This is a genomic window from Paractinoplanes rishiriensis, from assembly GCF_016862375.1.
GTDB lineage: Bacteria > Actinomycetota > Actinomycetes > Mycobacteriales > Micromonosporaceae > Actinoplanes > Actinoplanes rishiriensis.
Genome location: NZ_BOMV01000112.1, coordinates 1 through 49,150 on the forward strand (window position 1 = coordinate 1; position 49,150 = coordinate 49,150).

At 66.5% G+C, this 49,150-nt stretch carries 43 protein-coding genes, 2 tRNA genes, 1 other RNA gene and 2 pseudogenes; 19 read left to right on the plus strand and 29 right to left on the minus strand.

Annotated features, from left to right (window positions below; translation table 11 throughout):
* Window positions 1-193: 193 nt before the first annotated feature.
* A pseudogene (locus Ari01nite_RS51770) lies at window positions 194-682 on the plus strand (LacI family transcriptional regulator); the annotation flags it as partial.
* A 349-nt stretch (window positions 683-1,031) separates the two neighbouring features.
* Here Ari01nite_RS51770 and Ari01nite_RS50620 read toward each other — a convergent pair.
* The 5 genes from Ari01nite_RS50620 to Ari01nite_RS46100 form a co-directional block, all read right to left on the minus strand.
* Window positions 1,032-1,193: a hypothetical protein gene (locus tag Ari01nite_RS50620; protein WP_239163602.1), complete on the minus strand. Its 162-nt coding sequence runs from the start codon at window positions 1,191-1,193 to the stop codon at window positions 1,032-1,034.
* Between the two features lie 11 nt (window positions 1,194-1,204).
* Window positions 1,205-1,441 (minus strand): NUDIX hydrolase, encoded by a 237-nt coding sequence (locus tag Ari01nite_RS51340; RefSeq protein WP_307837830.1) that lies wholly within the window; start codon window positions 1,439-1,441, stop codon window positions 1,205-1,207.
* A 240-nt stretch (window positions 1,442-1,681) separates the two neighbouring features.
* Complete coding sequence (locus Ari01nite_RS46090) at window positions 1,682-3,562, minus strand: UvrD-helicase domain-containing protein (RefSeq protein WP_239163609.1); 1,881 nt, start codon at window positions 3,560-3,562, stop codon at window positions 1,682-1,684.
* 2 nt (window positions 3,563-3,564) lie between these two features.
* Window positions 3,565-5,544 (minus strand): ATP-dependent nuclease, encoded by a 1,980-nt coding sequence (locus Ari01nite_RS46095; protein WP_203790677.1) that lies wholly within the window; start codon window positions 5,542-5,544, stop codon window positions 3,565-3,567.
* An 833-nt stretch (window positions 5,545-6,377) separates the two neighbouring features.
* On the minus strand, window positions 6,378-7,067 hold the full coding sequence (locus Ari01nite_RS46100; protein WP_203790679.1) for an XRE family transcriptional regulator: 690 nt from the start codon (window positions 7,065-7,067) through the stop codon (window positions 6,378-6,380).
* 175 nt (window positions 7,068-7,242) lie between these two features.
* Here Ari01nite_RS46100 and Ari01nite_RS46105 point away from each other — a divergent pair, with 175 nt between their 5' ends.
* Together Ari01nite_RS46105 and Ari01nite_RS46110 are read left to right on the plus strand one after the other, a co-directional pair.
* Entirely contained in the window at window positions 7,243-7,491 is a 249-nt protein-coding gene (locus Ari01nite_RS46105) for a hypothetical protein (RefSeq protein WP_203790681.1), read from the plus strand.
* A 41-nt stretch (window positions 7,492-7,532) separates the two neighbouring features.
* Entirely contained in the window at window positions 7,533-8,081 is a 549-nt protein-coding gene (locus Ari01nite_RS46110) for an HD domain-containing protein (RefSeq protein WP_203790683.1), read from the plus strand.
* Between the two features lie 3 nt (window positions 8,082-8,084).
* Here the strand turns inward: Ari01nite_RS46110 and Ari01nite_RS46115 are convergent, their stop codons facing one another.
* From Ari01nite_RS46115 to Ari01nite_RS46125, 3 genes are read right to left on the minus strand one after another with little or no spacing between them, the layout of a single operon-like run.
* Window positions 8,085-8,537, minus strand: coding sequence for a hypothetical protein (locus Ari01nite_RS46115; RefSeq protein ID WP_203790685.1), 453 nt, complete (start codon window positions 8,535-8,537; stop codon window positions 8,085-8,087).
* On the minus strand, window positions 8,530-9,006 hold the full coding sequence (locus tag Ari01nite_RS46120) for an NUDIX hydrolase (RefSeq protein ID WP_203790687.1): 477 nt from the start codon (window positions 9,004-9,006) through the stop codon (window positions 8,530-8,532). Before Ari01nite_RS46120 ends, Ari01nite_RS46115 begins: the two co-directional genes overlap by 8 nt.
* A gap of 7 nt (window positions 9,007-9,013) precedes the next feature.
* The gene (locus Ari01nite_RS46125; RefSeq protein WP_203790689.1) at window positions 9,014-9,745 is read right to left on the minus strand and encodes a helix-turn-helix domain-containing protein; all 732 of its coding nucleotides are present in this window, start codon (window positions 9,743-9,745) and stop codon (window positions 9,014-9,016) included.
* Window positions 9,746-10,104: 359 nt separating this feature from the next.
* Between Ari01nite_RS46125 and Ari01nite_RS46130 the strand changes: the two genes are divergently transcribed.
* The 6 genes from Ari01nite_RS46130 to Ari01nite_RS46155 all read left to right on the plus strand — a co-directional run bounded on the left by Ari01nite_RS46130 (window position 10,105) and on the right by Ari01nite_RS46155 (window position 14,811).
* The gene (locus tag Ari01nite_RS46130; RefSeq protein WP_203790691.1) at window positions 10,105-10,299 is read left to right on the plus strand and encodes a hypothetical protein; all 195 of its coding nucleotides are present in this window, start codon (window positions 10,105-10,107) and stop codon (window positions 10,297-10,299) included.
* Between the two features lie 46 nt (window positions 10,300-10,345).
* Window positions 10,346-10,954, plus strand: coding sequence for a DUF2637 domain-containing protein (locus tag Ari01nite_RS46135; protein ID WP_203790693.1), 609 nt, complete (start codon window positions 10,346-10,348; stop codon window positions 10,952-10,954).
* On the plus strand, window positions 10,951-11,271 hold the full coding sequence (locus Ari01nite_RS46140; protein WP_203790695.1) for a hypothetical protein: 321 nt from the start codon (window positions 10,951-10,953) through the stop codon (window positions 11,269-11,271). Before Ari01nite_RS46135 ends, Ari01nite_RS46140 begins: the two co-directional genes overlap by 4 nt.
* Window positions 11,272-11,480: 209 nt before the next feature.
* The gene (locus Ari01nite_RS46145) at window positions 11,481-13,010 is read left to right on the plus strand and encodes an FtsK/SpoIIIE domain-containing protein (protein ID WP_239163603.1); all 1,530 of its coding nucleotides are present in this window, start codon (window positions 11,481-11,483) and stop codon (window positions 13,008-13,010) included.
* Between the two features lie 388 nt (window positions 13,011-13,398).
* Window positions 13,399-13,605: a helix-turn-helix transcriptional regulator gene (locus tag Ari01nite_RS46150; RefSeq protein WP_203790748.1), complete on the plus strand. Its 207-nt coding sequence runs from the start codon at window positions 13,399-13,401 to the stop codon at window positions 13,603-13,605.
* Window positions 13,606-13,608: 3 nt separating this feature from the next.
* On the plus strand, window positions 13,609-14,811 hold the full coding sequence (locus tag Ari01nite_RS46155) for a tyrosine-type recombinase/integrase (RefSeq protein WP_203790699.1): 1,203 nt from the start codon (window positions 13,609-13,611) through the stop codon (window positions 14,809-14,811).
* 140 nt (window positions 14,812-14,951) lie between these two features.
* Here the strand turns inward: Ari01nite_RS46155 and Ari01nite_RS46160 are convergent, their stop codons facing one another.
* The 3 genes from Ari01nite_RS46160 to Ari01nite_RS46170 all read right to left on the minus strand — a co-directional run bounded on the left by Ari01nite_RS46160 (window position 14,952) and on the right by Ari01nite_RS46170 (window position 18,757).
* The gene (locus Ari01nite_RS46160; protein WP_203790701.1) at window positions 14,952-17,237 is read right to left on the minus strand and encodes an NACHT domain-containing protein; all 2,286 of its coding nucleotides are present in this window, start codon (window positions 17,235-17,237) and stop codon (window positions 14,952-14,954) included.
* A 476-nt stretch (window positions 17,238-17,713) separates the two neighbouring features.
* A tRNA-Pro gene (locus Ari01nite_RS46165) sits at window positions 17,714-17,790 on the minus strand.
* Window positions 17,791-17,863: 73 nt separating this feature from the next.
* The gene (locus tag Ari01nite_RS46170) at window positions 17,864-18,757 is read right to left on the minus strand and encodes a metallophosphoesterase (RefSeq protein ID WP_203790703.1); all 894 of its coding nucleotides are present in this window, start codon (window positions 18,755-18,757) and stop codon (window positions 17,864-17,866) included.
* Window positions 18,758-18,782: 25 nt separating this feature from the next.
* On the opposite strand from Ari01nite_RS46170, the gene Ari01nite_RS46175 reads away from it, so the two are divergent.
* Both Ari01nite_RS46175 and Ari01nite_RS46180 read left to right on the plus strand, forming a co-directional pair.
* Window positions 18,783-19,238, plus strand: coding sequence for a GatB/YqeY domain-containing protein (locus Ari01nite_RS46175; protein ID WP_203790705.1), 456 nt, complete (start codon window positions 18,783-18,785; stop codon window positions 19,236-19,238).
* A 78-nt stretch (window positions 19,239-19,316) separates the two neighbouring features.
* Entirely contained in the window at window positions 19,317-19,739 is a 423-nt protein-coding gene (locus tag Ari01nite_RS46180; RefSeq protein WP_203790707.1) for a hypothetical protein, read from the plus strand.
* A gap of 47 nt (window positions 19,740-19,786) precedes the next feature.
* Here Ari01nite_RS46180 and Ari01nite_RS46185 read toward each other — a convergent pair whose 3' ends face one another.
* The 3 genes from Ari01nite_RS46185 to Ari01nite_RS46195 form a co-directional block, all read right to left on the minus strand.
* Entirely contained in the window at window positions 19,787-20,083 is a 297-nt protein-coding gene (locus tag Ari01nite_RS46185) for a hypothetical protein (RefSeq protein WP_203790709.1), read from the minus strand.
* Between the two features lie 111 nt (window positions 20,084-20,194).
* Window positions 20,195-22,369 (minus strand): putative bifunctional diguanylate cyclase/phosphodiesterase, encoded by a 2,175-nt coding sequence (locus tag Ari01nite_RS46190; RefSeq protein ID WP_203790711.1) that lies wholly within the window; start codon window positions 22,367-22,369, stop codon window positions 20,195-20,197.
* 4 nt (window positions 22,370-22,373) lie between these two features.
* Entirely contained in the window at window positions 22,374-23,534 is a 1,161-nt protein-coding gene (locus Ari01nite_RS46195) for an FIST signal transduction protein (RefSeq protein WP_203790712.1), read from the minus strand.
* Between the two features lie 92 nt (window positions 23,535-23,626).
* On the opposite strand from Ari01nite_RS46195, the gene pyrE reads away from it, so the two are divergent.
* Window positions 23,627-24,151 carry an orotate phosphoribosyltransferase gene (gene pyrE, locus Ari01nite_RS46200; protein ID WP_203790714.1) on the plus strand — a complete coding sequence of 175 codons (525 nt, stop codon included), beginning with the start codon at window positions 23,627-23,629 and terminating at the stop codon, window positions 24,149-24,151.
* Window positions 24,152-24,230: 79 nt separating this feature from the next.
* Here pyrE and Ari01nite_RS46205 read toward each other — a convergent pair whose 3' ends face one another.
* Together Ari01nite_RS46205 and Ari01nite_RS46210 are read right to left on the minus strand one after the other, a co-directional pair.
* Window positions 24,231-25,277 (minus strand): aspartate-semialdehyde dehydrogenase, encoded by a 1,047-nt coding sequence (locus Ari01nite_RS46205; RefSeq protein ID WP_203790718.1) that lies wholly within the window; start codon window positions 25,275-25,277, stop codon window positions 24,231-24,233.
* 8 nt (window positions 25,278-25,285) lie between these two features.
* Complete coding sequence (locus Ari01nite_RS46210; protein WP_203790719.1) at window positions 25,286-26,551, minus strand: aspartate kinase; 1,266 nt, start codon at window positions 26,549-26,551, stop codon at window positions 25,286-25,288.
* 145 nt (window positions 26,552-26,696) lie between these two features.
* Here Ari01nite_RS46210 and Ari01nite_RS46215 point away from each other — a divergent pair, with 145 nt between their 5' ends.
* The 4 genes and pseudogenes from Ari01nite_RS46215 to Ari01nite_RS46230 all read left to right on the plus strand — a co-directional run.
* Window positions 26,697-27,479 carry a hypothetical protein gene (locus tag Ari01nite_RS46215; protein WP_203790720.1) on the plus strand — a complete coding sequence of 261 codons (783 nt, stop codon included), beginning with the start codon at window positions 26,697-26,699 and terminating at the stop codon, window positions 27,477-27,479.
* 183 nt (window positions 27,480-27,662) lie between these two features.
* A complete protein-coding gene (gene leuA / locus Ari01nite_RS46220) occupies window positions 27,663-29,396 on the plus strand; it encodes a 2-isopropylmalate synthase (RefSeq protein ID WP_203790721.1) in 1,734 nt (577 codons plus the stop codon).
* 72 nt (window positions 29,397-29,468) lie between these two features.
* Window positions 29,469-30,098, plus strand: a complete 630-nt coding sequence (locus Ari01nite_RS46225; RefSeq protein WP_438872303.1) for an HNH endonuclease family protein — start codon at window positions 29,469-29,471, stop codon at window positions 30,096-30,098.
* Between the two features lie 20 nt (window positions 30,099-30,118).
* Window positions 30,119-30,349 (plus strand): annotated as a pseudogene (locus Ari01nite_RS46230) (hypothetical protein); the annotation flags it as partial.
* Here Ari01nite_RS46230 and Ari01nite_RS46235 read toward each other — a convergent pair.
* The 9 genes from Ari01nite_RS46235 to ffs form a co-directional block, all read right to left on the minus strand.
* Window positions 30,330-31,391 carry an ABC transporter ATP-binding protein gene (locus tag Ari01nite_RS46235; protein ID WP_203790723.1) on the minus strand — a complete coding sequence of 354 codons (1,062 nt, stop codon included), beginning with the start codon at window positions 31,389-31,391 and terminating at the stop codon, window positions 30,330-30,332. The pseudogene Ari01nite_RS46230 and the gene Ari01nite_RS46235 sit on opposite strands and share 20 nt — an antisense overlap.
* On the minus strand, window positions 31,388-32,422 hold the full coding sequence (locus Ari01nite_RS46240; protein WP_203790724.1) for an ABC transporter ATP-binding protein: 1,035 nt from the start codon (window positions 32,420-32,422) through the stop codon (window positions 31,388-31,390). The genes Ari01nite_RS46235 and Ari01nite_RS46240 overlap by 4 nt, the downstream gene beginning before the upstream one ends.
* On the minus strand, window positions 32,422-33,435 hold the full coding sequence (locus tag Ari01nite_RS46245) for an ABC transporter permease (RefSeq protein ID WP_203790726.1): 1,014 nt from the start codon (window positions 33,433-33,435) through the stop codon (window positions 32,422-32,424). The genes Ari01nite_RS46240 and Ari01nite_RS46245 overlap by 1 nt, the downstream gene beginning before the upstream one ends.
* A gap of 99 nt (window positions 33,436-33,534) precedes the next feature.
* Complete coding sequence (locus tag Ari01nite_RS46250) at window positions 33,535-35,295, minus strand: ABC transporter substrate-binding protein (protein WP_203790728.1); 1,761 nt, start codon at window positions 35,293-35,295, stop codon at window positions 33,535-33,537.
* Between the two features lie 44 nt (window positions 35,296-35,339).
* Entirely contained in the window at window positions 35,340-36,347 is a 1,008-nt protein-coding gene (locus tag Ari01nite_RS46255; protein WP_203790730.1) for an ABC transporter permease, read from the minus strand.
* Window positions 36,348-36,663: 316 nt separating this feature from the next.
* Window positions 36,664-37,257, minus strand: a complete 594-nt coding sequence (gene recR, locus Ari01nite_RS46260; RefSeq protein ID WP_203790732.1) for a recombination mediator RecR — start codon at window positions 37,255-37,257, stop codon at window positions 36,664-36,666.
* A gap of 4 nt (window positions 37,258-37,261) precedes the next feature.
* Window positions 37,262-37,561 (minus strand): YbaB/EbfC family nucleoid-associated protein, encoded by a 300-nt coding sequence (locus tag Ari01nite_RS46265; RefSeq protein ID WP_239163613.1) that lies wholly within the window; start codon window positions 37,559-37,561, stop codon window positions 37,262-37,264.
* Between the two features lie 162 nt (window positions 37,562-37,723).
* Window positions 37,724-41,086 carry a DNA polymerase III subunit gamma and tau gene (locus Ari01nite_RS46270; RefSeq protein WP_203790736.1) on the minus strand — a complete coding sequence of 1,121 codons (3,363 nt, stop codon included), beginning with the start codon at window positions 41,084-41,086 and terminating at the stop codon, window positions 37,724-37,726.
* 91 nt (window positions 41,087-41,177) lie between these two features.
* An RNA gene (gene ffs / locus Ari01nite_RS46275) (signal recognition particle sRNA small type) lies at window positions 41,178-41,274 on the minus strand.
* A gap of 81 nt (window positions 41,275-41,355) precedes the next feature.
* Between ffs and Ari01nite_RS46280 the strand changes: the two genes are divergently transcribed.
* Window positions 41,356-41,443, plus strand: a tRNA-Ser gene (locus Ari01nite_RS46280).
* 37 nt (window positions 41,444-41,480) lie between these two features.
* Here the strand turns inward: Ari01nite_RS46280 and Ari01nite_RS46285 are convergent.
* The 3 genes from Ari01nite_RS46285 to Ari01nite_RS46295 form a co-directional block, all read right to left on the minus strand.
* The gene (locus tag Ari01nite_RS46285; RefSeq protein ID WP_203790738.1) at window positions 41,481-42,392 is read right to left on the minus strand and encodes a DUF4231 domain-containing protein; all 912 of its coding nucleotides are present in this window, start codon (window positions 42,390-42,392) and stop codon (window positions 41,481-41,483) included.
* Between the two features lie 43 nt (window positions 42,393-42,435).
* Complete coding sequence (locus Ari01nite_RS46290; protein ID WP_203790740.1) at window positions 42,436-42,777, minus strand: STAS domain-containing protein; 342 nt, start codon at window positions 42,775-42,777, stop codon at window positions 42,436-42,438.
* A gap of 971 nt (window positions 42,778-43,748) precedes the next feature.
* Window positions 43,749-45,437, minus strand: coding sequence for a S8 family serine peptidase (locus tag Ari01nite_RS46295; protein ID WP_203790742.1), 1,689 nt, complete (start codon window positions 45,435-45,437; stop codon window positions 43,749-43,751).
* Window positions 45,438-45,653: 216 nt separating this feature from the next.
* On the opposite strand from Ari01nite_RS46295, the gene Ari01nite_RS46300 reads away from it, so the two are divergent.
* Window positions 45,654-47,051: a GAF domain-containing protein gene (locus Ari01nite_RS46300; protein WP_239163606.1), complete on the plus strand. Its 1,398-nt coding sequence runs from the start codon at window positions 45,654-45,656 to the stop codon at window positions 47,049-47,051.
* Window positions 47,052-47,147: 96 nt separating this feature from the next.
* The gene (locus Ari01nite_RS46305; RefSeq protein ID WP_203790744.1) at window positions 47,148-47,471 is read left to right on the plus strand and encodes an STAS domain-containing protein; all 324 of its coding nucleotides are present in this window, start codon (window positions 47,148-47,150) and stop codon (window positions 47,469-47,471) included.
* Window positions 47,472-47,500: 29 nt separating this feature from the next.
* On the opposite strand, the gene Ari01nite_RS46310 is transcribed toward Ari01nite_RS46305, so the two are convergent.
* The gene (locus Ari01nite_RS46310; protein ID WP_203790746.1) at window positions 47,501-49,072 is read right to left on the minus strand and encodes a methyl-accepting chemotaxis protein; all 1,572 of its coding nucleotides are present in this window, start codon (window positions 49,070-49,072) and stop codon (window positions 47,501-47,503) included.
* Window positions 49,073-49,150: the final 78 nt, after the last annotated feature.

The following is a 49,150-nucleotide window of genomic DNA, read 5'->3' on the forward strand; positions in this document are numbered from 1 at the left end:
GCTATATGGAGGTGGTTCGTTCAGCCACTGAGAGTTAGGATGACCTGACGCACGGCGATTAACCGCGCCAGGCGGCACCGCCCTCGTCGAAAGCCATTGATCAGCTTGGAACCTCTTACGCGGCGATCTCGCTACCGGCCGCCGCCGGCCGACGCTTGCGAAAGTACAACGATTCCGCTGCGACTGCCCCAACTTGGCCGCGACGCAACTCGGCTACGTGCGGGGCGGGCTGAAGCCTGGAGCGCTCGCCCCGCACTGGCGACGTTCCGGCTTCGCGACGTGGCTGTTCCATCCGGCAACGAGCGGTTGGTATCCCCGGGCCGCTCCCCAACCGGCACGGCCCGTTCCGATTCTGGGAGACGTGTTCCCCGGCGTCCCGGCCCGGGGCAGAGGGGCAGTGAGCCGCGCCAACGCCTGTTGGATACCGATTGCCGGCGGGCTGACACCGCACGGCCTGCGGCACTCACACAAGACGATGATGGAGGAGATCGGCGTACCCAAGAAGCTGCAAGACGACCGGATGGGCCACGCGGACGGTTCCGTTCAGGCTCGCTACTCGCACATCACCGCGGCCATGCGGCAACGGCTGATGGACGACCTGACCGCTCAGTGGGAGACGGCTCTCCGGGCACGGAAGGCCATGTCGGCGGGTTCTCCGGTCTGGGCGCTCGACCGGCTGTTGGCAACCGTCAAAGCAGCCCTCCGGCAAGATCTTCTCCCAAATTTTCTCCCAAACGGCCGGGAGAAGCAGTCAGGGCCGGTCTCCCTCGGCGGAAGACCGGCCCTGAACAGCCGTTTCTCTGGTCGGGGTGGCCGGATTTGAACCGACGGCCTCTTCTGGTCGCTCAGCGCTCCTCCTGGTTTGTCATTGATCGTCAGGAGTGCCCGTTACCTGCTCGAATGGGAACGGAGCTCGCTCGTTGTTCGTCACCGTTGGTGAGCCGTTGGCAGGGGTTTTCGAGGGGTAAACGAGGGGCCTGGACGATCGGGTCGCTCGCAAGCCCGGCGCCTCATGCGCGACGCATGCCTGGTTAACGAAGCTTGTCATCGAGGTAGTCCTGCACGGGCCGGTGTAGCGGATACGGCACGTAGGCGGCGAGTGTCGTGCGGTCGCACCACGCCACCTCCGATATCTCGTCGATCGCGGCTACGGAAGCCACGCCGTCGACCACCTCGCAGGCGACGTAGAGCATCGCTCGGGCGGTTACAGGATGCAGCCGTTCACCAAGCCGGTAGACCGCTCGTACGACAACGCCCGTTTCTTCAAAGGTTCTCGGACCGCGGCAGCATCAGGGGACTCGCCCGGTTCCACCTTCCCGGCAGGAAACTGCCACGAGAGCCGGCCCTCGTACACCCGTCGACGGACTAGCAAAACCCGACCGTCATCAACAATCACCGCTGCCGCAATGGGCAAGTGCTCGTCGTCCACAGACTTGTTCACCCGGCATCCTCCAGCTCTGACCCAACGCAGCGCAACTTGCAGTCAGCCGCTTCTCTCTGGCCGTCTTACATCCCCGGCCGGCTGTCGTTGAATAAGGGCAAGGACGCCATGCGGCAGCCGATCAGCCGCCTGCCCGCTCCGCCTGGCGGCGGAGTTGAGGTGCGGTCCACCTAATTGAAACAGGCAGCAGCTAGAACACGATTCGACTGATGTTCGTCGAATGCGGGCAATTGCTGGGGCTCACCGACGATCGCGCCACGGCACACCGGCAGATTCCAGCAATTCATACAGCTCCGCCACTTTGGAACGTTTTCCACGTTCCCTGCAATACAGGAAAACTACTCTCTGCTTAGCTCTTGAGACAGCAACAAAGAACGTAGACAATTCCTCCACGTTTCCTCTCGAGTATTGCCACCACCCTTGGTCGTCCAGCCCGATAAGCACAATGGTATCGAACTCCAGGCCCTTACTCTTATGTATTGTCATTAGTGGAACGCTTCCCGCGCCCAGGAAGTTTTCGATAACGGCGTCCCAGCTAGTGGCTCCCTCCGCAGAATCGGCCAGATGGAAGAGAAGCGCATCTTTAACAAGAACCAAGAACTCTGAATCCCGATAGTCAGGGAAAGCCAAGGCGGTCTGTTCGAGGTCAAAGAATTCGATGATCTTTTCAGCTAGTAGCCTGGCGTTTTCCCTGCCAACGCTGAGCCGGCAAGCATCCCGCCTAAGCCCTGAAATGAAGACATTCAGTTCTCGCAACGCTCTCTGAAGCGTCGGGTCATCCTCGTAGTCACTTCCCCGCAGATCTTGAACGATTTTGCATGCCGAGATCCACGATTCAGGATCTCGTTCCCGCGCCGCCAGCTTGAGGAATGGAACAACAGCCCTCGTGAGGGATTGCGCCATGAGGTCTTGGAGCGCAATCCCGCCAACATCGCGAGACTCATTTCGAACGGTCAGTCCTTCATGTGCCATCGCCGCCTCAACCTGCCGTTCGTACGAGTCGGGCCTATTCCTTGTAAGGATCGCATAGTCACGAGGAACCAAACGCCGAAGGTTCATGTCCTTAGCGATTGCTGACGACAGCGCACGAAGTTCGCTCTCGGCACTCACTGAATACCACATCTGCGCAGCACTGGACGGCAACAGCCCATCGGTACGAGACTCGACCTCCGGTACATCTTCGTCGATTTGGCGAGCTAGTACGTGCTGCAACTTTACGAGTGAGGGCGACGACCGATAGTTGCACCTCAGGACAAAACGTCGGGCGCCGAAATCTGCCTGGAATACCGCAAAGAAGTCTGGACGAGCTCCCCCGAACGACATAATTCTTTGTTTGTCATCACCGACGCTAGTGACTATAGTTCCAGAATTATTGAAGAGCGACTCAAGAAAATCATATTGAGCGAACGTTGTATCTTGACATTCATCCACGAAGACGTACTTGTACGTTGCCGCCAGAGCGCGTGCTACTTGCGGGTTAACACGCTGAATAAGCTCGGCAAGACGGTTTAGAAGTATGAAATTTGGTGTCGAGATCGGGTCCGCCGCTAGAAGCGAAAGCCACCACCTCGCCAAAGCAAAGTGCGTACCGGAGTTGACTTGATCGGACTCAGGCGGCAATCTCCATGATCCGCCCTCGTAAATCTCGAACGTCTTATAAAGGATTCCACCTACCTCCGCCTTCCAGTCGCCTGGGGCATCAAGGCGAGAATTCCGCAATGATTCGCGGATCGTTCCCTGATCCGGGAATACGACTCGGAAATTAGGTGTAAGTTGCCAAGCCGCCGGAAGAGCCTTTCGAAATCGCCTGGCTAGACCAACGGTGAATGCATCAAAAGTCACGGAGGCAAAGCGCCGGCTCTGCTCCGGAGAACACGTCCTGACAATGCGATCCTGCAGATTCTGGGCTGCTTCCCGCTTGTAGGAAATGGCTAGAATTCTATATGGAGGCGGGCAGATATGCGTCTGCAGCAGATAAGCTGCGCGTTGCGCTAGAAACTCGCTCTTCCCTGATCCCGGGCCCGCGACAACGCATGAGTTTCCATCATACTTCAGCGCTTCCCAGGCAGCTGGCTCCAGATCCTCTAGTCCGACTGGTCGCCATTCTGCCGGCGAAACCATCTTCACTTCGCAACGCCAGACGTATTGACGGTCAGAATAGATTTCTGAACCGACCCGATGAGAGACCTTAGAACCTCTGGCGCTTGCTTGGACAGGTCTTCGTTGTCGATACCTGACAAAACTCTCACGTGGGTGGTCGGCTTACCTCTTCCCAGAAAGAGGTAGCGATACCACAAGAAGCGGTCAAGCCAGCTTTCTCCATAGAACGAGGCATCACCCCGCTGTCCCAAGACTGCCTTTGAGGCACTGTCACCGTCCGTGTCGCTTGGGCCAGTTCTTCCCGGCTCTAGAACTTTGTATGCCTCGCTGAACGACTCGAACATCGTCATGTCGAGGTCTAGCGGCTCACAGAAATACACATCAAAAACGCGAAGCCTAGAAAGCCAGCGGTTGAGATCTTCCTCTCGAGCTTCTCTTTGGCATTCTTGAATTGAGTCGATCAAAGATTCCGGACTTACTTCGTACCCGGCGATTTCCGATGCGCTGATGTTGCTGGCGATCAATTGTTCGCAGGTGGTCTTCACCCGCCCCCATCCACCCCCATCTCTTCCTCGATCCAAGTCGAGCAGTGTGGCGTGGGGAATTTGCAAGTCGCTCAGAAGTCGCCAGAGATGATTAACGTGTCGGCCGCCCAAGGGAACAACGGCCACGAAGGAGCGGTCAATAGGAACCTGCATAGCCTCGGCGATACGTGGAATAACAACCTCCTCGGAGCTGCCTTCGCCAAGCACGACATAGCTTGCGAAGTAAAGCTCAGGGAAGGTTCGTACTGCCTCACGTACATACTTTGCTGCCGCCTCGGACTCCGCTGGCAACGTTATTTCACGCACCTGCGTAGCTCGGCTTGCCGTTTCCAAGCGAAAGTGCCTCACTTGCTCCGGCTGGACTCTGGCCAATATGCTCGCCGAATGGCTGGAGAGGACGGCTTGCGCCTTGCCCTCAGCGGTCAGACCTTCTATCTGCCTAACTATCCGAGAGAGATAGAACGGAGATAGGTTGTTTTCAGGTTCCTCGACAGCGATGAGCGTGAGTGCGGGCAAGGCCATCTTGTCAGCATCAAAGACGAGTTGTTCGGATCCTCTAAGTGATGACTCGACATCGAGCGTCGCCGCCGTCATCGATAAGTGAAACAGGGACCGTTGCCCATCGCTCAGTTGTGCTAGATCCTGCGCCCTCCCTGATTCATCTGGCGAGAATTCCACGCCAACGTTCCGAACAAACTCGTCGAATCGAGTGTCAATTGGCGCGATGGTCGGCGTTGAGAAGGTTCCACCGCTGTAGAGGTCGCGCCATCGGCGCGCTGCCGCCTTAGCGACTCGCTCAACACCAGGCTCCGCCAAAAAGGCAGTTCGCAGGTCCGATCCTGCCTTTTGCAATGCCTCTCTGGCTTTGTCTGACCAGTTCATTGCCCGCCAGAGGCGGCCCCGGAGGAATGCGGTCATCTGGGTACTGCCGTCACGAACTGCGGGCACATAGACCATCTGAATGCGTTTCCGGTCGATCTGCCTGATTATATGCTGGTCCTCTGCATTGAAATCCTCATCCAGCGAGGTGACAGCCATAAAAAGGTCGTCTATAACACCGTCAACTGAGCCATCGTCGGTCCAAGTCGCCTCAAGGCGAAGTCGGCATACCATAGCTCCCTGGTCGGTTGCGGACATATGCTGGAAGAACTCAGCAACTGACGATCCAGATTCGGCGTCCTCCTTCAACTCGGGAAATGAAAGATAGGTTTCAATGTAAAGTTGACGCTCTCGCGGCGGTTCCGCCGGATTCTCGCTCGGGGGGACATGAAAGTCCTTAAGCAAGATCTTTTGCCGCTCGGGAATGATACTAAACATCCTCTGGAGTGCCATCATTACCGCCGTCTTGCCAGCTCCGTTATCGCCGACGAAGGCCGTCAGTGCTGGATCGAACCGGATCTCGCAAGGCCCCGGACCGAAGCAGCGGAAGTTGCTCAGCCGTATACGCTCGATGATCATGATTCCTCGCACCGACTTCCGGGAGGCATCGTATGTGGGCATCAGAGGTGCGCTGCATGGTGTCGCTGACGAAATCGCGTCAATGTCAAGAGTGACAGATTCATACGATGAACTACAAGCTACCGGCCTTCCAATTGAGGCGTTCCGCGCCAGCCAGCAGCGATCCCGCAACAAGAATGTCGAACATTAGTTCGATTGGGTTTGATCAATTTACACCAACTCGCCGGTAAGTCTCGGCGAGTTGTCTGCCTAGTCGTTGCGGCACGTGGGCGTCTCCTTGTAAGGGAAAGCGCAATGACGAAGATTAGACGGTCCTGGCCGGGCCGAACGGACATCTCCGGGACGCGGAGACGTGACGAGACGTCTCCGCAGATGCGGTCCTGTCTTCGATCTCACGCGGACACCCTTTGGAAAGCCGGTATCTAGGTCGCGGAAGCACTGGGACACCGGCTGTACGAGGCCCCGGCCGTGTGCTTCCCCAGTTCAGCGCGCGGTCGGGCTGCCATTGCGCGGACACCATCGGAGGTGCTCGGCTTAGTGAGCGTCACGGCTGTCCAGGGTCCTGTCTGGACCTCGCTTCCACGGCTTCCAGGTGCTAGAGCAGCTCGGAGGCAAGCAACGGGTCGTGGCGTCTGACGGTGTGTGATAGTGCGGCTTGGCGTGGGTCGGCAACGCACCAGCTCACGTAGCGCCATGATTGGTCTGATTCTTCGCCTAGGCTTGGATCGATGCGCGCTGGCGCGAGTCCGCCATCCCGGCTCTCGCCGCAGGAAGCCTGACGCCTGAGTCTTTCGGGACCACGTATAAGGCCCTAGCTGGCCAGCAGGGTTGGTCTACGCGACGTAGCCGCTGCTCCTCGCCCAGATGTTCTCGAAGGATTGGAGGTAGGTGCGAGCTATGCCCTCGCTGCCACGTCGTCGCAAGTGAATGACCGGCGCGTGCGAGGCGGGATGCCCGTAGACGTGGGCGTTGACCAGCAGCTCGTCGTCGGCACGGTAGATCGAGTTGTACAGCGCCGTGTCATGGAGCCGGAGTTCTGCTCCTGCCTCCGCCACGGGGCTGAACTGGATCAGTGCTGCTCGGATACGAGCGCTATGCGCGTCGCCTATTCGCTCCTCGGCGCCTCGACTAACGATGTGGGCGCCGTCCGGATCTCCGAGCACAATGCGGACCCGCACGCCGGCCCTCGCCTTGTCGCACATGACGGTCGTGCTGACGATGTCTTCGGCCAGGAAGAGCGCGCTGTGAGCAAGGACGTCGATCTCGCGCTCAGCGCGGGCAAAGAAGCGTGGCCACGTGTCGGCCGGGACCGCTGAGCGGTGTGGGTAGACGATCCGGACCTCGTCCGCCCGCGTGATCGGCTCGACGGCGCGAGGCAACTCAGGCCACAGGGAGCGCTGCGGCCAGCCGGTCAGCTCCACCAGGGCGTTGCGATGCCGCGGGTACGGCTGGCGACCGGCAAGCCACCGGTCGACGGTCTTCGGGTCGACGCCGAGTCTCGCCGCAACGTCGATTGCGTTCATTCCGACGCCTCGAAGGGCTCTGGCAAGTGGGTGGTTCACGCGACGACTCCGATCGTGGCGAGAGCCCATCCTATCCAAGAAGTCCCTAGACGTCCCACGCCGTGGTTCAACGTCCGTTACTGAGCGCGAAGACTCGGGTGACGAGTCACGACGAGATCGAGCGGACGGGAATCCCATGGTTAAGAGCGAGCACGCTGGGGAAACGTCGGCGCGCGAGGCAACGGACCGCCTAGCGCTCGCGCTCGAAGATGCCGGCTTCGACGTGGGGCTGGACTTTCCGGCGCTGAACGACGCGATTGATCGCGACGGCTCGCCGGTCGTGCGCATCGGAGTTGTCCGGCCGGCTATCGCAGACCGGCTCGCCGCACTCGTCCGTGGCGCGGCCACGACCGTCAGCCAGACCGAGGAGGACAACGACAGGTAGCGCGCTTGATCGTGCCTGAGGGACGTTCGTAGTCTGCCTTTGTGGATCAGACTGAACGGGCCCAGGACCTCGCGCGCCTTCTGCTGTCCGAGTCGATTCCACGCCGGTGGGCCCACAGTCAGGGTGTCGGCCGCAAGGCGGAGGCGGTCGCGCACCTAGTGGGTGATGACAGGCTGACGCTTATCTCCGCGGCTTGGCTACATGACGTCGGCTACGCGCCGGACCTCGTCGTGACCGGCATGCACCAGCTCGACGGCGCGCGCTACCTGCGCGATGTCGCGCGGGCGGACGACCTCGTGTGCCGGCTCGTCGCGCACCACTCCTGCGCGTTCATCGAGGCACGGAACCGTGGGCTGGCCGACCAACTCGCCGATGAGTTCGAGCCCGTTGAAGGACTCCTGTCGGACGCGATCACTTATGCGGACATGACGACCACGCCAGTCGGTGAGCCGGTCGACGTCGAGTTGCGCCTCGCCGAGATCCTGTCCCGATACGGCGACGGGGACCTGGTCGCCGAGTCCATCCGCGAGGCAAGTCCCCTGATCATCGGCTCGGTGCGAGCCGTAGAGGCAGCGCTCGCCGGAGCCTGAGGTTCAGTCTGCGCGGGACAATGTCCCCTGCTCATCGCGGCTCCAACGACGGCCGGCGCTGTCGAGAAACTCGATCTGAATCGGTTCCGGCTCGACGTACGACCGCAGCCATGCAACCGGGGCCGGCCGCCGGATCGTCTGGCCCGGTGGCACGAGGCCGACGAACTCCGTCGCGTGTTCCTCGTCACCGCGGGCAGGCAAAGGCAGCTCCACCTCGTAGATCGGCATGCCGCTGGCGTTGTGGATGTGAAACGCCAGCTCGCGACCGCCCTCAGGCTTGAGGGTGAGTTCGATCCAGGCGCTGATTCGCGCAGCTTGCGCGCGGCGTTCGTCCTCGGCGCGGTCGGCTTCACGGCGGTGCTCGCGGCGCAGGAGCAGGAATCCGACGAGGAAGGCGCCGACGGTGCCGACCGCGGAGAAGACATCCGCGAAGGCGCCGAGCCAGTCACTATCCAAGGTGAAGGGCCTCGGGTGCGTTGAGGTACTGCTCAACCCTCATGCGCATCGACCGGTCCATCGGGAGCGAGCCGATCTCGGCCGGAGGCACCCAGCGGACCTCGGTCGATTCCTCGCTCGGCGTCGGCGCTCCGCCGATCGGGCGCGCGGTGAAGACGACCGAGAACTCCTGCCGGACCTCGTTGTTGCTCGTGTAGAGGATGACGTGGCGTGGGTCGGTATAGATGCCGACCAACCCGGTGATCTCGACGTCGATCCCGGTCTCCTCCGCGGTCTCCCGTACGCCCGTGGCGGGCAGCGACTCGCCGAGGTCCATGCCACCACCGGGCAGTGCCCAGTTGTCGTTGTCCGACCGGCGGATCAGCAGGATGGCGCCGTCGTCGTTGACCACCACGACGTTCGCCGACGGAACGACGCTGTTTGCTTTCGGCGCCGCGGGATCGTTGTAGAAGTCAATGCGTCGTCCCACATCTGCCTCATTCCAGTGGTCGGGCTTCGTCCCACACGCGCTCGAAGCTGTCCACGTAGGTCGACACCATGCCGCCGCCGGCCACACGGCGTAGATGGAACACCGGCGCCTGGGACGCGGGGGTGCCGTAGATGTGCGTGTTGACGAGCAACTGATCGTCGGCGCGATAGATCGAGTTGTAGAGCACCGTACGGTGCAGCCTGAACTCGATGCCATCGAGGCCGAACAACGGCCGGTACATGACAAGCGCGTTCTTGATCTTCGAGGCGAGACTTTCGATGCCCTCGTCGGCGTTGCGTTGCTCGACCACGTCGGCGGTGGGGTCGCCGAGCAGGATGCGGACCCGGGCTCCCGCGTCCGCCTTCTCGCGGAAGATCCGATGTACGCCGGCATCCTCCGATAGGAAGAGTCCGCTGTACACCAGGATGCCGATCTCGTGTTCAGCGTTGTCGAAGAAGTTGCGCCACAGTTCGGACGGCACTGCCCAGCGGTGCGGGTAGATGTTGATGATCTCGCTCTCGCTTGCACTGGCGACCTGATCGGCACCCAGTGCATCGGGCCAGAGATACACCTCGTCGACCTGGAGCTGAGCGGCCACTGCATATCGGTGGCGCCGGTACGGCGTGCGGCCACTGATCCAGCGCTCGACGCTCTTCGCGTCCACCTTGATCGCTTCTGCCAAGGCGGCTGGGGTTATGCCGCGCTCCAACATCGCGGTGCGTAGTCGCTCGTTCGGCATCGTCTTCCCGTCAAGGACGTCCCGGCAGCCCGATCACCCTATTGGAGACGTCTCGAACACGTCCAGCCATGACCTGATCACGTCCCGTCCTCAGATCGCACTCTCAGTGGCGTCGATGCGACATCCGCATCGCCGACCGAGAGGAGATCAGCAATGGACACTCAGCACTTCACGAACGAGGTTCCGATCTGCCCGTGCGGCGCGCAGCTCGGGACAGGCCACCCGACCCTGTGCCGCAAGTGCGTGGCCCGGGTGCGGTGGAACCGTCGGCACCAGGCACGTGGTGGTCACGGCGGCGCGGACCGCGCGGTCCGTACACGTAGCACGCGGCGCAACGGCCGCAGGGACGGTGGCTGCGCATGACGATCGCGGTCTCTGCCGTCATCCTGCTCGGCGTCTTCGTCTTCCTCTTGTGGCGGTACGCCCGGTTGCCGCTCTGGCAGGCCGCCATCTGCACCGCGTTCGGCTACTTCCTGGCCTCGTCGTCCGTCGGCCCGAATATCGGAGACGGCCTACGCGCCTTGGCCAGGTTCATCGCCGGACTGGAACTCTGACGTGGTCCGCGAACCCGGAAGCCGTGACTGGTGGGTCATGGCCGGCATGACCACGGCGGCAATCTCCGCCGCATTGGCCAGCTTCGCCGGCCTCCGCGGCCTGGCTGTAGTTGCCGGCTGGCCGGATCGGCTCGCCTGGCTGCTGCCCATCACCATTGACGCGTACGCGATGACGTCGGCTCGGGTCTGGCTCGCCGGAACCGTCGGCGGGATCAGAGCGCGGAATTTCGCCCGTGCCAACGCGATCGGCGCCATCGCCACGAGCATCGTCGGCAACGCCGGCTTCCACCTGATCGCCGCCGGCCTGATCACCATCTCCTGGCCGGCGGTCGTCCTCGTCGGCGCCGTCCCGGCCGCTGTCCTCGGTCTGACCGCACACCTGCACGCACTCCAGACGATCACGGCCGCGGAGGACCGTTCTGCAACCCGGACCCCAGTCCGGACCCGTCCTCTGAAGCGCCGTCGCTCCGACGACGCGCTGTTGACGGCCGCTCGCGAAGCCGATGCACGACACCGCGCTGCAAACAACGGCCGTCCGATCAGCCGTGACGGGCTGCGTTCAGCGCTGCGCATCGCCGGCCCCAAAGCGACCGAACTCCGGCGACGTCTCGCCGCCGAGCCCACCGACCGAAAGGAGGCATCGAACCACTCATGACCAACCAACCGCGCATCCCGCGCCTAACCATCGACACGGAGGCCGTTCTCATCCACCTGCATGCCGCCCGGCAACGACCCACGCCGACTGCCGTCTGGACTGCCCTCGCCGACATCCTCGTCCTACTCGCCGAAATCGACCGCCTCGCCCGGCTGCTGAGCCGCACGCGATGGGACTTCGCCGACCTACTCGCCGCTGCCCGCGCCACCCTCGCAGCCGACCACGACGGCGAGTCGGACCCGTTGACATACCTCCGTGACGCAGTGGCCGAGTACCGCGACTGGATACCGCCCACAGATGGCGAACTCCCCGAATGAGGGCCTACGGACGCCGGCATCGCCGGTGGAGCCGCCGCAACCCGCAACCGCTCCTGCTCGTACCGGATGAACCGCTTCTCATCGTCGGCCTTGCCGCAATCGGACGTGCGCTCTTCCGGTACCGGTCGGGACTCGCCCCGTTCAGTTCCGGACTGGCACTCGCCGTCACGGGACGCCTGCTCCACCACACTCACACCGACGCCTGGCCGGTGGTCGCGGTCGTCACGGCGCTCGCGGCATTGGCGGCCGGACTGCGCGGGATGCCTTGGGGACTCGCCCGCGCCGAAGAGCGCGTGTACGCCGCGACAGCGTCCGCCGTCGCCGGTGGCTGGCTCGCCGCCGCAACAGCGCTCGGACCCGGACGGCCGCCTTTGCCTACGGTCCTGCTCGTGTCCGTGGTCGCGCTGGGCATCCCTTGGTGGACGCACCGGCGCCGCCGAGCCCGCGTCCGAGTCGACCGCGTGATCCACGCGTGGCCCAACATCGCGGACACCATCGGCCTCGACGGGGCACGAGTCATGTCGGCCGTCGTGGACACCTGGGGCTGGCGCGCCCGCATGAAGCTGCGCCCAGGGCAGAGCGTCGAGGACGTCGTCTCACGGGTGCCCGCCATCGAATCGGCCCTCGGCACACGACCCGGCGCCGTCCGCGTCGAGCAAGATCCGTCGCACGCCGGCCGCTGCACCATGCGGGTTCTCGCCGTCGACCCCCACGCCGGCGCAATCCCTTGGCCCGGACCGACGGCCCGATCGCTGGCCGACCCCATCGAACTCGGCGTCTTCGAGGACGCGACGCCCGTCCGGGTGCCGCTCCTGCGAAGACATGCCTTGATCGGTGGCACGACCGACTCAGGCAAGAGCGGCGTTCTGAACGTCGTCCTCGGCAACCTCGCCGCCTGCTCCGGCGTCGTCCTGTGGGGCATCGACCTCAAGGGCGGCATGGAACTCCGCCCTTGGGCACCATGCCTCGCTCGGCTCGCAACCACGCCGGACGAAGCAACCCGATTGCTCGCCGATGCCGTCGCCGTGCTCGACGCACGCGCGCACGCCGCCGGCCACGAGAACACCCGCGTCTGGGAACCCACGCCCGCCGCACCGGCTCTGGTCATCGTGATCGACGAGTACGCCGAACTCGCGGACACCGCACCGGCCGCCGTCCCGTACGCCGAATCGGTCGCCCGCCGCGGGCGGGCGCTCGCCGTCGACCTGCTCGTCGCAACGCAGCGACCGACGCAGAAGGCGATGGGCGGTGGGGCGCTGCGGTCGCAAATGAGCGTCCGGGTCTGCCTGCGCGTCCGGGAACGCCGAGACGTCGACCTTGTCCTGGACAAGGGCATGCTCGCCGCCGGCTGGCACGCTCACACCCTCGATGCGCCTGGCAAGTTCTACGTCCTCGCCGATGGGCACAGCCAACCGCGCCGAGCCCGCGCCTTTCTCGTCACCGACGATCTGGTGCGAGCGACGGCCGCCCGCTACGCCGACCAACGGCCCGACCTGGACCCGCTGTCCCAGGCCGCAATCGAGAACGAACCGCGCGCCATCGACCCACCGCCGAAGACAGCCGACGATCCCGAGCAGGTCCTCTTGACCTTGCTGGCCGAAGCGCCGAACGACGGTCTCACCATCCCGGAACTCATCGACGCGACCGGCATGCGACGCACCTGGATCTACGACCGCCTTCAGGCACTCGCCGCCGCCGGTAGCGCCCGGCAGGTCACCCGCGGACGCTGGCGCGCCTGACTCGATCGTCCGCGCGGACGTCCGTCCGCTCGCGCGCGTCTGCGCATATCAGTGCGCGGACGGACGACGGACGGACGACCGCTCGGACAACACCCACCAAGCAGAAGGGAGGTCCGACGATCACCATGCTTGACCCGACCACAGAGGGGAGAAATCGCAGCATACGCACGTCCTGGACGTTGGATTTGGGAGAACGGCCTGCTCAAGTCGTCCCTAGACGTCCCGCGGCTAACCGCGGCCATCATGCGGCTCTGGCCAATCATCAACCGCGCTCAGAAGAATCGTTGGCATGCACGCCACACCGACGTCCCGAACCGGGTTCGGCACGGTCAGCCAATCGAGATGCGCTGTGTCTGCGGCCCGCATCGTCCGGCACGGCAGGCCGACGATGAGCGCCTCGTCGACCGCTTGGCGGCCCGACCCGCTCCTAACTGTCGATGACGTCGCTGCCTGGCTGGGCAAGCCGAAGAACACCCTCTATGCCTGGCACAGCCGAGGTAAGGGACCTCGCGCCATTCGGGTCGGCAACACTCTTCGCTACCGCCGCAGCGAAGTCGAACGCTGGCTCGACTCCCAAACCGACCCGGAGCGCTGAGTCATGGCGCGACCTTCGCTACCGATCGGGACCTACGGCAACATCCGCACCGAGACGCTCGGCGCCAACCGCTTCTGTGCCCGAGCCCGATTCCGCGACTACGACGGCAGAGTTCGCGATGTGGAGGCCACCGACGTCACCGGCCCGGCCGCTATCCGGGCGTTGAAGGCCAAGATGCGCGACCGAGCCACCCCGAACGATGACGAGATCACCCGCGAGACCTTCGTCAGCAAGCTGGCCGAGTTGTGGGTCGAGGAGATCCTCGCCGAAGAACGCGTCACGCCGCAGACCGTCGACAGGTACAGGACGAGCCTGCGAACCGCGATCCTGCCGGCCGTCGGAAACCTCCGCCTCCGAGAGGCCACCGTCGGCCGGCTCGACAAGTTCCTGCGCGAGGTCGCCAAGGACCGTCCGTCGGCAGCCAAGGGCGCAAAGGTTGTCCTCAGCCAAATGTTCGGCTTAGCGGCACGCCGAGGCGCGCTCACGACTAATCCCGTCCGCGACACTGGGCGCCTTCGCAAACCACGCCGCACGGTGGCCGCCCTCGACACCGACCAACTCGAAGGAGTCCGCACCGCCATCCGGAAGTGGCAGGAGCCGATCCCCGGCAAACCAGGCCCTCGGCACACCGGCGACCTGGCCGATATCGTCGACCTCTTGCTCGCCACCGGCGCCCGCATAGGCGAGATCCTCGCCCTGCGCTGGCAAGACGTCGACCTCGCCGCCACACAACCGACCGCGACCATCTGCGGAACCATCGTCTACGTCAAGGGCAAGGGCTTCTTCCGCCAGGACTGGACCAAGACCGACGCCGGCTATCGGACCATCATCCTGCCCCGCTTCGCGGTCGGGATGCTCATGGCCCGGCAGCTCACCGCCGTCGACAGCCCTGACAACGCGATCTTCGCTTCACGGCGGGGAACCTGGCTGTCGCCGCAAAACGTGCGGCGTCAGTGGCGCCAAGCCCGCGCCGATACTGGCCTCGAATGGGTGACCCCGCACAGCTTTCGCAAGACCGTCGCCAGCCTCATCGACAGAGAGGCCAGCGCGAAGCACGCCGCCGCCCAGCTCGGCCACGAGAGCGAAGAGATCACCAAGAAGCACTACATCGTCAAGCCGGCCGTTGCCCCGGACAGCTCACACATCCTCGAAAAGCTCAGCCCCGATCAGCCAGCAAGCGGCAAGAACGCCAGCAGCCAAGGATAGAACCGGGCGCATGCAAGATCTTTTTCGGCGCATGGGCTCCAGTGCAGAACCAGGCGCGCCGAGATTTGTGCCCACCTCAACAACCTTGGGCGACTAGCACGGAACAATGTAACCGCGGATCTAACAATACAACCGCGGATCTATTGCAGTGCCGCCGCCTCGCCGTAGAGCGAGTCGTCTGAACCGCGTGGGGCCGTCACAAATCCATGAACGCGTTTTTGGCTCGCCCGATCCGGTAGCCACACCGGACGGGAATTGATCTTTACCTGCGTTGCCAACTTCTCTTTTTGTAGAATGGCGAGTGCGGCGGGAACTAGCCCTCGCTCACTCTGAGGCATACCGCGAAGAAGGGCGCTTTCCGCCCGGCCCCGACCCCGCTGCATGTAAAGCTTGCGGAGCAAGACAATGACAACCTTAACTCCGATTGGGAGGTCGCTGGCAACCACGGAGGCGTTTCGTTCCAGGGAATCTGGAAAATCGCCGAAGGTGCAGTTGGCCGCGAATCGCTGAGCTGGCAAATCAGATGCCCCTGCACGGCCGAATAGGACATCTATATAGCAGCCGTCAAAAGAAGGCAGCAGGCGAGGGTCCACTTCTCCTGAGATTTCAAGAGATTCGAAAATGCAGTTACTGAAAGAAATCGACGACAGGTCCGGCTGGCCCTCAAACAGTTCAAGCGAAGGCACGTGTACGCCATCAATATTGACCGTCGAATTATCGAGCCCGCATCCAAGGGCGAGACTGGCGCGCACAATATCTGCAGCGAGGACGTCGAGGTCAGCTCTCACGGCAGTTATCGCTGCGGCCCCAACCAGCTTTTCTGTAATATTATCCTTGCATTGGATTGCCACGACGTCGACGCCCAATTGCGTAAGAGAAACATTCCATCTTGAAGCCACCGAGTCGCCCGTGAGTACGGGGGTCAGGATAAACTCGCTGACGTCCCGCGCTTGCGCTGCGGCCGCCAGGTCAGCGTCGATGAAGTATCGCGTGCCTTGTTGAGCATCTGCATCAACGGCTAGCCCTGGCAAACGATGAAGAATGGTTCGCTGGTCGTCACTAGGCTCCTGGCCTCGAATGAGCGCGAACCCTTCGGTAATCTCGGAGTACGTTAACGGACCAAGGCCACTCGGCTTACATCTCGCCACTGAGGCGAGGCGCTCCAATGTCGCTCGGACACTGCCGACATCGATTCCCGCCTCAATATCGGACTCGCGACTAGAGATAATGTCGAGTAACGCATTCCAACCGGCGGCAGGCGCGAGATCCAGTGTTGAATCGCTGATCTCCTCAAGTTTGCGTTGCGCTGCCAGGTGACCAATCAATAGCGGTCGCGCAGGGAGCCATGCCGGAAGAGTGAACCAGTTCTTCCGACCGAGGTACTCACGTATCTGTGCCTCATTGAACTCTGCAACTTCGAAAATGAGGCGTGATCTATCGTCGAAGAGAGCATCGCGCAACTCTGCTTCATTGTCAAAAAAGTGGCGTCTTCCGGCGACAGCGACTGCGGCCTTTCGTGGCGTTTCCTTGAAGAATCTCCTAACGAGCTCCATCGCCCTCATACGCGTTTCCCGCAGCAACCGCACATCACTGCTCCAACCGGGAGCTGCGATTTCGTCGAAGCCATCCAGGAGTACGTGGATATAGCCTGATCGCCATGCCGCCACAAGAGACTCTGGCCGATCAAAACCGATTTCCTCTGCATGATGCGTGAGCGCCACGCGTGGGGTCTTCTGGCCCCAATGGTCACGGAGGTTGAGGTGGACCGGATAACGGAGTGTGCGATTTTGCTTGTGCGCGTCCGCCAATTGGAAAAACAGCTGCCTGAAGGTCATGCTCTTGCCTGCGCCGTAGTCCCCGACTAAGGCATAGCGTTGTCCAGAGAGCAAGCGTTCCGCTAGGTCGTCGACATGCAATACTTCCAAATCTCCACTAGACGAGGCGCTGCTGGGAAGGATATCTACAGGGACGTACCGTTCAAGCGGCCCGTGGGGATCTTCCGGATTCCGCGCACTTCCGAACGGCGCCTCACGGCGGCGTTGCAGATATGCGAGAGAGTCAAAGAGACGGGACTTAAATTGAGCGAAAGACAACGCTTTTATTCGGGGGTCGATGCCTCGTAACTCTTTAGTTTGCTCCGGCGTTGGAGCGTGGAGCGTTACGAACCAACCCTTTGCAAGGCGGCCATCGGTTCCTGTCCACCGCTTGATCGCCTTATGCAGCTTTTCGCCGTCGTGCTTCGCTTTGTCGAGTCGGCGGGATACCGTTGCCTCCACGCAGTGAACAATGTCATGGTCGAAAAAGATCCCGTCGTGCTCGACCGCTTCGATGTTCAGCATGCCGTCGGTTCTCGCGTGGGGCCAAAGTGCTCTTGCAACTGTTCGGACTTCTTCTTCAAATTCGTCTTGATCGACATCAGCAGTCACGGCGATAGCTCCTCACGAGGCTCCGGATATCGTACTGCCTGCGACTCGGCGTGGCATCGTCCTCCCGAATAATCAGTCCGCCTTCGATAGCCTCTTGGTCGGACGCGGCACGAGGTCGCCTCAGTAAGTCCGGATTGACTGATGTGCGAAGCCTAATTCTGGCGCTGCCGGTTCATGTCGGAAAGTGTGAAGCTTCCTGCTGTTTGCATGATTTGAATATCAGCTCGACGGCGATAGCGTGCCGGAACTTGAAGGTCGCCCGTCGGGCCACTCCGCCGACTGTTTCGGTTGCCGGACATCACCCGAACTCTCGCCGTCACGTCGCGTACCCGCAATGCACGGCTGAGGTCGCACCTGGGTGACCGCAAGAACCTGGTCGCGTCCACGGGTTTGTGGGGAGTTTTCGAGGGACGGTTCAAAACTCCACGGACAAAGGGTATGCCCTGACCAGCATTCGGCTGGTCAGGGCATACCAATGGTCGGGGTGGCCGGATTTGAACCGACGGCCTCTTCGTCCCGAACGAAGCGCGCTACCAAGCTGCGCCACACCCCGAGCTGCGTTGGAAATACTATCCGACGCCCCGCCGGACGCGAAATCGGTATACCCCTGGGTGTGTTGTCGCAGGTCAGCGCGGTATCAGGGTCAACACCGAGGCCTCCGGACGGCAGGCGAACCTTATCGGCGCCGTTGGGTGAGTGCCCAGGCCGGCCGACACGTGCAGCCACGCGTCCGAGCCTGGCCAGCGGTGCACGCCCTTGGCCATGGACTGCGGCAGGTCGCAGTTGGTGGTCAGCGCCCCATATCCGGGCACGCACACCTGGCCGCCGTGGGTGTGGCCGGCCAGCAGCAGCGTGAAGCCGTCGGAAGCCATCGCGTTGAGGACCCGAGACGCCGGCGTGTGGGTGACCCCGATGTGCAGGTCGGCCCCAGACGAAATCGGCCCCGCCACCGACGGGTAGTCGTCGCGTTCCACGTGCGGGTCGTCCACCCCCACCAGTTCCAGCGACCGACCCCCGGCCTTCAGGATCGTGCGGGCGTTGTTCAGGTCAGCCCATCCCGCATCCACCAGCGCGGCCCGCAAATCTTCCGTAGGCAGGTCAACGCCCTGGACGTACTCGCGCGAGGGCAGCAGATACCGCAGCGGATTGCCCCACACCGGGCCCCTGTAGTCGTTGGAGCCGAACACGAAGGCCCCGGGCAGCGACAGGAAGGGGTCCAACGCTCGGAGCACACCCGGAACCGACGAAGGGTCGGACATGTTGTCGCCCGTGACGACCACGAAGTCGGGGTCGGTGCCGGCCAGCGCCGCCACCCAGGACTGCTTGCGCCGCTGGTCGGGCATCATGTGCAGGTCCGAGATGTGCAGGATGCGCAAGGGCTCGGCGTCCGGTTCCAGGACGGGTACGTCGAAGCGGCGCAGCGTGAACATGTTGCGTTCGACCAGTGAGGCGTAGGCGAACGTGGCTCCGCCGGCGGCTACTACGCCGGCGGCCAGGGCGATAAGGGGGCGCTTCCGCATGACGGCAAGAGTAGTTTCTCCGGGCATGGGAACGCTGAAGGACCGCCTGAACGATGACCTGCACACCGCGATGAAGGCCCGGGACGAGCTGACCACGGCGACGCTGCGGATGGCGCTGGCCGCCGTGCGTACGGCCGAGGTGGCCGGCAGCGCGGCGCGGGACCTCAGCGACGACGAGGTTTCGGCCGTGCTCACCAAGGAGTCCAAGAAGCGGCGTGAGGCGGCTACCGCCTTTGCCGACGCGGGGCGGGCCGAGCAGGCGGCCAAGGAGCGGTCCGAGGGCGAGATCTTGGAGCGTTACCTGCCGCAGCAGCTCAGCGACGACGAGATCGCCGACGTGGTTCGGCAGGCGCTGGCCGCCGGCGGGTTCAGCGGGCGTGGGCAGATGGGTCCGGCCATGAAAGCGGCGCAGGCGGCGGTGGCGGGCCGGGCGGAGGGTGGCCGAGTGGCCGCCGAGGTTCGCCGCCAGCTGGGGGTTTAAAAGGGGAGTTGAAAGCACTCAGGTCGGCGGGTCGGCAACCGATGTGCTCCGGGACTACTCCTCCCCCCTGGAGAGCCTATGAACGAGCCAGCACCCGCCGACCTCGACATGACGGTCAAGCTCACCCTGCCCACCATCGAGCCGTACCAGCAGGCCGCCGACGCCACGACCCAGTTCGCGGCGATCACGGCCGGCGCGCCGTCCCCCAGCGTCTACTCGTCCTCGCGACAGCCGGTGCCGGCGGCCGTCGGGGCACCGCCGGCGATGTCGGTGCCGGGCTATGGGATGCCGGTTTCGCCGGCGGTGGGTTACGGACCGCCCATGTACGCCTACCACCCCGCCTACGGTCCGCCAGGGCCGGAGGCCGTCCCGGCGTACCACTACCCACCGCCACCGGCGCATCCGGTGCAGAAGAACGTCCCGTTGTCGTTTCTGCTGGCGTTCACCGGCACCCTGGCCGCCTGCATGCTCACGGTCACTCTGGTGCTACTTCTTAAATAAACCAAGGGGGTACGGCGTCAGCGCCGTACCCCCTTGTCATTTGCACTTCAGAGCGCGAGTTGGGGACGGACCGGAACCGCCGCGACCGCCGGTCCGACACTGCGGGCCGGCAGCTGCTGCGGCACCGAATAGGGGCCCAGCATGGATTCGACCGCGGGTGCGATGGATTGGCGGTCGTTGAGCTGGATCAGCCGGGCCGCGCGGGCCAGAGAACCGGTCTCGCCGTCGCGGAAGCCCTCGCGGTAGCCCTTCTCGTAGCGTTCGCCGCGGCCGAGTGCCCGGCCGAGGGCGAAGCAGGTGGAGCCGGCGAGAGCGAGGAGGAAGAACAATGCGAAGGGTGTCACGGAATGTTCCTTCCGAGTAACTAGCACCAATTAGGCGAAAAGTACCCCAAAAGGATCTCCGATATTGTAGCACCGAGATCAAGTACGCGGATGGGTGAAACCGGGCCGGTCTCAGTGGACTAAGGCCCTGCCCAGGCGGGTCGGGACGTCCTCGGGGTCGGCCGGGCGGCAGAGATGATAGCCCTGGCCGTAACCGCAGCCCAGCCTGCGCAACGCGTCCAGCTGGGCGGCGTTTTCGATCCCCTCGGCCACCACTCTCAAGCCGAGGATCTGGGCCAGCTCGACGATGGTGCGTACCAGTGCGAGATCCTCGCCGGTCAGCTCGGCCCGGGCGATGAACGCGCGGTCGATCTTGAGCTCGTCGACCGGGAGCTCGCGCAGGTAGGCGAGCGACGAATACCCCGTACCGAAATCATCGATGGACAGCTGGACGCCGAGACCGCGCAACGCATGCAGTGCCGCCTTGCCCAGGTCGGGCTCGCTCATCAGCACCGACTCGGTGAGCTCCAGGGTGACCGCGCTGGACGGCAGGCCCGCGATGGCCAGCGCCCGCATCACGTTGTCGGCAAAGCGGGGATGCACCAGCTGGTGGCCGGACACGTTGACGTTGAGGCCCAACTCCGGGAAGTCGCGCCGCCACCGGGCCACCTGCACGGCACTCGACTCCAGCGCCCACTGGCCGATGTCGACGATCATGCCGAACTCCTCGGCCACCGGGATGAAGTCGACCGGCGAGACGAAGCCGCGCGCCGGGCTGTGCCAGCGGATCAGCGCCTCCACCCCGGCCGCCACGCCGTCCGCCAGGCGCACCAGCGGCTGGTACTGGAGGCGGAACTCGCCCTCGCGCAACGCCCGCTGGAGATCGCCGCGCAGGCTCAGCCGGTCGAGCGCCTCGGCGTGCATGTACGGCTCGTAGACCAGCACCCGGCCGGGCCCGTCCTTCTTGGCCCGGTACATCGCCACGTCCGCGTTGTGCAGCAGCGCCTCCGGCCGCTCGACCACGTCGCGCGAGGTGGCGACGCCGACGCTGGCGCCGATGAACACCTCGCGGCCGGCCACCCGGAACGGCTCCCGGAGCGCGGCGACGATCCGCTCGCCGACCAGCGTGGCGGCCTCGATCGGCGAGTCGTGCAGCAGCGCCGCGAACTCGTCGCCGCCGAGCCGGGCAGTGGTGTCGCTGGCCCGTACGCATCCCCGCAGCCGGCGGGCCACCAGGGCGAGCAGCTGATCGCCGGCGTCGTGCCCGAGGCTGTCGTTGACCGCCTTGAACCGGTCCAGGTCGACGAAGAGCACGCTGGTCGGATCGCTCGTGGTGGCCCGGGACGCCAGCACCCGGTTGAAGATCTTGAGGAACAGCGCCCGGTTCGGCAGGCCGGTGACCGGGTCGTGGTGCGCCTCGCGGACCGCCTCGACAGTCCGCGCGTCGGTCAGCGCGAGGCTCACCTGCTGGGCGAACGCGGCCAGTTGATCGCGTTCCTCGGTGTGCTCCTCCATGGCGCCGGCCAGGTGCGCCACCAGGCTGCCGGCCATCTCGCCGGTGACCCGGACCGGGGCGGCGATCACCGTGCCGGTCGAGTCCGGCCGGATCACCACCGCGCCGCCGGCCATCGCGGCCCGGGCCGCCGCCTCCTGCAACATCTCGTGGTCGGCGCCGCCCGCGGTGGAGGTGACGCTCAGCCGCCGGTCCGGGCCGCCCTCGGCGAGCATCAACGCGACCGCGGCGCCGTTCAGCAGTTCGGCCGCGCCGCTGGTCACCGCGTCCAGGATCTCCGGCAGGGGCCGCCGGCCGGAGATCGCCCGCTGGATGGTGAGCAGCGACTCGACCAGCCGTTGCCGGGTCTGCGCGGTGCTCGCCTGGCGTTCCTTCTCGGCCCGCAGATGGCGCTCGGCGGCCAGCACCCGGATGCTGCGCAGGGCGAGACCCAGCACCTGGGCCATGCCCGCCAGCATCTGCCGTTCCTCCGGACCGAACGGCTCGAGGCGGCCCACCACCATGGCGTCGGCGTTCTCGCCGCCGAGCGGGCTGGGCGCCACGTTCAGTTCGCCGATGCCGCGCAACTCCACCAGGGTCTGCCCGGCGGCCGCGGCGAGCAGGGCCATCTCCGGGACGGTGGCGCCAAAGCCGTACGGGCCCAGCACCTTGCCGTCCCGGACCACCGCGCCCACCTCTGCATCGACCATCTCGCAGGCCCGCACGACCGCGGCGTCGATCGCGGTGATCTCGTTCTCGGCCGCGTTGACCGCGGTGAAGAACTCGGTGAGCAGGTGCGTCGACCAGGTCAGCATCGGGTCAGGCCAGCGCGAGGGTGACCAGGGTGAGGTGGTGCATGCCGCTCGCGCCACGGGTCCGGGCGATCTCGCCGACGGTGTAGAAGCCGGCAAACGGCGCCCCGCCCAGCGCCGTCCGCATGGCCTCGATCTCCTCCTCGAGGCCGCCCTCGACCAGCCCGGCCCGGCGGCCGCCGCAGTCGAACGCGAGCACGCCGAGCGGGGCGAGGCCGTCCAGCCCGGCGCGCGCCTCGGTGCACGACCAGGTGGCGCCGTCGATCAGCGCCTGCCGGTCGGCCTCCATGAGCCAGACCAGCGCGCCCTCGGGCACGTCGGCGGTGCTCCAGACCGATCGATCGTCGTCGTCGCCGGCGTGGATGACCCGGATGTCCTCGCCGTTGCGCCGGGACAGGCCGAGCGGTTGCAGCGGGCGGCCCTGGTCGAAGAACTCGTCCGCGGTGCCCTCGAAGTTGTTGCGGCGCAGCAGCACGTCCAGGGCCGGCTCGTCGTCCAGCTGGTAGATCCGCGGGCCGACGCTCCTCGTCACGATCATCGGGGGTTCGGTACGCCGCCACCCGTGCGCGACGCCGATGCCGATCGGTCCGTCCGACCCGAGCGCGACGCCCACCACGTGATGGCTCAGCACCTCGTCGTTGTGGAACTGGAAGGTGCGCTGGTATTTGCGGTCGTCCCCGGCGAAGCCGCCGACCATCGGGGTGATCGCGCCGACCACCGAGTAGGCGCCGCGGACGATCTCGTGCGGCCGCCCGGTGAGCGCGTCGCACAGCATGATCAGCACCTTGTTCGGGCCGTGCAGCCCGCGCAGCGCCTCGGTGACGTCGATGCCCGCGGCGCGCTGGTCGTGCTCGTCGACCGGGGTCACCCGGGTCTGCACCCAGAAGCCGTCGCCGCCCAGCGCGGCCACCGACACCCCGCCGACGGTCGCACCGCCGGCGCCGAGTTCGCCCATCGTGGTGCAGCCGACGATCACCGCGTCCGGTCCGGCTTCGGCCCGGACGGCCGCGAGCAGCGCCGGCAGGTCGTGCGAGGCCGAGCAGAAGACGAAGACCGCCTTGGGCGGCCGGCCGCCGATCGCCTCCGCGGCGGCCTCGGCACCGGCCTTCGCGGAGTCGCCGGCATTGCTCTGGCCGCTACCGAACCACCGGTGCGGGTTGGTCAGCATGATCCCCTAATCGGCACCAATTGTCGGTTGCTGAGTGGTTGCGTGCGGGGTGCTGTTCTGCGCCGTCCGGCGGCCTGACAGGCTAGGACCTTGTGACTTCCTCTGACCTCGCGCGGCAGGTCCGCGACGTGAGCCGGCTCACCGGGCAGTTCGTGCTGCGCTCCGGCCGGACCGCCACCGAGTATTTCGACAAGTATCAGTTCGAGGCCGACCCGGAGCTGCTCGACCAGCTGGCCGAGCGGATGGCCGTGCTCATCCCGGACGGCACCGAGGTGCTGGCCGGCCTGGAGATGGGCGGGATCGCGGTGGTGACCGCGCTGGCCCGGCACGCCAAGCTGCCCACGGCGTTCGTGCGCAAACAGGCCAAGCAGTACGGCACCGCGCGGCTGGCCGAGGGCGCCGAGGTGGCCGGCCGCCGGGTCCTGGTGGTCGAGGACGTGGTGACCTCGGGCGGCCAGGTGGTGATCTCGACGAACGACCTGCGCAAGCTGGGCGCGCACGTGGACCACGCGCTCTGCGTGATCGACCGGCAGGAGGGCGGCAGCCAGGCGCTCTCGGCCGAGGGCATCACCCTGCGCGCCCTGCTGACCCGAGCCGACCTCGAGGCCGCGGCTTGATGAAGCGCCGCTGAGCCGTGACTATCGCGGGCGATCGCCTGGTAACCGGGCGATCGCCCGCGGAGCGAAGCGGAGCCAGTTACTCAGCGGCCAACAACTCGGCGATCTGCACGGTGTTGAGGGCGGCGCCCTTGCGCATGTTGTCGCCCGTGACGAACAGGTCGAGGGCGCGCGGGTCGTCCATCGCCCGGCGGATGCGGCCCACCCAGGACGGGTCGGTGCCGACCGCGTCGATCGGCATCGGGAACTCGCCCGCCTCGGGGTCGTCGACCAGGATCACGCCGGGGGCGTTGCGCAGCGCCTGCCGGGCGCCCTCGGCGGTGACCTCGGAGCCGAACACCGCGTGCACCGCGATCGAGTGGCCGGTGACCACCGGGACCCGGACGCAGGTGGCGGACACCTTGAGCGCCGGCAGCCCCAGGATCTTGCGGGACTCGGCGCGAAGTTTCATCTCCTCCGACGACCAGCCGAGCGCGGCCAACTCGCCGGACCAGGGCACCACGTTGAGCGCCAGCGGGGCCGAGAACGGACCCAGGTCGTCGCCGACCGCCTGCCGCACGTTACCCGGGCGGGAACCGAGCAGGCGGTCGCCGGCCACCTTGCTGAGCTGGTCGTGCAGGGTGTCCACGCCGATCTGCCCGGCGCCCGAGGCGGCCTGGTACGAGGCGATCACCAGCTCGCGCAGGCCGTACTCGCGGTGCAGCGGCGCGATCGCCATGATCATCGCCATCGTGGTGCAGTTGGCGTTGGAGACGATGTTGCGCGGGCGGTCGCGCAGGGCCTCCTTGTTGACCTCGGGCACCACCAGCGGCACGTCCGGTTCCATCCGGAACGCGGCGGAGTTGTCGACCACCGTCACGCCGCGCGCGGCGGCCACCGGCGCCCACTCCAGCGAGACGGTGTCCGGCACGTCGAACATGGCTATGTCGACGCCGTCGAACGCGTCGGCGGTCAGCTCGTGGACGGTCAGCTGCTCACCGCGGCAGGATAGCCGCTTGCCGACCGACCGGGCCGACGCGAGCAGCCGGATCTCCCCCCAGACGTTGCGCCGGGACGAGAGCAACTCGAGCATGACTGTCCCGACGGAGCCGGTGGCTCCGACGACGGCGAGCGTGGGCTGCGCCATCGGATCGCTTACCGGCCGGTGCCCGCGTATACCACCGCCTGCTCGCCGCCACCCAGCTCGAACTGCTCGTGGACGGCGCGGACCGCGGTGTCGAGATCGGTGTCGCGGCAGACCACCGACACCCGGATCTCGGAGGTGGAGATCATTTCGATGTTGACCCCGGCCTCGCCGATGCAGGCGAAGAACGAGGCGGCCACGCCCGGGTGCGAGCGCATGCCGGCGCCGATCAGCGAGACCTTGCCGACGTGGTCGTCGAAGAGCAGGCTCTTGAACTTGATCTGCTCTTTGATCTTGTCGAGCGCGGCCATCGCGGTGGGGCCGTCGGCCTTCGGCAGGGTGAACGAGATGTCGGTGCGGCCGGTGCCCTCGGTCGACACGTTCTGCACGATCATGTCGATGTTGATCTCGGCCTGGGCGACCGTGTTGAAGATGCGGCCGGCCGCGCCGGGCTCGTCGGGCACCCCGACGATCGTGATCTTGGCCTCGCTCCGGTCGTGAGCGACCCCGGTGATCAGTGCTTGCTCCACGTCAGGGTCCTCCATCGAGCCGGTGACGAGCGTGCCTTCTTTGTGGGAGTACGACGAGCGTACGTGGATCGGCACCTTGAAGCGGCGCGCGTACTCCACGCATCGCAACATCAGCACCTTCGCCCCGCCGGCGGCCAGCTCGAGCATCTCCTCGTACGTGATCTGCTTGATGTGCTTGGCGTCGGCGACGATCCGGGGGTCGGCGGTGAACACGCCGTCGACGTCCGTGTAGATCTCACAGACGTCGGCGCGCAGTGCGGCCGCGAGCGCCACCGCGGTGGTGTCCGACCCGCCCCGGCCGAGCGTGGTGATGTCCTTGGTGTCCTGCGAGACGCCCTGGAAGCCGGCCACGATGGCGATCGCGCCCTCGTCGAGGGCGGAGCGCAGCCGGCCGGGCGTGACGTCGATGATCCGGGCCCTGCCGTGCACCGAGGTGGTCAGCACGCCGGCCTGCGAACCGGTGTACGACCGGGCCTCGTAGCCCAGGTTGTGGATGGCCATCGCGAGCAGCGCCATCGAGATGCGTTCGCCCGAGGTGAGCAGCATGTCCAGCTCCCGGCCGGGCGGCAGCGGGCTGACCTGATTGGCCAGGTCCATCAGCTCGTCGGTGGTGTCGCCCATCGCGGACACCACGACCACCACGTCGTCGCCGGCCTTCCGGGCGGCCACGATGCGCTCCGCCACCCGCTTGATGCGCTCGGCGGTCGCAACGGACGAGCCACCGTACTTCTGCACCACCAGAGCCACGGGTTAACCATTCCTTCGACGTCACAAGGGCAATCGGAACCACCCTAGCCGCGTCCCGGCCACGGGCCGACAGGCGATCCCAGATTCCGGCCGCCGGCGGCGCGTCGGCGCCGGGCGTGAGGCCCCAGGAGGCGAGAATGTCTCGATGCGCCCACGTGCCCTCGTCTCGGCGGCCGCCCTGCTGGTTCTGGCAGTGGCGGCGTGCGGCGGTCCGGCGGAGCGCGAGCCGGCCGATCCCACCGTCCTGCCGCCGGCCGGTGGCGACGGCGGTGACGCCCGCGCTGACCTGGCCGCACGGGCCGCGCTGGCGCTGGACAAGTCGTACGCGGCGCTCTACACGCTGGACGACGACGGCTCCGGCCGGCAGCACCACGTGGTGGCCACCATCGCCGCCGACGGCACCTGGCGGGTGGACGTGAGCGGCGGCGCGCACGGCGGCGCCACGGATGTGTCGATCGTCTCGATCAAGTCCGGCGTCTATCAGTGCACGGTGGCGACCGCCACCAACCCGATCAACCCGACCTGCGTCCGGGTGGCGGCCGCCGGCAAGCGCGTGCCCAAGGCGTACGACCCCCAGGTCGAGCGCCTGTTCCGGCAGTGGCTCGGCGTCTTCACCGACCGGCAGGCGGCGATCTCGGTCGCCGAGGTCGAGCCGCTGCGCGGCGCGCAGGGCAGCTGCTACTCGATCGACTCGATCTCGGCGTCGCTCAAGGCGCCGGTCGACATCGGCATCTACTGCTACGCCAACGACGGGGTGCTCACCGCGGCCCGGGTCGGCTTCGGCGTGCTCACCATCGTCAGCCAGGCGGCCGGCCCCGCCACCGTGCAGTTGCCCGGACCGGACGTCGGCGGCCAGCCGATGCCCACCGAGGCGCCGCCACCACCGCCGCCCGCCGTGGAGCCCTCCGGTTCCACGCCGCCCGCATGACTTCGACTTCCCACGATCCGGGCATAGAGTTAGCCTCGTCCAAGTTGATCACGTAGGGTGATTTTCGACATGTGGCAGGCACTCCTTCTTCGCTGCCGCGACGAGGCCCCATTCCAGGCCGGCACCTCGTCGCGGGGTTGACGCGCGCCGCCGCCTCGTCTTCCTTCCTTTTGGAGCAGCTACATGTCCACTTCTGAGAACCCCTTTGCGTCCCAGCGTCCCAGCGTCATGCCGTTCGAGCGCTATCAGCCGTACCAGAAGCAATTTGCCATTGATCTGCCCGACCGGCAGTGGCCCACCCGCACCACCACGGCGGCACCCCGCTGGTGCGCGGTCGACCTGCGGGACGGCAACCAGGCGCTGATCGACCCGATGTCCCCCGAGCGCAAGCGCCGCATGTTCATGCTGCTGGTGCAGATGGGCTACAAGGAGATCGAGGTCGGCTTCCCGGCCGCGTCGCAGACCGACTACGACTTCATCCGGCAGCTGATCGAGCAGGACCTGATTCCGGACGACGTCACCGTCCAGGTCCTGACCCAGTGCCGTGAGCACCTGATCGAGCGCACCTTCGAGTCGCTGCGCGGCGCCAAGCGCGCGATTGTGCACTTCTACAACTCCACCTCAGTACTGCAGCGCCGGGTCGTATTCGGCCTGGACAAGGACGGCATCACCGACATCGCGACGAGTGCGGCCCGGCTGTGTCAGAAGTACGCCGAGATCCACACCCCGGACACCGACATCTATTACGAGTACTCCCCGGAGTCGTACACCGGCACCGAACTGGAGTACGCCCTGGAGATCTGCTCGGCGGTGATCGAGGTGATCGACCCCACCCCGGACCGGCCGCTGATCATCAACCTGCCGGCCACCGTCGAGATGGCCACCCCGAACGTGTACGCCGACTCGATCGAGTGGATGCACCGGCACCTGCCCCGGCGCGAGTCCGTGGTGCTGTCGCTGCACCCGCACAACGACCGCGGTACCGGCGTGGCCGCCGCCGAACTGGGCCTGCTGGCCGGTGCCGACCGGATCGAGGGCTGCCTGTTCGGCAACGGCGAGCGCACCGGCAACGTCGACCTGGTCACCCTGGCGCTGAACATGTTCTCCCAGGGCATCGACCCGATGATCGACTTCTCCAAGATCGACGAGATCAAGCGGACCGTCGAGTACTGCAACCAGCTGCCGGTGCACGAGCGGCACCCGTACGTGGGCGACCTGGTCTACACGTCGTTCTCGGGCTCCCACCAGGACGCGATCAAGAAGGGCTTCGCGGTGCTGCGGTCGGACGCCGAGGAGGCCGGCGTCGAGGTCGCGAACTTCGGCTGGGGCGTGCCCTACCTGCCGATCGACCCCAAGGACGTGGGCCGCAGCTACGAGGCGGTCATCCGGGTCAACTCGCAGTCCGGCAAGGGCGGCGTGGCATACATCATGAAGGAAGAGCACAACCTGGACCTGCCGCGCCGGCTGCAGATCGAGTTCTCCGGTGTGGTGCAGCACCACACCGACGAGGAGGGTGGCGAGGTGTCGCCGCAGGAGATGTGGGACATCTTCGCCGGCGAATACCTGATCGAGCACCAGACCGCGGCGGCCTTCAAGATGGAGGGCTACAGCACGGCCACGGTGGACGGCAAGGTCGAGATCGACGTGGAGGTCATGCACCGCGGCGTGCGGCGGCCGCTGACCGGCGTCGGCAACGGCCCGATCGACGCGTTCGTGCACGCCATCCAGCCGCTGGGCATCCAGGCCCGGGTCCTGGACTACCAGGAGCACGCGCTCACCGCGGGCGGCGACGCGCAGGCGGCGGCGTACGTCGAGGTCGAGGTGGGCGACGTCACGGTGTGGGGCGTCGGCATCGACCCGAACATCGTGAGCGCTTCGATCAAGGCCGTCAACAGCGCCGTCAACCGGGTGCGTTAGGCATTCACCCGTGTGCCGCCGGGGCCTTACGCACCCGGTGGCACACGGGCACGGCACCTCTACGCTGTAGTCGTGCCCCCACGTACCGCAATCTTGATCTTTGCCGCCGCCCTCACCCTCAGCGCCACCACCGCCTGCGAGGGCATCGCCCTCGAACCCGCACCCGGCTCCACGCCGGACGAGATCGTCACCACCCAGCTGGGCGAGCTGACGGTGGCCAAGGCCGGCTCGATGCGGGGCTACAGCCGCGAGAAGTTTCCGCACTGGCGGGACACCGGCGAGAACTGCGACGTCCGCGACTCGGTGCTGGCGCGCGACGGCCGCAACGTGAAGCGCTCCGGCTGCAACGTGGTGGCCGGCACCTGGACCAGCGTCTACGACGGCAAGGTGCTCAACTCACCCACCAAGGTGGACATCGATCACGTGGTGCCGCTGGCCAACGCGTGGCGCTCAGGTGCCTCCTCGTGGACCGCCGAGAAGCGCGGCAACTTCGCCAACGACCTGGACACCCCGCAACTGGTCGCGGTCTCCGCCACCTCCAACCGGTCCAAGGGCGACCAGGATCCGTCGACCTGGAAACCGACGGAAACCAGCAGCTGGTGCGCGTATGCGGAAGACTGGATCGCGGTGAAGGCCCGGTGGGAACTGACCGTCACCAGCGCGGAGAAATCCGCCCTCGCCGACATGCTGGAGAGATGCTGATGACCGAGCCGCTCCGGACCGATATCGTGCCGGGCCCCGGTGGCGTGATGACCGACGAGGTCGGCGTCGTCACCGGTGACCTCACGCTGCAGACCGAGGTCGCTGAGGGCCAGGTGACCGTACGCGTGCAGTACCGGGAGGCGGACGAGTGGTACACCGTGACCGGTGGCCGGGCGGCGATCGCCGACCCGGCCGACGCCGCCGCCGTGCACCAGATCGCGGTAGGACTCCTCAATCGGCCCGAGGGGTGACGCTCGCCGGGCGGCGGCCGGTCACCTCTTCGTCGTCGACCACCGGGAAGTGACACGCGGTCAGGTGTGACGCCGGGTCCTCGTTCCGGGCGATCAGCGGCGGCTCCTCGGTGGCACAGATGTCCTGCGCCTTCCAGCAGCGGGTGCGGAAGCGGCAGCCCGACGGCGGGTTGATCGGGCTGGGCACGTCGCCGGTGAGCAGCACCCGCTCGCGCTGGGCACTGTCGCGCCGGGAGGGGTCGGGCACCGGCACCGCCGACATGAGGGCGACCGTGTACGGGTGGTGCGGCCGCGCGTACAGATCCTCCCGCTCGGCGATCTCCACCACCTTGCCGAGGTACATGACCGCGACCCGGTCCGAGATGTGCCGCACCACCGACAGGTCGTGCGCGATGAAGACGTAGGTCAGGTCGAACTCGCTCTGCAGGTCTTCCAGCAGGTTGACGACCTGGGCCTGGATCGACACGTCCAGCGCGGAGACCGGCTCGTCGGCCACGATCATCCGGGGACGGAGGGCGAGCGTACGGGCGATGCCGATGCGCTGCCGCTGACCGCCGGAGAACTCGTGCGGGTAGCGGTTGTAGTGCTCCGGGTTGAGCCCGACCAGTTCGAGCAGGTCCTGCACCGCGCGCTTGACGCCGTGCTCGGTCTTGACGTTCTGGATCCGGAACGGGGCACCGACGATCGCGCCCACCGTGTGCCGCGGGTTCAGCGACGAGAACGGATCCTGGAAGATCATCTGCATGTCCCGCCGGAGCGGGCGCATTTTGCCCTGGCTCAGGTGGGTGATGTCCCGGCCCTCGAACGTGATCGAACCGCCGGTCGGCTCCAGCAGCCGGGTCAGCAGCCGGCCGGTCGTCGACTTGCCGCAGCCGGACTCGCCGACCAGGCCGAGCGTCTCGCCCTTGTAGACCTCGAAGTCGATGCCGTCGACCGCGCGCACCGCGCCGACCGTCCGCCTCAGCAGGCCCTTCGTGATCGGGAAATGCTTCTCGAGGCCGCGAGCCGACAGCAGCGGTTCGCCCTTCTGCTGCTCGCTCACTTGCCGGCCTCCAGCTTCGGCTTGACTTCCTCGACCCAGATCCGGCGCCGCTCGGTCGCCGGCAGGTGGCAGCGCACCCGGTGCCCGCCGCCGGCCTCGGTCAACTCCGGCCGCATGGTGCTGCCCAAGCCGCCGGTCCGGGGCTCGTAGACGCACCGGGGGTGGAACGCGCACCCGGACGGCAGGTTGATCAGCGACGGCGGGGAGCCGGCGATCGGGATCAGCCGGTCGGTGAGCGGCCGGTCCATCCGCGGCATCGAGCCGAGCAGGCCCCAGGTGTACGGGTGCTCGGGCGCCTCGAAGATGGTCCGCGCCGAGCCGTGCTCGACCGCGCGGCCGCCGTACATGACCAGTACGTCGTCGGCCAACTCGGCCACCACGCCCAGGTCGTGGGTGATCACGATCAGTGCCGAGTTGAACTCCTGCTGCAGGTCGCGCATCAGATCGATGATCTGCGCCTGCACGGTCACGTCCAAGGCGGTGGTCGGCTCGTCCGCGATCAGCAGCTCGGGGTCGCAGGACAGCGCCATGGCGATCATCGCGCGCTGCCGCATACCCCCGGAGAACTGGTGCGGGTAGTCGTCGACCCGGCGCTCCGCCTGTGGAATGCCGACCCGCTTGAGCATCTCGATGGCGTGCTTGCGGGCCACCTGCTTCGAGACGTTGTTGTGCACCCGGTAAGCCTCGACGATCTGCTTGCCGACCGTGTAGTACGGGTGCATCGCGGACAGCGGATCCTGGAAGATCATCGCCATCTTGCGACCGCGGAGCCGGCGCACCTCGTCGGCCGGCGAGTCGACCAGTTCCTTGCCGTCCAGCCAGATCTCGCCGGACACCCGGGCGTTGCGCTTGTTGTGCAGCCCCAGAATGCCGAGGCTGGTCACCGACTTGCCGGAGCCGGACTCTCCCACGATGCCCAGAGTCCGGCCCCGCTCCAGCGAGAAGGTCAACCCGTCGACGGACTTGACCAGCCCGTCGTCGGTCGGGAAGTGGATCTTCAGATCCCGGATCTGGAGAAACGGATCGGGCATCAGTTGAGCCTCACTCGTGGGTCGACCACCGCATAGAGCAGGTCGACGATCAGGTTGGCGAACACGACGAAGAAGGCGGTCAGCATGACGACGCCCAGAATCTTCGGCAGGTCGTTCGTCGCGATCGCGTCGATCGCGTACTTGCCCAGACCCGGCAGCGAGAAGGTGGTCTCGGTGAGGACGGCGCCGCCGAGCAGCAGGCCGACGTCGAGACCGAAGATGGTGACGATCGGGGTCAGCGCGGCCCGCAGACCGTGCCTCGTGATCACGGTGCGTTCCGGCAGGCCCTTGGCGTGCGCGGTGCGCACGTAGTCCTCGCTCATCGTCTCCAGCATCCCCGCCCGGGTGAGGCGGGCATAGGCGGCGGAGAACAGGAACGCCAGCGTGACCCAGGGCAGCAGGAGGTCGTACGCCCATTCCAACGGGTTCTCGTTGATCGGCGTGTAGCTGCCGCCGGGCGCCGTGATGCCGAGGTTGTAGCTGAAGATCGCCAGCGACATCAGGCCGGTGAAGAAAATCGGCAGCGAGACGCCGGCCAGCGCGATGCCCATGGCCGCGCGGTCGAAGATGCTGCCCCGGCGCAGCGCCGAGATCACACCGGTGGTCACGCCGGCCACCAGCCAGATCACCGCGGCACCCAGGGCCAGCGAGAAGGTGACGGGCATCCGGTCCAGCAGCTCCGGCCAGACCGGCGTACGCGAGATGAAGGAGTAGCCGAAACACGGCGCAGGGCAGTGCTCCGGGCCGGGGCCCAGGTCGTACGTCGATCCGGCGAAGATGCCCTTGAGCCATTGCCCGTACTGCACCCAGATCGGGTCGTTGAATCCCAGGCGGTCGGCGGCGGCCGCGATCTCGCCGGCGTCGGCGGTCCGGCCGACATAGCGGGCGGCCAGGTTCTCCGCGCTTCCGCCGGCCCAGCGGGGCACCAGGAAGAAGATGGCGAAGGTGACCATGCTGACCACGACCAGCATGAGCATGGCGCCGATCACGCGCCGAATGATGTATGTCGCCACGATGTCCGGCTACGTGAGGCCGGCCACCCCGGACTTGTGGTCCGGGCCGGCCGGCCTCACGACCGCCTTCACCTGCCTAACTTGTCGTCGAGCCTGCGCTTACTTGGCGGCGCCCAGCATCATGTAGTCGTACTGGCCGTAGGCCTCGTTCACGAAGATGTTGGTCGCGTTCTTGCTGCGCAGCGTGAGCGCCTTGGAGTAGACGCTCGGCAGGACCACAGCGTTCTCCATGATCTTCTTGTCGATCTCGCCCCAGACCGCCTCGCGAGCGGTCGCGTCGGTCTCGGCCATCGCCTTGTCGATCAGGGCGTCCACCTCGGGCAGGTAGATGCTCAGGTTCGACGAGCCACCCGACTCACGGATGGTGCGGCTGTCGACGATCTGCGACAGGAAGCCGAAGCCGTCGTTCCAGTCGGACTGCCAGCCGTTGGTCATCAGGCCCAGCTTCTGGCCGTCGCGGTAGCTCGGCTTACCGGCGTACAGCGAGAAGTAGTCACCGGTCGGCAGCGGCTTGAGGGTCAGGTTGATGCCGACCTTGGCCAGCGCCTGCTGCAGCGACTCGGCGATCGCCTTCTCCTTCGGCCGGTCCGAGCGGTACGCCATGTTGGTGGCGAAGCCGTTCGGCTGACCGCACGCGGTCAGGTGCTCCTTGGCCTTGGCCACGTCGCCCTTGTTGTCGGCGCCGGCCGGGTAGAGGTCGAACTTCTGGTAGCCCGGGATGACCGGCGGCATCAGCGTGGTCGCGATGTCGCCACCGGCGATCGGACCGCCGTACGCGGCCTGGAGGCCGGTGCGGTCGGCGGCGTACATGATCGCCTTGCGGCAGTCCAGGTTGTCCAGCGGTGCGACCTTCGGGTTGATCGACGTGTACCAGGTACGCGCCGAGCCCGGGTTGTCCGACTGCGGCTTGAGGTTCGGGTCGGTCAGCACCCGGGACAGCGACGCCGGCTGCACACCGGTACCGGCCAGGTCGATGTCGAGGTCGCCCGAGATCAGCCGGTTGTCGATGTCGTTGGCCTCGACGCCGAGGGTCACCTCGTACCGGTCCGGCAGGGCCGGGCGGTTCGGGTCAGTCGCCTTGTCCCAGTTCGGGTTGCGGACCAGGGTGAAGCTCTTGCCCTCCTGGTAGCTCTCGAACATGTACGGACCCGACGAGATGACGTGTTCCTTGTACTTGACGCCGGTGTCCTTCGCCTCCGGCACCGGCGCGGTGCCGGGCAGCTGGGCGAAGTAGTCGAAGCCACCGAACGCCTGCTTGAGCTTGAAGACGATGGTCAGGTCGTCCGGCGTCTGGATCGCCTGGTCGGTGTTCACGCCCTTGGACTTGTACGGGCCCTTGTAGCCCTCGGGCAGGTCGAGGTAGTCGCCCAGGTAGGTCGGGCCGCTCACCAGAACGCCCTTGTCCACCGTGCGCAGCACGGCGTACTTCACGTCCTTCGAGGTGATCGGCGAGCCGTCCTCGAACTTCAGGTTCGGACGAAGTTTGTACGTCCAGGTCTTGCCGCCGTCGCTGGGCGTGCCGAGACCCTCGGCCAGGTCGCCGACCAGTTCCTCGCTGCCCTTGCCGGGGACCGGCTTGAACATCGTGAGGGTCCGGGCGTACGTCCGCAGCAGGTTCCAGGACAGGCCGTAGTACGTGTCGCCGGGGTCGACCGAGTCCCAGTCCTCGGAGATGGCGAACTTGAGCGTTCCACCGGTCTTCGTGCTGGGGCTGAACACCTTGCCGATGGCGGCGTTGAACTCGGGAGTGGCGTTGTTGCCGTCCGTGTTGTTGTTGTCGTCCGTGCCCCCGCCACAGGCGCCGAGGCCAAAGGCGAGCACGGCGCTCATGGCGACCGCGGTCACCGACCTTTTCCTCATCACATACTCCCCTTCATTGCTTCCCTAGTGTCGAAATTGTTAGGTCACCGCATCTTCGGGTCGAGTGCGTCACGCAACCCGTCGCCGAAGAGGTTGAAGGCGAGCACAGTGATGAAGATCGCTATACCCGGCCAGAACATGAAGTACGGCAGCGTGTAGTAGTCCACTGCGTCCGAAAGCATCCCGCCCCAGGTCACGCCCGGTTCGCCCTGCACCTGACGAGCCACACCCACGCCGAGGAACGACAGCGAAGCCTCGAAGATGATGTTCGTGGGAATCAGCAGCGTCGCGTAGATGAGGATCGGTGCGACCAGGTTGGGCAGAATTTCCTTCCGGAGGATGTACAGCCCCCGCCCGCCCAGGCCACGGGCGGCGTCCACGAATTCCCGCTCCCGCAACGAAAGCGTCTGCCCGCGGATGATGCGGGCGATGTAGCCCCAGTTGAAGAAGCCGATGATGAAAATCAGCAGGACGATCCGCAGCGACAGCCCGGAGAGTCCGAACGCGGTCGACGGGATGACGCCGGCCAGCGCCAGCGCGAACACCAGCACCGGGAACGCGAGGAAGACGTCCATGGCCCGGCTGATCACGGTGTCGACCCAGCCGCCGAAGTAACCGGCCATCACACCGAAGACGGTGCCGATGACGACCGAGAGCAGCGTGGCGAGGAAGGCCACCAGCAATGAGATCCGGGCGCCGTAGACGATCTCGGCGAAGATGTCCCGGCCATTCTGCGGCTCGATGCCCATGGGATGGTCCCAGCTCATCCCGCCGAAGAAGCCCTCCGGCACCAGCGTGGGGCCGAGCAGATCCTGATGGAACTCGTTCGGGGTGCTGCCGGTGATGCGCACGATCAGCGGCGCGAACAGGGCCATAAGGACCAGCAGGATGATCACGACGGCGCCACCGATGGCGGCCTTGTCGCGCTTCAGCCTGTTCCAAGCGATCCGCCCGAGCGACCGGCCCTCGATCGCCTTGCCGGGAGCAGCGCCCTCGCCTGGCTCCGGCTCAACCGGTAGCTCATCCGAGACCGTGCCGGATCCAACGACCATGGAGTGTCCGGTCCTCTCCCAGCCGCCGCACGGCAGGAGTCCACGTCGCCGGAACTTCGAGGCACACGGAGCCCCCGACCGGCGACGATGGCCCATGCTGAACGACAACCGATCGGTTAACGCATGCTTCGGGCGCCCATCCTCGCCGCTACGGCCAGATCAGACCGAGGCCACGAGGACACACGACGGCGGGCGTACCGCCATCGCAAGGAACCTTCACCTAACGGGGTGCCACGGTCAAGTGAGGCGCCACCAAACAACAGTTCCGTGTCTCCGTCGTGATGTGGCTGTGACCTCCGGCACCACGGGGAGTGATCTAAACAGCTCGGCGGCCCTCAAAAGCCCGGCCCAGGGTGATCTCGTCGGCGTATTCCAGGTCGCCGCCCACCGGCAGCCCACTCGCCAACCGGGTGACGGCGATGCCCATCGGCTTGACCATCAGGGCCAGGTAGGTGGCCGTCGCCTCCCCTTCGGTGTTCGGGTCGGTGGCGAGGATCAACTCCTTGACCTCGCCGGTGCCCAGCCGCAGGAGCAGTTCCCGGATGCGCAGGTTGTCCGGCCCGATGCCTTCGAGCGGATTGATGGCGCCACCCAGGACGTGATACCGGCCGCGGAACTCACCGGTCCGCTCGATCGCCACCACGTCCTTGGGTTCCTCGACCACGCACAGCACCTCGTTGGTGCGGCGGGTGTCCCGGCAGACCCGGCACTGGTCGGACTCGGCCACGTTGAAGCAGGTCGTGCAGAACCGGACCAGCTCCTTCACCTTGCGCAGCGCGCCGGCGAGCCGGTTGACGTCGGCCGGGTCGGCGGACAGGACGTGGAAGGCGATCCGCTGGGCGCTCTTGGGCCCGACGCCCGGCAGGCGCCCCAGCTCGTCGATCAGGTCCTGGATGGCACCCTCGTACACGGGATCAGAACCCCGGCAGGGTGAGGCCGCCGGTAGCCGGCCCCATCTTCTCCTCGGTCAGCTCACGCTGCGCCTCGGCGGCGTTCCGGATGGCCGCGAGCACCAGGTCCTCGAGCGACTCAAGGTCCTCCGGGTCCACCGCCTTGGGGTCGATCTTCACGGCCTTGACCTCGCCCAGCCCCGTCATGGTCACGGTCACCAGACCACCGCCGGCCGTACCGGTCAGCTCAGCCGCGGCCAACTCGGCCTGCGCCTGCGCGACCTGCTGCTGCATCTTCTGCGCCTGCTTCATGATCTGCTGCATGTTCGGCTGTCCACCGGGGCGCATGCCACCGCTCCTCAAACTCGCTCAAACTCGAATGGTCACTGCTGACCGTCGTCGTTACCCATTCGGCCGGCCACGTCAATCGCGCCCAGCCTAGCCACCACACACGCCGCACCGACCACACGCCACCCGGGTGCCGGCTCAGCTCTCGCCGATCTTCTCCGCGCCGAGAACTTCCTGAAGAAGCCGGAACGCCTGCTGCTCGCTGCTCTCCCGAGCCGTCTTCTCATCGATCACGTCATCGAGCGGCTCGTCCCCCGGATCAAACCCGTCGAACGACGAATCCCCCGAGGACGCCTCCGGCCGCTGCGCCGGGGCCGAGCCAGCAGCCGGGCCAACAGCCGGGGCAGCGGCTGCCGCAGGCTTGGCGGCCTGACGCGCCGCGGCAGCGTTGCGAGCAGCCGCGCGGGCAGCGGCCAGCCCGCTGCTGGGCGCGGCGTTCCGCGCACTGGGCGCCGCCGGGAGTTCGGTTTCCGGAGCCCGCGCAGCCGGCGCCGCCGAACCACCACCGTTGGGGCCGGCGACATTCCGGCCCGCGGCGTCGACGCCCGCCGGGGCGGACGCCATGCCGATCACCGGTCCGTCCGCGCCCGCCATGGTCGCCGCGCCGCCGCCATCGCGGACTGCCGCACCGCCGCCATCGCTGACTGCCGCGCCGCCGTTGTGTTGGACGCCGCCGGTCGAGGCTGCCGCTTCGACTCCGCCAATCGACGGCACGGATCCGGCCGGGGAAGGCTCCGGATCGCCGGCCGCCGCGCCGGTCGAAGCGGATGACCGAGCGCCCGGGCTCGAAGTCAGCGGTCCTCGAGCCGCGGAAGCAGTCTCCTCAACCGGTGTGGCGCCGGCCCGCGACGGCAGGATCGGTGCGCCCCCGCCCCCGGCCGGTGGAGCGTCACCGGACGCGCCAATCGGGCTAACCTCCGGCCACTCCTCGTCGTCGTCCACGGCGGGGGCGGCGGAGCTGTGGCCGCCCGGTTTGGCCGGTTCTGGCCACTCGTCGTCGGCCGGCGGCGGGGCGTCCGACGCCTGCCGGCGGTCCTGCGGCGCGCGAGCCGCTGCGGGCTGCCCACCCGAGGACGCACGCGGCGTCTGGGCAGCCCGGCTGGTCGAAGCGCGCGGAGGCTCGTTGCGCTCCGCCGGACGTGCCGCGGGCGGTGCGTCCCGGCGTTCCCGTCCTCGCGACGGCGGCTCGGCGGCGTCCCGGCCGCCCACCTCGCAGCGGATCTGCCACCGACCACCCAGCGCCTCATAAAGAGCATCGGTGACCAGCGCCGACTCCCGCCCGATCCGGTCGGCGTGGTTGGGGAACTGGAACACCAGCACCACCGTGTCCCCGTCCAGGGCACGGACCACGGCACCGGCCGCCATCGGCCCGGCCACCTTGCCGTTGGGCTGCCGCTTGATGGCCGCCACGATGTCGGGCCACACCTCACGGACCGCCTCGACGGTCATCTGCCCCGGAACCTCGGCAAGCGCAGCCACCACCGGCTCCTCGGGCGCATCGGGCAACACCCCGGCCGGCTCAGCCCGGCGCCCAGACGGAGCGGCGGCTGGTCCCGCCACCTCGGCAGCTGGTTCCGCCGCCTCGCCAGACCGCTCCCGAGCAGCCGACACCGGAGCAGCCGACACCGGGGCAGCTGAGACCGGAGCAGCCGACACCGGGGCAGCTGAGACCGGAGCAGCTGAGACCGGAGCAGCTGACGCTGGGGCGGCCGGCGGGGTGGGGTGTGACGACCGGGCGGCAGGGGGCTGCGACGTGGGCCCCGCCTCCTCCAGGTAGGGGTCGTAGTCCGGTTCCTCGTCCCACGGCGGCTCTTCGTCATGGGGCTCGGGCTGCGCGGACCCGCCGTGCGCCTCGTGCGACGTCGCCCCGGCTCCGGCGGCAGGGGCACGCGCGGCATCCTGCGGCGCGGACTCGGCGGGCGCGGACTGCGGCGCGCTGGGCTGCGAGGGCGCGGACTGCGGCGCGGACTCGGCGGGCGCGGACTGCGGCGCGGTGGCCTGCGGGGGCGGGGAGCTCGTGGCAGGGCCGTCGGGGGCGGCCGGTGTCGGGGCGGACTGGGCTTGGGTGGGGTGGGCCGGGGTGGTCGGCCGGGTCGAGGCGGCGGGGGCAGCGCGTTTGCCGGCGGCTGCTGCGGCTGCGGCGGCTGCGGCTCGGGCTGCGGAAAGGCCGCCGCCGGTCGGGCCGGCGGGGGCGGGGGTGGGTGCCGCCGCTGGTGGAGCGGCTGAGGACGGGCCGGTGGAGACGGGTGCCGCTGAGACTGGTGTGGCGGGGGCGGACGTGGCCGGGGTGGTCGGCGTTGCCGGGGGTGCGGTCTGGGCGCGTACGGCATCTTCGGTAGTGAGGGTGAGGCGCCGCTCCATGCGCTCCAAGCGCTGGAGCAGGGCGCCGGTGGCGTCGTCGGCGCCGGGGAGCAGCATGCGGGCGGTGATCAGCTCCAGCAGGAGCCTCGGTGCGGTGGTGCCGCGCATCTCGACCAGGCCGTTGTGCACGATGTCGGCGCAGCGGGAGAGGGTGGCCGGGCCCAGGCGGGTTGACTGCGCGGTCATCGCCTCCAGCTGGTCGGCGGGGCCGTCGATCAGGCCCTTGGCGACGGCGTCGGGGACCTGCTGGAGGACGATCAGGTCGCGGAAGCGCTCGAGCAGGTCGGAAGCGAAGCGGCGGGGGTCGTGGCCGGCTTCGGATACGCGGTCGATGGTCGAGTAGGCGGCGGCGCCGTCGGCTGCGGCCACCGCGTCGCACATGTCGTCGATCAGGCTGACGTCGGTGACGCCCAGCAGGGCCACTGCGCGGTTGTAGCTGACGCCGTCGGGGCCGGCGCCGGCGATCAGCTGGTCGAGCACCGAGAGGGAGTCTCGGGCGCTGCCGCCGCCGGCCCGGACCACCAGCGGGAAGACCGCCGGCTCGACGTGGACGCCCTCGGCCTCGGTGAGCTGCTGGAGGTAGGGGCGGAGGACGGGTGGCGGGATGAGCCGGAACGGGTAGTGGTGGGTGCGCGAGCGGATGGTGCCGAGCACCTTTTCCGGCTCGGTGGTGGCGAAGATGAACTTGACGTAGTCGGGCGGCTCCTCGACGAGCTTGAGCAGCGCGTTGAAGCCGGCCGACGAGACCATGTGGGCCTCGTCGATGACGTAGATCTTGAAGCGGCTGCTGGCGGGGGCGAAGAACGCCTTTTCGCGCAGCTCGCGGGCATCGTCGACGCCGCCGTGGCTGGCCGCGTCGATCTCGATGACGTCGATTGAGCCGGCGCCGTCGTTGGTCAGCGAGCGACACGAGCCGCAGGTGCCGCACGGCTCGGGAGTGGGGCCCTGCTCACAGTTGAGCGAGCGGGCCAGGATGCGGGCGCTGGACGTCTTGCCGCAGCCGCGCGGGCCGGAGAAGAGATAGGCATGGTGCAGCCGCCCGCTGCGCAACGCCTGCGACAGCGGCTCGGTGACGTGCTCCTGCCCGATGACCTCGGCGAAGGTCCGCGGCCGGTACTTGCGGTAGAGCGCGAGTGCCACTGCTGCCCCCTCTTGGACGACCGCGCGTCATTCTCCGCCGGGGGTACGACAAGAACCAACTCGGTCCCGCGGGAGTGACCGGCCCCGGACAGCAAAGGACCCCCCGTGCACCCGTCAGAGCCCGCTTATCCTTGCTGCCTTCCGGCCCTGGGGAGGTTCACGAGATACACGCCGCACGAGGGGCTGACCATGAGCCTACCCGGCCCGGGTGGGCGGTGAGCGCCCCCTCCCCAGCAAACCTCCGCGGCGCGCTATGTATTCTGTGCGACGGAGGATTCGCCTAGTGGCCTAGGGCGCACGCTTGGAAAGCGTGTTGGGGGAAACCCCTCACGAGTTCGAATCTCGTATCCTCCGCCAGGCTGTTGAGCAGGCCGGACCCATGGGTCCGGCCTTTTCAGTCGGCGGACAGGTTGGGGTCCCGGCGGGCCAGCCAGAGGGTGTGTTCGCGGGAGATGGCCTGTTCGCCGCTGCGGACGAAAGCGCTCCACTCGGCCTCGGTCAGCGCGTCCGTGTGGTCCTGGGCCTCGCCGTGGATGGCGGCCAGTTCGTGGGAGGCGATCACGTACGACTCGGCCAGGGTCTGGCTGTCGCGGGTCTGCACCCACGCTATGGCGCCGGCCGCGGCGGTGGCGGCGATGCCGAGCAGGTCGAGTTCGATCACGTTCAGCGCCTTGAGGACGGCCAGGATGACGCCGATCGCGTGGAACACGATGGCGGTCAGGAACCAGCGCTGGGCGCGGCGCTGATTTTGTTTGGCCCGGTTGGCGTACCAGTGGTTCTGGTCGAGGATGCGCTGCTGCAGATAGATCTGCCGGCGCTCGGGAAGTGGCTTGTCGCGGAAGTCGTTCATCGCCTGGGTTACGCCCTCGCTGCCGCCGATCGTGGGCAGTCCGGCGTACCGCAGGTGCGAGATGATTTTGCGTACGGTCTGGCCGAACAGGCGCTCGTCGTGCTGGCGGTCCTGGTCGAAGGAGCCGCCGCGCATGGCGTACTGCCAGGCCAGAGTTTTGATCGACTCGGTCGCGGCGCGGCACTCGTACCAGGCTCGCTCGGGTTTGTTGAGCAGCAGGTAGAGGGCGAAACCGAAGCCGAAGATGAAGGCCACCGCGGACAGCACGCCGCCGGTGTCGACCTTCGTGGTGCCCAGCGTGACGTCCTTGGTGATCGCGTTGCCCACCGCGGCGACCACGGCCGCGATCAGGCCGTACCGGACCAGCCTGAAGTATTTGCCCTGCTCGTCGACTGCCTTTCCGTCGGCGGTCCGGAAGATCTCGGGAAACGTCTCCTCGACACGGGTTTCGGCCACGATTCCAACTTAGAGCCAACGACGCGATCCACATCGGACAAAGTCAGAGCTGGGCCGCGGCTATCGCGTCGTCCACCTCGGGGAAGATCGCGAAGTACCGGCTCAGCCCGACCGTCTCGAGCAGGCGGACCAGGAACGGGTTGGCGCCCGCGAAGCTGAGCCAGCCGCCCCGGTCGGCGATCACCTGTTTGCTGGTGATGAACGCGCTGAGCCCCACCGAGTCGCAGAACTTGAGCTCGGTGAGGTCGACGACGATCCGCGGCACCGGACGCTCCAGCAGCTTGTCCAGGGCGGCGCGGAGCTTCACGGACGTATCGGCGTCGAGTTCACCCCTGAGGTGCAGCACCGCGACGTCGCAGCGGTGCTCGGTGACGGTGGCCTCCATGGTCCCGAAGCTAGATCCACCAAAGTAGTTGACACCGGACAATCGGTCCGATTTGCGCGGCTGCGAGCGCCACAAAAGGGCCGGACCCCCGGGAAGGGATCCGGCCCGATCGGAAATTATCGGCTGGCCGATGAAGTCAAGCAGTGCGGCGCAGCCGGCCTACGGCGCCTCAGATCTCGCGCCACTGCCAGCGTGGACCCCGCCACGCGTCTGCCAGGATCAAGGCGGAGGCCTTCCCTGGACACTGTTGCACCTTCGACTTGCCCAGAGGGCCGCCCATCTGAGCTTCGACTTCCCACTGTTCGCCGTCGGTGCGGACGTAGACGTCCCGTCGCGCAACGCGGACGTCACCATTCCACCAGTGATGCTCAACTCTCACATGACAAATCTAGGACAGACCCAGCACATCGGTGTAGGGCAATCTTGTGAAAGTTTCTCGCCGGGTGGCCGAAGCGCATTGTCTGATCCGGTGGTTTTTGGCCCGGTGACTTGCGCAACAGCGACGGTATTAGGGCAGTCCCCTTGCCGTTACTCCGAGTGATCCTCGCAGTTGATGCCGCGCCGAAACGCCGCCGTTACGTGTATGACACCTGATCATGGCGAACGACCGAACGGACGAGTGTCCTCTCCGGCGTAAGGCGGACCGCCGATCAACACGCAGCGTGAGTATGATCCATTACTTGAAGCGATGGTATTGCGACACCGCGTGAGAATTGGAAAAGAGCAAGAAAAAGGCCCGGCGGGCAAGGCCGCCGGGCCGATTGGCGGTGGTGAAGGGATTTGAACCCTTGGAGGGCTTGCACCCTCACACGCTTTCGAGGTCTGTGATCCACCGTCCGTCCGGACCCATCGCTGTCCGTGACCAGGATCTTAGCCAGTAAGCGAGCTCGGACGGACACCGGCGTACGACCCCGTATGAGACCGGAACTGAGACCACTAGCGGATCTCTTCGGCCTGCGCCTGGACCGTGCTTAGGTCCAAGCCCGGCCGGTCCAGGCCCGGCCTAGCCAGGTTCCGGAGGTCCAGGCCCGGCCGGTCCAGGCTCGTCCGGTCCAGGTTTGCCCGGTCCAGTCGCTGCCGGTCCAGCGCCGGCCGGCCCAGTTCGACGCGGTCCAGGTGGCAGTGTTCCAGGTCACTGCGGTCCAGGAGGTGCCGTCGTAGTCGGTCCCCGTCCAGACTTTGCCGTTCCACGTGCCGCCGGTCCACGCCTTACCCTCCGCAGCGCGGGGCGCCCAAGTAGCGGGGTTCCATGGCGATCCGAAGATGTCTCGCTCGCCGCGGAGTACCACGCCGGTTTCGTCGTCCGTTACGTGTGAGCTGCCGCGGGCGCCTTCCAGGGTCCCCAGGCCGGTCGCCCGCGCAAAGGTTTGGGTCACCTTCTTGGGCTTGCCCATCGTGACCGCCTCGGCGATGTCGATCTGACCGGCTCCGGCCGCGATCGGGTCCGAGCCGGAGAGCGGGTCGGCCGACTCGATCAGCAGGTTCTTGACCTCGTCCGGGCTCAACTTCGGCTGGTTCTCCAGCAGCAACGCCACGGAGCCGGACACGACAGCGGTGGCCTGCGAGGTCCCGCTGCCGCGGAACGTGGTCTCGCTCACCCGGGCGCCCGGGTAGGCGATGTCGATGTACGAACCCGGTACCCGCAGCGACACCACGGACCGGCCGGTAGCCAGCAGGTCGGCGTGCCGGACCGCGCTACCCCGGTTCGAGAACGCCGCGACCGTGTCGTCGGCGTGCTCCTCGGTGCCGTGAGAGTCGGAAGCACCGACAGCGAGCACGTACGGGTTCGCGGCTGGCATGGTCACCCGGGTAGCGGCAGCACCGTCGTTCCCCACTGCCACGACCACCACGATGCCCTTACGCCAGGCGGCCTCGACCGCGTACGAGAGCGGGTCGAGCAGGGCGCTCTGGGTGGAGTCGGTGCCGAACGAGAGGTTCAGCACCCGGATGTTGAGGCCGGGGTCATTGCGGTGCGTGACGACCCAGTCGATCGCCGCGATGACCTGCGAGACGTCGGCGGCACCGTCGGCCGCCGCCACCTTGAGACTGATCAGCTTCGCGTCGGGAGCCATGCCTTCAAAGCCGGTGGCCGGGTCAGCCCCGGCGATGATGCCGGCCATGTGCGTCCCGTGACCGTACGTGTCGATATTCACTAGGCCCGGGGTCTGCGACTCGAACGACAGGTCCGGCCCGTTGACGACCCTGCCCGGCTCATCCAGACCAGGCACCGGGGCCACCCCGGAATCGATCAGCGCCACACCTACGCCCGCACCCGTCAGCTGAACCGTGTTGGCCTTCTTACCGCCAGCGATCTTCTTGACCTTCCCTGCCGGAGTGTTCGCACCGCCATCGTCGATCCACTTCTTGCCACTCATCCTCACCGTGCCGTCCGCGGTTACCTCGGCCACCCCTGGCATCCGCTCCAGCACAGCCAGCGCGTGCGACGGCAACCGGGCGGCGAAGCCCGAAATCACGGCAAGGTCCTGCTCTATCGTGCCTCCCGAACGGCGCACCAACGCTTCGGCGCGGGCCAGCGCCTCCGGCGACACCGTCCGGACGATCACGTCCACCGGCGGCCCGGCTACCGCCGGAGCGCCCACCGCGGCCAGGCCGACAGCGGTGAGCACGCCAGCCAGCCCCGCCCTAAGTTTCACGCCCATATGCGCTCCTTCCTGGCCGCAACCGCATGATCATTCCTGCGACGTGCGAGGCCCATCGGCCGCAACCTGGCCAGCATGAGCACTTTGGCGTCGAAGCCCGCTGGGATTGTGCTTCCGCTCAGCGACGCATGGCTACAGGTGGTACGCCCTTCACCCAGGGCTTTCGGCAGTCTGCCCGACGAGCGCAGGCCATGCGTTCCATTACCCTGAACAGGCATGATCGCCGCATCGCCCGCACCGGCTGAGAGTCGAGTCGGAACTCCCACCGGCCTAGGCCATCAGCGGTTGACCGCATCCGCACACCGAGAGGTAGACGAGACTATGACGGCGGCGCCAGAACAGAGACCGGCCACCGCGAGCCGCACCGTCACCCGGCACTCCGGCGATGACGACTTGCGCGCCTTGTTCGGGCAATCCATCGCCGTGTTCGCCTCGCTCGCGGGTCCCACCCACGTTCTTGAGGCCGCCAACCCGGCGTTCTTCGCCACCATCGGTGAAGAACGGTCCCGCACCGGGGTGCCGGTGGCCGAACTGATGCCTGAACTAGCCGACCAAGGCTTTATCGACCTGCTCGATCAGGTCTATCGCACCGGGGAGCCCTATACCGGCCGCGACGCCCGCGTCGTGCTAGGAACCGGGCCACAGGCGCGGGAGGTGTTCTTCGACTTCACCTACGAGCCACGACGTGACCCCGACGGCAGCGTGGTCGGTATCCGAGTGATCGGTGTAGAGATCACCCAGGTCAAGCAGTCCCAGCGACTGTTGACCGAGCACCGGGCGCTGGTGGAGCAGATTGCCCGGCAAGCCCCGCTCAGCGAGGTGCTCGACGGGATGGCCCGCTGCATCGAGGATCTCTCACCCGACGGGGTCCTGGTCTCCGTGCTACTCGCTGACCCGGACGGCAGTCACCTGCGCCACGGCGCCGCACCCAGCCTGCCCCATTTCTACAACCAGGCCATCGACGGCATCGCCACCGGTGAGGGTGTCGGTTCCTGCGGCACCGCAGCTCACCGCCGCGAACCGGTCATTGTCACCGACATCGCCACCGACCCATTCTGGGCCGAATTCCGGCACCTGGCCGAACCGGCCGGGCTGGCCGCCTGCTGGTCCATGCCGATCCTGGCCCGTGACGGCAGTCTGCTGGGCACCTTCGCGATGTACCACCGCACCCCGCGAGCCCCGCAGGACACCGACCTCGCCCTCGCCCGCCTCTTCACCGATACAGCGGCTCTCGCGATCGAACGCCACCACATCGAGCAAGCAAAAACGGCCGCCGAGGCAAGCGCCAGATCAGCCTTGGAAGAGCTGGCCAAAGTAGTTCGCGCGGAACGCGAACTACGCGCCGAGGCCGAACAACGCGCTGCCACCGCCGCAGAACTCAACGCCCGCATGCGCACCGCCGCCACCCTGCAAGCCGCAACCTCCCACCCCGAGACCTGCCAACTCGGCGGCACCGCCGGCTGCAGCGGGCCAGCCGAAATCAAAATCGCCGACTCGTGGGGCGACTCAGCATGGGGCTGCACCACTCACGTCGAGGAAGCGATCCTCAACGTCCGCTCCGTGTTCATCGCCAGCGAAGAACTCGGCGGCCTCGCCGCCTACCTCAACCGCTGATGAGTACGAGGACGAGCGTATGAAACCGGCCAGTTCACCGACACCACTACAGCGTGTCCACGCTGACAAACGCGCTCACTCAGGCGGACAGCCGTCATGCAAGTAGGCACGACACCCGCCGTCGATGGTGTGATAACGGTTCATGCTGCCGGGGAACTGGACATGGAAACCGTCGACCTTCTCGACCACGGGCTACGCGCAGCCCTTGCCGTCCCGGGCGTGACCATGGTCGTCGCAGACTTGGCCGCCACGTCGTTCTGCGACTCCAGTGGGCTGAACATGTTGGACCGGTTCTACGCTGACGCCACTGCGGAGGGCGTCGCGTTCTGGCTGGATCCAATCCACCCGGCGGTACGACGGGTACTCGAAATCGCCGGTATGGCCCAGTCGCTTACCCGACCCAGCCGATCTGCCGGCTGACTCCTCCGTGTCGGCAGTGGCGCACAGCTTCATCGAGACCCGGTGGGCTGTTCGAGCTGAAATCGACTGACCAGACCTCGCAATTCGAGGGACATGGCATTGAGGCGATCTGCCGATTGCTGGGTGGTTGCAGCGCCGTCGGTGGTAGCTCGGGCTGAAGTCTCCAGGAGCGTCATGCCGTCGAGGATCTGGTTCGCGCCGTCGGCCGCGATGCTGCCCCTTTCTCCCATCTCGGTGCTGCTGTGTATTTGTTCTTCAACTGAACTCGCGATGGTGGACTGAGCGTTGTTCATTTGTTCGATAATTCGGGTGACTTCCCCGATGGCTCCGATTACCTCGCTGGCCGACGCCTGGATAGCGTCAATCTTGACGCCGATGTCCTCGGTGGCTTTCGCGGTCGCCTGTGCCAGGTCCTTGACCTCGGCCGCGACGACTGCAAATCCCTTGCCGGCATCGCCGGCACGAGCGGCTTCAATGGTGGCGTTGAGAGCGAGCAGATTAGTCTGCTCGGCGATCGTGCTGATCAGTCTCGCGAACTCGGAGATCTCCACCGATGCTTGACTGAGTCGTTCGATCGTGGCATTGGTGCTCTGCGCGGTAGCGGTGCCGCTGCCGGCAATCGCTGCCGCCTGAGCAGCGCTCTGCGCGATGTCGCGGATGAATTGCGACATTCCTTGACCACCGCGGGCCACAGCCTGAACGCCCTCGGAAACGTGGCTGATCGTGTTCGTGACCGACTCTGCCTGCACCGAGGCGCGCCTGGCGTTGTCGTTCATGTCCTGACTGACCGACGTCAGCTCGGCGGCTGCGCTCGCGAGTTGGTCGGCACTGACGGCGATTGCACTGACCGCGGCATTGATTTGGCCGATAGCTTGGTTGAACGCGGTGCCCATCGCGCCGATCTCGTCCTTGCCAGCGATCGTGACCCGCCGGGCGAGATTGCCGGTTGCGACGTCATGCAGCGCGGCAACCATACTGGCCAACCGGCGGGTCAGGCTCCTGCTGAAGATCAGCGCAAATCCGACACCGGCGGTCAGCGCGATCACCAAGAGGCCGGCCAGCAACGTCTGTGAGCCTTGAATCGCGCGGTACCGTGCTGCGGCGGTTTCTTTCTGGGTCTCGATCATCGCGGTCATAGCCTCGACCGACGCCTTGCCGAACGGCGTAGTGGTTTTAGCACGCCAAGCCGCGGCCTCCTCCAGTTTTCCGGCGCCGTACAGCTCGAACCAGCGGGGTCGTGCCTCGCGATACTTGGTGAAGGCATCGTTCCACGAGGCCAGGCCCTCAAGCTCCTTTTCGTTGCGCGGTCCCGCCGCGTATTGGGCGATCGCTGCGTCGATTTTCTCGTACTGGCCTGCTTGCGCGTCTAGGATGTCCTGACGCGCTTCTGGCACTGCCATGAATTGCGGGAATCCGTAGCGCAGCTCCCACAAGGCGGATTGCGCGGCACCGAGTTGAACGGCCGCTGTGACGTTCTCCTCGTAGATACCGCGAGCTTGCGACTCCAGACGGCTCGACGACTGCCATCCCGCGACACCCACGGCCGCCAGCAGCGTAAGCATGAGCCCGAAAGCGAGCAGGAGCTTCTGGCGTACGCTCATCCCTTGCCCCGAATCCTAGTCAGACCTCATACGACAACAACCATCGGCAGATTCCCGACCGAACTGAGGCTGTCTCCT

Coding starts and splice junctions, on each gene's coding strand:
- Ari01nite_RS50620 (WP_239163602.1), bottom strand. CDS start 1,193: ATGCTCTACGTCGCCTGCGAGGTGGTCGACGGCGTGGCTTCCGTAGCC.
- Ari01nite_RS46090 (WP_239163609.1), bottom strand. CDS start 3,562: ATGGTTTCGCCGGCAGAATGGCGACCAGTCGGACTAGAGGATCTGGAG.
- Ari01nite_RS46095 (WP_203790677.1), bottom strand. CDS start 5,544: ATGATCATCGAGCGTATACGGCTGAGCAACTTCCGCTGCTTCGGTCCG.
- Ari01nite_RS46100 (WP_203790679.1), bottom strand. CDS start 7,067: ATGAACGCAATCGACGTTGCGGCGAGACTCGGCGTCGACCCGAAGACC.
- Ari01nite_RS46105 (WP_203790681.1), top strand. CDS start 7,243: ATGGTTAAGAGCGAGCACGCTGGGGAAACGTCGGCGCGCGAGGCAACG.
- Ari01nite_RS46125 (WP_203790689.1), bottom strand. CDS start 9,745: ATGCCGAACGAGCGACTACGCACCGCGATGTTGGAGCGCGGCATAACC.
- Ari01nite_RS46130 (WP_203790691.1), top strand. CDS start 10,105: ATGACGATCGCGGTCTCTGCCGTCATCCTGCTCGGCGTCTTCGTCTTC.
- Ari01nite_RS46135 (WP_203790693.1), top strand. CDS start 10,346: ATGACCACGGCGGCAATCTCCGCCGCATTGGCCAGCTTCGCCGGCCTC.
- Ari01nite_RS46140 (WP_203790695.1), top strand. CDS start 10,951: ATGACCAACCAACCGCGCATCCCGCGCCTAACCATCGACACGGAGGCC.
- Ari01nite_RS46150 (WP_203790748.1), top strand. CDS start 13,399: ATGAGCGCCTCGTCGACCGCTTGGCGGCCCGACCCGCTCCTAACTGTC.
- Ari01nite_RS46155 (WP_203790699.1), top strand. CDS start 13,609: ATGGCGCGACCTTCGCTACCGATCGGGACCTACGGCAACATCCGCACC.
- Ari01nite_RS46170 (WP_203790703.1), bottom strand. CDS start 18,757: ATGCGGAAGCGCCCCCTTATCGCCCTGGCCGCCGGCGTAGTAGCCGCC.
- Ari01nite_RS46175 (WP_203790705.1), top strand. CDS start 18,783: ATGGGAACGCTGAAGGACCGCCTGAACGATGACCTGCACACCGCGATG.
- Ari01nite_RS46180 (WP_203790707.1), top strand. CDS start 19,317: ATGAACGAGCCAGCACCCGCCGACCTCGACATGACGGTCAAGCTCACC.
- Ari01nite_RS46190 (WP_203790711.1), bottom strand. CDS start 22,369: ATGCTGACCTGGTCGACGCACCTGCTCACCGAGTTCTTCACCGCGGTC.
- Ari01nite_RS46195 (WP_203790712.1), bottom strand. CDS start 23,534: ATGCTGACCAACCCGCACCGGTGGTTCGGTAGCGGCCAGAGCAATGCC.
- Ari01nite_RS46205 (WP_203790718.1), bottom strand. CDS start 25,277: ATGGCGCAGCCCACGCTCGCCGTCGTCGGAGCCACCGGCTCCGTCGGG.
- Ari01nite_RS46215 (WP_203790720.1), top strand. CDS start 26,697: ATGCGCCCACGTGCCCTCGTCTCGGCGGCCGCCCTGCTGGTTCTGGCA.
- leuA (WP_203790721.1), top strand. CDS start 27,663: ATGTCCACTTCTGAGAACCCCTTTGCGTCCCAGCGTCCCAGCGTCATG.
- Ari01nite_RS46240 (WP_203790724.1), bottom strand. CDS start 32,422: ATGCCCGATCCGTTTCTCCAGATCCGGGATCTGAAGATCCACTTCCCG.
- Ari01nite_RS46250 (WP_203790728.1), bottom strand. CDS start 35,295: ATGAGGAAAAGGTCGGTGACCGCGGTCGCCATGAGCGCCGTGCTCGCC.
- Ari01nite_RS46255 (WP_203790730.1), bottom strand. CDS start 36,347: ATGGTCGTTGGATCCGGCACGGTCTCGGATGAGCTACCGGTTGAGCCG.
- Ari01nite_RS46265 (WP_239163613.1), bottom strand. CDS start 37,561: ATGCAGCAGATCATGAAGCAGGCGCAGAAGATGCAGCAGCAGGTCGCG.
- Ari01nite_RS46290 (WP_203790740.1), bottom strand. CDS start 42,777: ATGGAGGCCACCGTCACCGAGCACCGCTGCGACGTCGCGGTGCTGCAC.
- Ari01nite_RS46295 (WP_203790742.1), bottom strand. CDS start 45,437: ATGGGCGTGAAACTTAGGGCGGGGCTGGCTGGCGTGCTCACCGCTGTC.
- Ari01nite_RS46300 (WP_239163606.1), top strand. CDS start 45,654: ATGATCGCCGCATCGCCCGCACCGGCTGAGAGTCGAGTCGGAACTCCC.
- Ari01nite_RS46305 (WP_203790744.1), top strand. CDS start 47,148: ATGCAAGTAGGCACGACACCCGCCGTCGATGGTGTGATAACGGTTCAT.
- Ari01nite_RS46310 (WP_203790746.1), bottom strand. CDS start 49,072: ATGAGCGTACGCCAGAAGCTCCTGCTCGCTTTCGGGCTCATGCTTACG.